At 59.7% G+C, this 57485-nt stretch carries 50 protein-coding genes, 2 tRNA genes and 2 rRNA genes (2 of these 54 only partly in view); 24 read left to right on the top strand and 30 right to left on the bottom strand.

The genetic code is table 11. From position 1 onward, the window contains the following. A protein-coding gene (locus tag INS80_RS08155; protein WP_192965148.1) for an MlaA family lipoprotein crosses the window boundary here: on the top strand, window positions 1–215 show its 3' portion. It extends 550 nt beyond the left edge of the window; 215 of the gene's 765 nt are visible here — the last part of the coding sequence; its start codon lies beyond the left edge, outside the window; its stop codon occupies window positions 213–215. A 2-nt stretch (window positions 216–217) separates the two neighbouring features. Further along, window positions 218–805, top strand: coding sequence for an MlaC/ttg2D family ABC transporter substrate-binding protein (locus INS80_RS08150; RefSeq protein ID WP_192965147.1), 588 nt, complete (start codon window positions 218–220; stop codon window positions 803–805). 195 nt (window positions 806–1000) lie between these two features. Here INS80_RS08150 and INS80_RS08145 read toward each other — a convergent pair whose 3' ends face one another. Next, window positions 1001–3211 carry a transglycosylase domain-containing protein gene (locus tag INS80_RS08145; RefSeq protein ID WP_192965146.1) on the bottom strand — a complete coding sequence of 737 codons (2211 nt, stop codon included), beginning with the start codon at window positions 3209–3211 and terminating at the stop codon, window positions 1001–1003. A 339-nt stretch (window positions 3212–3550) separates the two neighbouring features. Here INS80_RS08145 and INS80_RS08140 point away from each other — a divergent pair, with 339 nt between their 5' ends. Next, window positions 3551–3889 (top strand): P-II family nitrogen regulator, encoded by a 339-nt coding sequence (locus INS80_RS08140; protein WP_192965145.1) that lies wholly within the window; start codon window positions 3551–3553, stop codon window positions 3887–3889. Between the two features lie 25 nt (window positions 3890–3914). Further along, a complete protein-coding gene (locus INS80_RS08135) occupies window positions 3915–5225 on the top strand; it encodes an ammonium transporter (RefSeq protein WP_192965144.1) in 1311 nt (436 codons plus the stop codon). A gap of 534 nt (window positions 5226–5759) precedes the next feature. On the opposite strand, the gene INS80_RS08130 is transcribed toward INS80_RS08135, so the two are convergent. The 5 genes from INS80_RS08130 to INS80_RS08110 all read right to left on the bottom strand — a co-directional run bounded on the left by INS80_RS08130 (window position 5760) and on the right by INS80_RS08110 (window position 10070). Next, window positions 5760–6944 carry an amino acid aminotransferase gene (locus INS80_RS08130; protein ID WP_192965143.1) on the bottom strand — a complete coding sequence of 395 codons (1185 nt, stop codon included), beginning with the start codon at window positions 6942–6944 and terminating at the stop codon, window positions 5760–5762. Continuing rightward, window positions 6944–7795 carry a 3-mercaptopyruvate sulfurtransferase gene (gene sseA, locus INS80_RS08125; RefSeq protein ID WP_192965142.1) on the bottom strand — a complete coding sequence of 284 codons (852 nt, stop codon included), beginning with the start codon at window positions 7793–7795 and terminating at the stop codon, window positions 6944–6946. The genes INS80_RS08130 and sseA overlap by 1 nt, the downstream gene beginning before the upstream one ends. A 171-nt stretch (window positions 7796–7966) precedes the next feature. Then, the gene (gene smpB / locus INS80_RS08120; RefSeq protein WP_192965141.1) at window positions 7967–8443 is read right to left on the bottom strand and encodes an SsrA-binding protein SmpB; all 477 of its coding nucleotides are present in this window, start codon (window positions 8441–8443) and stop codon (window positions 7967–7969) included. A 56-nt stretch (window positions 8444–8499) separates the two neighbouring features. Beyond that, window positions 8500–9366 (bottom strand): DMT family transporter, encoded by an 867-nt coding sequence (locus INS80_RS08115; RefSeq protein ID WP_192965140.1) that lies wholly within the window; start codon window positions 9364–9366, stop codon window positions 8500–8502. A 134-nt stretch (window positions 9367–9500) separates the two neighbouring features. Then, on the bottom strand, window positions 9501–10070 hold the full coding sequence (locus tag INS80_RS08110; protein ID WP_192965139.1) for a helix-turn-helix domain-containing protein: 570 nt from the start codon (window positions 10068–10070) through the stop codon (window positions 9501–9503). A 126-nt stretch (window positions 10071–10196) separates the two neighbouring features. Here INS80_RS08110 and INS80_RS08105 point away from each other — a divergent pair, with 126 nt between their 5' ends. Next, complete coding sequence (locus tag INS80_RS08105) at window positions 10197–11378, top strand: benzoate/H(+) symporter BenE family transporter (protein WP_192965138.1); 1182 nt, start codon at window positions 10197–10199, stop codon at window positions 11376–11378. A 111-nt stretch (window positions 11379–11489) separates the two neighbouring features. After that, entirely contained in the window at window positions 11490–13334 is a 1845-nt protein-coding gene (gene ilvD / locus INS80_RS08100) for a dihydroxy-acid dehydratase (RefSeq protein WP_192965137.1), read from the top strand. Window positions 13335–13752: 418 nt separating this feature from the next. On the opposite strand, the gene INS80_RS08095 is transcribed toward ilvD, so the two are convergent. Next, window positions 13753–14571, bottom strand: a complete 819-nt coding sequence (locus tag INS80_RS08095; protein WP_192965136.1) for a sulfotransferase family protein — start codon at window positions 14569–14571, stop codon at window positions 13753–13755. Window positions 14572–14710: 139 nt separating this feature from the next. Between INS80_RS08095 and INS80_RS08090 the strand changes: the two genes are divergently transcribed. Then, window positions 14711–16288: a DUF5928 domain-containing protein gene (locus tag INS80_RS08090; protein ID WP_192965135.1), complete on the top strand. Its 1578-nt coding sequence runs from the start codon at window positions 14711–14713 to the stop codon at window positions 16286–16288. Between the two features lie 15 nt (window positions 16289–16303). Here the strand turns inward: INS80_RS08090 and INS80_RS08085 are convergent, their stop codons facing one another. Together INS80_RS08085 and INS80_RS08080 are read right to left on the bottom strand one after the other, a co-directional pair. Continuing rightward, on the bottom strand, window positions 16304–16945 hold the full coding sequence (locus INS80_RS08085; protein ID WP_192965134.1) for a DUF1523 family protein: 642 nt from the start codon (window positions 16943–16945) through the stop codon (window positions 16304–16306). Between the two features lie 9 nt (window positions 16946–16954). Further along, on the bottom strand, window positions 16955–17188 hold the full coding sequence (locus INS80_RS08080) for a hypothetical protein (protein WP_192965133.1): 234 nt from the start codon (window positions 17186–17188) through the stop codon (window positions 16955–16957). Between the two features lie 268 nt (window positions 17189–17456). Between INS80_RS08080 and istA the strand changes: the two genes are divergently transcribed. Beyond that, on the top strand, window positions 17457–18986 hold the full coding sequence (istA, locus tag INS80_RS08075) for an IS21 family transposase (protein WP_110732346.1): 1530 nt from the start codon (window positions 17457–17459) through the stop codon (window positions 18984–18986). Further along, window positions 18976–19767, top strand: a complete 792-nt coding sequence (gene istB / locus INS80_RS08070) for an IS21-like element helper ATPase IstB (protein WP_050687164.1) — start codon at window positions 18976–18978, stop codon at window positions 19765–19767. The genes istA and istB overlap by 11 nt, the downstream gene beginning before the upstream one ends. A 56-nt stretch (window positions 19768–19823) precedes the next feature. Here istB and INS80_RS08065 read toward each other — a convergent pair whose 3' ends face one another. Beyond that, a complete protein-coding gene (locus INS80_RS08065; RefSeq protein ID WP_192965132.1) occupies window positions 19824–20444 on the bottom strand; it encodes a class I SAM-dependent methyltransferase in 621 nt (206 codons plus the stop codon). A 29-nt stretch (window positions 20445–20473) separates the two neighbouring features. Next, window positions 20474–21217 (bottom strand): CDP-diacylglycerol--serine O-phosphatidyltransferase, encoded by a 744-nt coding sequence (pssA, locus tag INS80_RS08060; protein WP_192965131.1) that lies wholly within the window; start codon window positions 21215–21217, stop codon window positions 20474–20476. A gap of 520 nt (window positions 21218–21737) precedes the next feature. Here pssA and INS80_RS08055 point away from each other — a divergent pair. Then, a complete protein-coding gene (locus INS80_RS08055) occupies window positions 21738–23168 on the top strand; it encodes an amidase family protein (RefSeq protein ID WP_192965130.1) in 1431 nt (476 codons plus the stop codon). Between the two features lie 160 nt (window positions 23169–23328). On the opposite strand, the gene INS80_RS08050 is transcribed toward INS80_RS08055, so the two are convergent. Further along, window positions 23329–24537, bottom strand: a complete 1209-nt coding sequence (locus INS80_RS08050; RefSeq protein WP_192965129.1) for an aminopeptidase P family protein — start codon at window positions 24535–24537, stop codon at window positions 23329–23331. Window positions 24538–24733: 196 nt separating this feature from the next. Further along, window positions 24734–25519 carry a hormone-sensitive lipase gene (locus INS80_RS08045; protein WP_192965128.1) on the bottom strand — a complete coding sequence of 262 codons (786 nt, stop codon included), beginning with the start codon at window positions 25517–25519 and terminating at the stop codon, window positions 24734–24736. Between the two features lie 191 nt (window positions 25520–25710). Between INS80_RS08045 and INS80_RS08040 the strand changes: the two genes are divergently transcribed. Further along, a complete protein-coding gene (locus tag INS80_RS08040) occupies window positions 25711–27186 on the top strand; it encodes an NAD-dependent succinate-semialdehyde dehydrogenase (protein ID WP_192965127.1) in 1476 nt (491 codons plus the stop codon). Between the two features lie 15 nt (window positions 27187–27201). Here INS80_RS08040 and INS80_RS08035 read toward each other — a convergent pair whose 3' ends face one another. The 7 genes from INS80_RS08035 to INS80_RS08005 form a co-directional block, all read right to left on the bottom strand. Continuing rightward, window positions 27202–27801, bottom strand: coding sequence for a TetR/AcrR family transcriptional regulator (locus tag INS80_RS08035; protein WP_192965126.1), 600 nt, complete (start codon window positions 27799–27801; stop codon window positions 27202–27204). Between the two features lie 193 nt (window positions 27802–27994). Then, on the bottom strand, window positions 27995–28459 hold the full coding sequence (locus INS80_RS08030) for an Hsp20 family protein (protein ID WP_192965125.1): 465 nt from the start codon (window positions 28457–28459) through the stop codon (window positions 27995–27997). A 164-nt stretch (window positions 28460–28623) separates the two neighbouring features. After that, window positions 28624–29388 (bottom strand): trypsin-like serine peptidase, encoded by a 765-nt coding sequence (locus tag INS80_RS08025; protein ID WP_192967235.1) that lies wholly within the window; start codon window positions 29386–29388, stop codon window positions 28624–28626. Window positions 29389–29542: 154 nt separating this feature from the next. Beyond that, window positions 29543–30877 (bottom strand): glycolate oxidase subunit GlcF, encoded by a 1335-nt coding sequence (gene glcF / locus INS80_RS08020; protein ID WP_192965124.1) that lies wholly within the window; start codon window positions 30875–30877, stop codon window positions 29543–29545. Window position 30878: 1 nt separating this feature from the next. Then, window positions 30879–31187, bottom strand: coding sequence for a CPCC family cysteine-rich protein (locus INS80_RS08015; RefSeq protein ID WP_192965123.1), 309 nt, complete (start codon window positions 31185–31187; stop codon window positions 30879–30881). Continuing rightward, window positions 31184–32305, bottom strand: coding sequence for an FAD-binding protein (locus tag INS80_RS08010; protein WP_192967234.1), 1122 nt, complete (start codon window positions 32303–32305; stop codon window positions 31184–31186). The genes INS80_RS08015 and INS80_RS08010 overlap by 4 nt, the downstream gene beginning before the upstream one ends. Before the next feature lie 46 nt (window positions 32306–32351). Further along, complete coding sequence (locus INS80_RS08005) at window positions 32352–33800, bottom strand: FAD-linked oxidase C-terminal domain-containing protein (protein WP_192965122.1); 1449 nt, start codon at window positions 33798–33800, stop codon at window positions 32352–32354. An 82-nt stretch (window positions 33801–33882) separates the two neighbouring features. On the opposite strand from INS80_RS08005, the gene INS80_RS08000 reads away from it, so the two are divergent. Further along, window positions 33883–34614, top strand: coding sequence for a DUF599 domain-containing protein (locus INS80_RS08000; RefSeq protein WP_192965121.1), 732 nt, complete (start codon window positions 33883–33885; stop codon window positions 34612–34614). A gap of 40 nt (window positions 34615–34654) precedes the next feature. Beyond that, complete coding sequence (locus tag INS80_RS07995; protein ID WP_192965120.1) at window positions 34655–35014, top strand: hypothetical protein; 360 nt, start codon at window positions 34655–34657, stop codon at window positions 35012–35014. A gap of 6 nt (window positions 35015–35020) precedes the next feature. Here the strand turns inward: INS80_RS07995 and rlmH are convergent, their stop codons facing one another. The 3 genes from rlmH to INS80_RS07980 all read right to left on the bottom strand — a co-directional run bounded on the left by rlmH (window position 35021) and on the right by INS80_RS07980 (window position 37417). Then, complete coding sequence (gene rlmH, locus INS80_RS07990; protein ID WP_192965119.1) at window positions 35021–35491, bottom strand: 23S rRNA (pseudouridine(1915)-N(3))-methyltransferase RlmH; 471 nt, start codon at window positions 35489–35491, stop codon at window positions 35021–35023. Window positions 35492–35568: 77 nt separating this feature from the next. Continuing rightward, window positions 35569–35898, bottom strand: a complete 330-nt coding sequence (gene rsfS / locus INS80_RS07985; protein WP_226892742.1) for a ribosome silencing factor — start codon at window positions 35896–35898, stop codon at window positions 35569–35571. 223 nt (window positions 35899–36121) lie between these two features. Then, a complete protein-coding gene (locus INS80_RS07980; RefSeq protein ID WP_226892741.1) occupies window positions 36122–37417 on the bottom strand; it encodes a mechanosensitive ion channel family protein in 1296 nt (431 codons plus the stop codon). A gap of 231 nt (window positions 37418–37648) precedes the next feature. Between INS80_RS07980 and INS80_RS07975 the strand changes: the two genes are divergently transcribed. The 6 genes from INS80_RS07975 to INS80_RS07950 all read left to right on the top strand — a co-directional run bounded on the left by INS80_RS07975 (window position 37649) and on the right by INS80_RS07950 (window position 42786). Further along, window positions 37649–37747 carry an isopropylmalate isomerase gene (locus INS80_RS07975; RefSeq protein ID WP_226892586.1) on the top strand — a complete coding sequence of 33 codons (99 nt, stop codon included), beginning with the start codon at window positions 37649–37651 and terminating at the stop codon, window positions 37745–37747. 53 nt (window positions 37748–37800) lie between these two features. Then, a complete protein-coding gene (leuC, locus tag INS80_RS07970) occupies window positions 37801–39207 on the top strand; it encodes a 3-isopropylmalate dehydratase large subunit (RefSeq protein WP_192965116.1) in 1407 nt (468 codons plus the stop codon). Window positions 39208–39219: 12 nt separating this feature from the next. Next, a complete protein-coding gene (leuD, locus tag INS80_RS07965; RefSeq protein WP_192965115.1) occupies window positions 39220–39825 on the top strand; it encodes a 3-isopropylmalate dehydratase small subunit in 606 nt (201 codons plus the stop codon). Window positions 39826–39973: 148 nt separating this feature from the next. Then, entirely contained in the window at window positions 39974–40498 is a 525-nt protein-coding gene (locus tag INS80_RS07960; protein ID WP_192965114.1) for an HdeD family acid-resistance protein, read from the top strand. A gap of 366 nt (window positions 40499–40864) precedes the next feature. Next, window positions 40865–41698 carry a hypothetical protein gene (locus INS80_RS07955; RefSeq protein WP_192965113.1) on the top strand — a complete coding sequence of 278 codons (834 nt, stop codon included), beginning with the start codon at window positions 40865–40867 and terminating at the stop codon, window positions 41696–41698. After that, the gene (locus INS80_RS07950; protein ID WP_192965112.1) at window positions 41695–42786 is read left to right on the top strand and encodes an endonuclease/exonuclease/phosphatase family protein; all 1092 of its coding nucleotides are present in this window, start codon (window positions 41695–41697) and stop codon (window positions 42784–42786) included. The genes INS80_RS07955 and INS80_RS07950 overlap by 4 nt, the downstream gene beginning before the upstream one ends. A 120-nt stretch (window positions 42787–42906) precedes the next feature. Here INS80_RS07950 and INS80_RS07945 read toward each other — a convergent pair whose 3' ends face one another. Continuing rightward, window positions 42907–43776 (bottom strand): Rossmann-fold NAD(P)-binding domain-containing protein, encoded by an 870-nt coding sequence (locus INS80_RS07945; protein ID WP_192965111.1) that lies wholly within the window; start codon window positions 43774–43776, stop codon window positions 42907–42909. Between the two features lie 93 nt (window positions 43777–43869). Between INS80_RS07945 and INS80_RS07940 the strand changes: the two genes are divergently transcribed. Further along, window positions 43870–44778: a LysR family transcriptional regulator gene (locus INS80_RS07940; RefSeq protein WP_192965110.1), complete on the top strand. Its 909-nt coding sequence runs from the start codon at window positions 43870–43872 to the stop codon at window positions 44776–44778. 74 nt (window positions 44779–44852) lie between these two features. Next, window positions 44853–45956 (top strand): 3-isopropylmalate dehydrogenase, encoded by a 1104-nt coding sequence (leuB, locus tag INS80_RS07935; RefSeq protein WP_192965109.1) that lies wholly within the window; start codon window positions 44853–44855, stop codon window positions 45954–45956. On the opposite strand, the gene INS80_RS07930 is transcribed toward leuB, so the two are convergent. Next, window positions 45953–47566 carry a Na/Pi cotransporter family protein gene (locus INS80_RS07930; RefSeq protein ID WP_192965108.1) on the bottom strand — a complete coding sequence of 538 codons (1614 nt, stop codon included), beginning with the start codon at window positions 47564–47566 and terminating at the stop codon, window positions 45953–45955. The genes leuB and INS80_RS07930 overlap by 4 nt on opposite strands. Window positions 47567–47699: 133 nt before the next feature. Between INS80_RS07930 and INS80_RS07925 the strand changes: the two genes are divergently transcribed. Next, a tRNA-Pro gene (locus INS80_RS07925) sits at window positions 47700–47776 on the top strand. Window positions 47777–47900: 124 nt separating this feature from the next. Here the strand turns inward: INS80_RS07925 and INS80_RS07920 are convergent. Further along, window positions 47901–51449: a hypothetical protein gene (locus tag INS80_RS07920; RefSeq protein WP_192965107.1), complete on the bottom strand. Its 3549-nt coding sequence runs from the start codon at window positions 51447–51449 to the stop codon at window positions 47901–47903. Window positions 51450–52020: 571 nt separating this feature from the next. After that, on the bottom strand, window positions 52021–53034 hold the full coding sequence (gene xrtD, locus INS80_RS07915) for a VPLPA-CTERM-specific exosortase XrtD (RefSeq protein ID WP_192965106.1): 1014 nt from the start codon (window positions 53032–53034) through the stop codon (window positions 52021–52023). Window positions 53035–53076: 42 nt separating this feature from the next. On the opposite strand from xrtD, the gene INS80_RS07910 reads away from it, so the two are divergent. Beyond that, window positions 53077–54203, top strand: a protein-coding gene (locus INS80_RS07910; RefSeq protein WP_192963700.1) for an IS3 family transposase whose coding sequence is annotated in 2 segments (ribosomal slippage) — window positions 53077–53341 and window positions 53341–54203 — 1128 coding nt in all. Because the reading frame shifts where the segments join, the coding sequence is not laid out codon by codon here. Window positions 54204–54387: 184 nt separating this feature from the next. Next, entirely contained in the window at window positions 54388–54696 is a 309-nt protein-coding gene (locus INS80_RS07905) for an AICE-type RepA C-terminal domain-containing protein (protein ID WP_192965105.1), read from the top strand. A 365-nt stretch (window positions 54697–55061) separates the two neighbouring features. Here INS80_RS07905 and INS80_RS07900 read toward each other — a convergent pair. From INS80_RS07900 to INS80_RS07890, 3 genes are all read right to left on the bottom strand, one after another. Further along, window positions 55062–55138 (bottom strand) — tRNA-Met (locus INS80_RS07900). A 126-nt stretch (window positions 55139–55264) separates the two neighbouring features. Further along, window positions 55265–55379: ribosomal RNA gene (gene rrf / locus INS80_RS07895) — 5S ribosomal RNA — on the bottom strand. 184 nt (window positions 55380–55563) lie between these two features. Further along, window positions 55564–57485 (bottom strand): 23S ribosomal RNA (locus tag INS80_RS07890) (it continues 905 nt past the right edge of the window).

Here is a 57485-nt window from a genome sequence, read left to right as displayed (position 1 = left end):
ATCCAGCCGACAATATCGGTGTCTACGCTGAGATCGTGCGTCGCCTTGGAGATCGTGGCAGATATTCCGACACAATTGACTCCATTCTTTACGACAGCGCCGATAGCTATGCTCAGGCGCGTCTGATCTACTTGCAAAATCGCCGCTTTGAGTTGGGACAAAGCGCCGAAATCACGGAAATCGATCCGTTCGAATTGGATACTGAAGGGTTTTAACGATGAAACGTCGTATGTTTCTTGCCGCCGCAGGGGCCGCAACTCTGGTCGCACCAGCCGCACTGTCTGCCCTCGATGAGGGATCCGCAGGCCGTCTGATCAATGCTCTCGTGACCGACATCAACAATGTCATCGCCTCGGGCAAATCGGAAACTGCGATGTACCGGGATTTCGAACGTATCTTCGGGCGCTACAGCGATACCTCCTATATTGCGGCCTATGCCATGGGTGTTGACGGCCGCCGCGCAAGCGCCGCGCAGAAAAAAGCCTTTTCAAAGGCTTTCCAGGGCTACATCTCGCGCAAATACGGCCAGCGCTTCCGCGAATTCATTGGCGGGCGACTTGAGGTGACGGGCGTCAAGCGCGTGAAAAAATGGTACGAGGTTTCGACCATCGCTTATCTGCAGGGGCAGTCCCCTTTCGAAGTGACCTTCCTTGTGTCGGACCGCTCTGGCAAGGATCTGTTCTTCAATATGTACATCGAAGGCGTGAACCTGCTGCTGACCGAACGGACCGAGATTGGCGCGATCCTTGACCGGAACCGCGGTGACATCGACAAGATGATCGCGGAGCTGAAGCGCCTGAGCTGACCCAACCGGTCTTTCGTCCATCGGTCAGGGTGCTCCCGCCCGGACATCTGCATTAGAAAATGCCTCTGTCCCGGTAAGCCCTCTGTTCCTTTGAGCATGGTGCCGCGCAGTGAGCGGCGGCGTCATGCTCAGCTGTCTTTTAGATCCGTCAGCACAGCCTAGACGGGCGGGGAGTCCGTTTCTTCCGAGGCGCGATCAGTTGTTCCCGAAAATATCCCGCAGGATGCCATCGACCGCGCGACCAAGTTCTTGTCCCAGACGAGGTCTGTTGCCTGACCCGTTGTTTCGCTGTTCAGTCCGCGCCACCGGCGCCGGTTCCTGCATTGGAAGCGGCTTCGGTTCCAGCCCTTCATGCACACGCACCATGGCCTCGTGCCAGATCTCAGCCGGCAAGCCGCCCCCGGTCACGCCGGTCAGCGGCGTATTGTCATCATAGCCCATCCAGACGCCTGCCACGTAGTCCGCAGTGAAGCCGATGAACCAGGCATCGCGCGCAGCCTGCGTGGTGCCGGATTTCCCAGCCGCCTGCCAGCCGGGGATCTGAGCGCGCTGGCCAGTGCCTTCGGAGATCACCTTTTCCATCATCCAGACCAGTTGCCTTGCTGCCTCCGGGCGGATCACCCTCTCGCCCATGCCGCCACTGGTCCCCATCAGAGGCTCCGTATCCTCCACGAGACTGAGAGACGTCAGCCCGTAAGGCGTTACCGAAGAGCCGCCGTTCAGGATACCGGCATATGCGCCTGTCATCTCCAGAAGCGTGCTCTCCGAAGCGCCCAGGGCCAGAGCCGGCCCTTCCGCCATCTTGTTGTCGATGCCAAAATCTCCCGCCACGCGGCGCACAAGATCACGGCCGACAGCTTCGGAAATCTTGACCGCCGGGACATTCAGAGAGTCCCGCAACGCCTGCGTCAGGGTGATCTCACCATAGTATTTACGCGTGTAGTTCTGCGGGCACCACTCGCCTGACCCCGGAATATTCAGGCAATAGGGTGCATCCAGCACCATATCGAGCGGAGAATAGCCAAGCTCCAGCGCGGTGGCATAGACAAACGGCTTGAAGGCCGAACCGGTCTGCCGCTTGGCCTGTGTGGCCCGGTTGAACACGCCAGAGACGCGCGTTTTGCGCCCACCCACCATGGCCCGCACGGCGCCATCAGCGCTCATCACCACGATGGCGGCCTGCGCTTTCGAGCCTTCGCGCACCTTGGTCGCAAAGACATGCTTCATCGCTTCTTCGACCGCCGCCTGCAGGCGCTGGTCCAGAGTTGTGCGGATCACGACATCCTCGGTCGTCTGATCGCCAAGGAAGCTAGGCACGGTATCCATGACCCAATCGGCAAAATAGCCGCCTGCCCGGGCCTCAGCCGCCTCGCTCAGCTCGGCCGGATTGCTCTGGGCATACCGGGTTTCCTCTGCCGAGAGGTACCCCTGCTCGTTCATCAGGCGCAGCACGGTCGCCGCGCGATCCTGTGAGCGTTTGAGGTTGTTGGTCGGCGCAAGAGAGGACGGCGCCGTCAGCAAGCCGGCAATCATGGCGCCCTCGGCAGCGCTCACCTGGTTTGCGGATTTGCCAAAATAGCGCTGCGCGGCGGCCTCTGCCCCGTAAGCGCCTCCGCCCATATAGGCGCGGTTCATATAGATAGAGAGGATTTCGTCCTTGGTGTACTTAGCCTCCATCGCCATTGCGTAGACCGCCTCGGTCGCTTTGCGCCACAAGGAGCCCTGCCGACAATCCGCCTCATAGGCGCGTTCGCTCTCCCAGACATCGGGGTCATAAACCTGACCGAGGCACAAGAGTTTCGCCGTCTGCTGGGTGATGGTCGAGCCACCATGACCCGAGAGCGGCCCGCGCCCTTCGCTCAGGTTGATGCGCACCGCGCTTGCGATGCCGCGCGGCGAGATGCCGAAATGACGGTAGAACCGCTTGTCCTCGGTGGCGACTATCGCGTTTTTGAGATGCCTTGAAACCGTCTCGGTGGTCACGACCCCGCCGAACTGGTCTCCACGCCATGCAAAGACCTCACCTTTTTCGTCCAAAAGCGTGACAGAGCCGCGGGCCCGCCCGTCCAAAAGAGCCGAAACCTCAGGCAGGTTCACGTATTGATAGCCAACGGCCAGCGCGACCAATGCAGTGCAGATCAGCCCAACACGCCAGGTAAACCCCCAGACGAGTCGAAAGAGCCAGCGAAACGGCAAAAGCAGTGTTCCGATAAAGCCGCGTTTGCGCCGCGCAGCCTGACGGGTGGCTGGCTTCTTTTTCGAAGACCCAAAGAACAGGCGCTTTAACAGGCCCGGAGATTTCCGGCCTTGCGCGGGCTTGCGTGCCGACTTTGCCGTCCTTCGGGATCCACTCTTGGGATAGCGCTTGTCCGCTACCAGTGGCCTGCGCCCTGAACCTTGTGCCATGTCCGTATCCTGCCCAGTATCTACCCGGTGTGCCGTCCAGTATTCCGCCCGGCGCCGAGACCAAAGTTCTGGTTAATGCTTTATTGCTCTGCTGCCCGGTTTGCCCGTTTTGGGAACAATAAACCGATCCATCTGCTTTGTAGAGGGGCAGTTTTGCAGCAAACTCCCTCCTCAAATCGCCCAAAAATACAGCATTGATGCTTTTTTAAGCAAAATAATTAGGCCAATGCCCCCTCCTGCCCCGCCAAACAGGCCCCTTCCTGTTCCCCCGACTCGGGGTGGCCGCTTTTCTGCGGGTGCGAATGGAGCGGACAGAACCGTCCAGAAAAGGGTGTCGAGATGAAAATGATCATAGCAGCCATCAAACCCTTCAAACTCGAGGAGGTCCGCGAAGCGCTGACCAAAATCGGTGTTTCAGGTCTGATGGTGACGGAAATCAAAGGCTTTGGAGCCCAGGCAGGCCACACGGAAATCTACCGTGGTGCCGAATACGAAGTGAACTTCGTACCCAAGGTCAAACTGGAAATCGTAGTGCCGAGCGAGCTGGCAGACCAGGTGGTGGACACCATCTCGTCCACCGCGCGCACGGGCAAGATCGGCGATGGGAAGATCTTTGTCCTGGATGTGGCACAGGCCGTGCGTGTGCGCACCGGCGAAACCAACCTCGAGGCGCTCTAAGCGCTCGTTCTGGAGGAAAATACAGATGCGTAAACTGAAACTTTCACTTGCCACCCTTGGGTTTGCCGCCCTGCCGGGTCTGGCACTGGCCCAGGACGCGGCTGCGCCGGGTTTTGACGAAATCGGTCCCTACATCATGACGACCCTGCTGTTCTGCATGGCAGGCTTCCTGGTGTTCTTCATGGCTGCGGGTTTCGCGATGCTCGAAGGCGGGCTGGTGCGTTCGAAGAACGTCACCATGCAGATGACCAAGAACATCGCGCTCTACTCGATCGCGGCCATCATGTACTGGCTGGTCGGCTTCAACACCATGTATCCGGGCGAGTTCAACGGCTTCTTCTCGCTCGGTGGTCAGACCGTGCTGGATGCGGTTGGCGTATCCGCAGCAGATGCCGCGCTTGACTACGCTTCGGTCGGCTCTGACTTCTTCTTCCAGCTGGTGTTTGTGGCGGCAACCGCGTCCATCGTGTCCGGTGCCCTGGCCGAGCGCATCAAACTGTGGCCTTTCCTGGCCTTTGTCGTTGTCCTGACCGGCTTCATGTACCCGATTTCCGGGTCCTGGCAGTGGGGTGGCGGCTGGCTGTCTGAAATGGGCTTCTCCGATTTCGCAGGCTCCACCGTCGTTCACTCCGTAGGTGGCTGGGCTGCTCTGGCCGGCGCCATCGTCCTCGGCCCGCGTCTGGGCAAGTACAAGGATGGCCGCGTCAACCCGATGCCCGGTTCCAACCTGGCTCTGGCAACGCTCGGCACATTCATCCTGTGGCTCGGCTGGTTCGGCTTCAACGGCGGCTCGCAGCTGGCAATGGGCACCGTGGGTGATGTTTCCGACGTGTCGCGCATCTTTGCCAACACCAACATGGCCGCTGCGGCCGGTGCTGTGACCGCACTGATCCTGACGCAGGTGATGTACAAGAAGGTCGACCTGACCATGGTTCTGAACGGCGCTCTGGCCGGTCTCGTGTCGATCACGGCTGAGCCTCTGGCCCCCACGCTCTTTGGCGCGCTCTGGATCGGTGCCGTCGGTGGTGTAATCGTGGTCTTCACCGTGCCGATGCTGGACAAGTTCAAGATCGACGATGTGGTAGGCGCCATTCCGGTTCACCTGCTGGCAGGCATCTGGGGCACCATCGCGGTCATCTTCTACGGCGACGCCAGCCTCGTGACCCAGCTGACCGGCATCATCGCCTACGGTGTCTTCACCTTCGTGGCCTCGCTGATCGTCTGGTTCATCCTCAAGGCAACCATGGGCATCCGTGTCTCCGAAGAGGATGAGATCAATGGTCTCGACATGTCGGAGCTGGGCATGGAAGCCTATCCGGAGTTCAAGGCAGGCTAAACCCAGCCACCTTACAACGATGCAGGAACGCGGCCTCTCGGGGCCGCGTTTTTCTTTGTCCAACCTTCTTTCACCCAGCATCGGACGCGCCCTCCCGCCCATTCCGGCACAGTCAAAGACTGGGCCTCTACGGTTGGGCCCGGCGCCGCTATCGCGGCACCTGCTGCTCTCCTCTGCCGTCAAAGCCCCGCTCATCAAAGCGCGCCGTGGGTCAAGGGCCGCATAAGCGGCCTCGCGCAAAGCGCGGGGTTCCCTTGAGGCGCGGTGCGCTGTCCTTGACAATGATCAAGGCGCGTTTAAGGGCAGGCCTGCCCTTAAACCGCCTCTCAGCCAAATCCCCAGCGCCGCGTCAGCGGCGCCGGGCCCATGGCCGCAAAGGGGTCTTGCCGCAGGCAAGGCACCTGCGGGCGCGGGAGCCCCCCTTCGTGAAGGTCCCTCATCCAAATGAAAACGCGCCCCCAGTCAGGAGCGCGTTTCGTCGTTCTCATCTCACTTGGCCCAGGTGAATTTGTCCAAGTCAATTTGTTCAGGCGTTCAGACGCCCGCGTCGATGATGGCCTTGGCCAGCAGCGGCACGGTGGTCTTGTTCAGCCCCGCGATGTTCATACGGCTGTCGCCGACCATGTAGATGCCATTGTCAACGCGCATCTTCTCGACAAGGTCCGGCGTGGTCCCCAGCAGCGAGAACATGCCACGGTGCTGCGCGATGAAGCCGAACCGGTCCGAGCCGCTGAGCCGCAGCAACTCATCCGCCAGCTGCTGACGCAGATCAAGCATGCCCAGACGTACTTCTTCCAGCTCAGAAGCCCAATCGGCGCGCAGGGCGTCATCATTGAGGATCATCGTCACCAGGCGCGCGCCATGATCCGGCGGGAAAGAGAAGTTCTGCCGGTTGAGGAACGCCAGCGTGCCCTGGTTCAGCGCCTGGGCGCTGCCATCCTGGCTGACCGCCATCAGAAGGCCGGTGCGCTCACGATAGATGCCGAAGTTCTTGGAGCAGCTCGCCGCGATCAGGCATTCGGGCGTCTGGGCCGCCACCATGCGCACGCCTGCCGCGTCTTCCTCCAAGCCGTCGCCAAAGCCCTGGTAGGCGATGTCGATCATCGGGATCAGGCCGCGGGCGTTCAGAAGGTCGATCACCTCCTGCCACTGGCTCACGTTCAGGTTGGCGCCGGTCGGGTTGTGGCAGCAGCCGTGCAGCAGCACAACATCGCCCTTTTCGGCGCCCTTCAGATCCTCGATCATCCCGCCAAAGTTCACGCCGCGGGTTTCGCGGTCGAAATAGCGATAGGTGACGGTCTCGATGCCAACGTATTTCAGGATCGAAATGTGGTTCGGCCAGGTCGGATCCGACACGAACACGCGCGCCTTGGGGTTGGCCATCTTGATCAGTTCAAAGGCCTGACGCACCGCGCCGGTGCCGCCCGGAGTGGCGGCGGCGGCAATATTTCCGCGCGCGACGCTATCCGCAAGGATCAGCTTGATCATGGCATCGGCGTAGCCAGGATCGCCCGCAAGTCCGGTGTAGGCCTTGGTGGTTTCTTCTTCCCACAGCTTGTGCTCGGCCGCCTTGATCGCGCGCATCACCGGGGTGACGCCCTCGGCGTTCTTGTAGACACCGACGCCAAGGTCGATCTTCTGCTCCCGCGGATCTTCGCGGTACATCTGCATCAGCGCCAGGATCTTGTCGGCTGGCTGGGGTTTGAGGGTCTCGAACATCAGTTCTCTCCGGTTGCAACGGGTAGGGTCGGGAAGGCGCCCCATTCGGACCAGGAGCCGTCATAAAGCGCATGATCGGTTTTGCCGATCCGCTCCAGGGCCAGGCTGAGAACGGCGGCGGTCACGCCCGAGCCGCAGGTGGTGATGGCAGGTTTCTTGAGGTCGACACCGGCGCCTTCGAAGGTGGCGCGGATACCGGCCGCGTCCTTCATGGTGCCATCGGAATTCAGAAGGTCGGTGTAGGGCACGTTTTTCGATCCCGGAATATGGCCTGCCCGCAGCCCTTCGCGGGGTTCGGGCGCTTCGCCGCGGAACCGGGCGGCAGCGCGGGCGTCGATGATCTCGTGATCGCCCAGCTTGGCCGCAGCCGACACCTGCGTCACATCGCGCACCAGGCTGTTTTGCACCCGCACGGTCATGTGGCGATCACGGATCACCGGCGGCAGGTCCTCCACCGGGTGTCCCTCGGCCTGCCATTTCGGCAGACCGCCATCCAGAACGGCTACGTTGGTCTGCCCCATCAGGCGGAACAGCCACCAGACGCGCGCCGCAGATTTCAGACCGGCACCATCATAGACCACCACCTGGTGCCCGTCGCCCACGCCCATCGCCCGCAGGCGCGACATGAACTTTTCCACCGGCGGCGCCATATGCGGCAGATCCGAGCGGTGATCGGCCACATCGTCGATATCGAAAAAGCGCGCGCCGGGTATATGAGCGGCGTCATATTCGGCCTTGGGATCGCGGTTTTCGTTCGGCAAGTACCAGGAGCCGTCCAGAATGCGCAGGTCGGGGTCCTTCAAATGGGCCGCCAGCCAATCGGTCGACACCAGGGTTTTCGGATCATCCATCTTTCGAGGCCTCCCCTTCAGGTTCGCAGGGCCAATACCGCCCAGGCCATATGTGCCGGGCAACAAACGCTCGGGCATGGGTACAACCCACCGCCACAAGGCGCAAGAGAGCGCACCGACGCGGTACAATATTTGCAACTTCACGACACAAATGGCACGCCAAAACGGCCTTTAGCGCGCGTCCTTCAAAAGACGCTGCTTCTGGCGGGACCAGTCACGCTTTGCCTGGGTTTCACGCTTGTCGTGATTCTTCTTGCCCTTGGCGATGCCGATCTTCAGCTTGGCGATGCCGCGATGGTTGAAATACAGGACCAGCGGCACCAGGGTCATCCCCTTGCGCTGGGTCGCATTCCACAGCCGCGCCAGCTCCTTGCGCGAAACCAAAAGCTTGCGGCGGCGACGCTCCTCGTGCTTGAACATCTTGGCCTGCTCATAAGGCGCAATGTAGGAGTTCACGAGCCACAGCTCTCCGTCATCCACGGTCGCGTAGGATTCCGAGATGTTCGAGCCGCCCGCACGCAGGGACTTCACCTCGGAGCCTTCCAGGATGATCCCACACTCCAGATCCTCTTCGATAGCATAGTCGAACCGCGCCCGGCGGTTTTCGGCAATTACCTTGTAGTTCGGATCTGATTTCTGTTTGGCCATGGCAGGCAGATGTAAGCGCGCCCGGCGGCAGACGCAAGATGACTCAGCATAGCCTGTCAGGCACGGTGACTGCGGAGCAGGGTGAATACTCCACTGGCCACGATTACCGCACTGCCGATCAGGGTCAATGCATCGGGCCGTTCGCCAAAAACCAGCACGCCTAGCACCATGGCAAAGACCAGCCGCGTATAGCGGAAGGGTGCCACAACCGAGATTTCGCCCAGTCGCATCGCACCTGTCAGGGCCGTATAGGCCAGAACTCCGATGACCGTGGCACAGGTCAGATCAAGCCATATACGAGGCGACAGATCTGCGGCCTGCATCTCACCGAGCCCAGTCCAACCCAGCATGATGACGCCGGCAATCACCAGCATGGCAAAGCCTAAAAGACCCAGCTGGCTGTTGTGCATGTCCTTTGGCGCAGCGCGGGTTGCCAGATCGCGACCGGCAAAGCCGAGCGTTCCGGCCACGGCAAACAAAGAGGCAGGCTCGAACCCGCTCAACCCGGGGCGCAGGATGATCAAAACGCCAATGAATCCGGCCAGGATTGCCAGCCAGCGCCGCCAGCCGACCGTCTCGCCAAAGAAGACTACCGCGCCAGCCGCCACCACCAGCGGTGTCGCCTGCAGGATTGCCGATGCCGAAGAAAGCGGCGTCAGCGCGATGGCCAGCGTATAGCAAAGCCGCCCCGCCACCTCTGACAAAGAGCGCAACGCCATCGCGCGCGTGCAAAAACCCGGATGCCACAGGGGCTGACCCTGCGCACGCGCCATGGCCGCAAAGATCACCATACCGCCACAGCCGAATATCAAAAGGATCAGCCCCACCGGCAGGCTTTGGGCTGCGGATTTGATAAACATATCCTCCAGCGCGAAGGCGGCCATGGCCAGCACCATCAACAGGCTGCCGCGCAGCGTCTCCATCGGTGCGTCCTCCAATCGGCCTTTGCATCTATGCCCTAGCCCTAGTCAGGCCGCACAGGATGAACAAGCGCTGTCAGCGGGCTTGGCACAATATCGTGATCCACCCGCGGGTGCAGCGTGATCATCTGACCAGTTCAGGCCGTTCGATAGTGATGCATGTTGAGAAAGGCCGCCCCGTCTTTTCCTGCGCGATAACCATGGGACTGATCGGCGGCAAAGCGCAGCCCTTCCCCCACCTCCAGCCGCTTCCATGCCCCGTCGCTCAGCACCTCAAGAGGTCCTTCGAGCACGAAAACTTCTTCGGTGACGCCCGCATCATGGGCTTGGGATTGGTGGCATTGATCCGGCTTCAGGCGCACATGAAAGGTCTCGGCGCCAAGGATGGGATCATAGGGAAAGACGATCTTGACCGCGATGCTGCCGGGGAACTGCACGGTGCGAAACACGCTTTCGCCCAGGATCTTGGGGCGGTTGGCGTCCTCGATCAGGGCAGTCAGAGGCAGGTGAAACCCCTTCGCGATCTTCCAGAGCGTCGCGATGGTCGGGCTTGATTCGCCCCGTTCGATCTGCCCCAACATCGCTTTGGACACGCCAGTGGCCTCCGCCGCGCGCGACAGGCTGAAACCCGCCTCGGCCCTTATCTGCTTCAGATTCTGGGCAATCTTGTCTTCGCTCAAAGGGGATGACGCGGGTGGGGTCGGCATCTGTGTCAGGTCTCTTCAAAAAAGGCTTGTGCGTTATAGCGCACGGCGCATATTGTGCGCTATAACGCACAGGCTGATCCTACAAGAGCCAAAAACCTAGGAAAACCCCTTTCAGAAAGCACCCCGATGCCGCAGCTGAAACTCTCCCATATCACGGCCGGTGCTGTCGCCGTTCTGGTGGGCTACACCAGTTCGGTGGCGATCATCTTTCAGGCCATCGATGCGCTCGGCGCGACACAGGCGCAGGCCAACAGCTGGCTTCTGGCGCTGGGGATTGGCATGGGGGTGACCAGCCTGATCCTGTCGTTTCGGTTCCGCATGCCGGTGCTGACCGCCTGGTCCACGCCCGGCGCAGCTCTGCTTGCGTTGGGCGGCGGCGCGACCACCCTGCCCGAGGCGACCGGCGCCTTCCTGTTCTGCGCAGTCCTGCTGACGCTGACGGGCCTTACCGGCTGGTTTGAACGGCTGGCGTGCCTGATCCCGGACACGCTGGCAAATGCGCTTTTGGCCGGAATCCTGTTCCGCTTTGGGCTAGAGGCGTTCTCATCTATGGAAGAAGACATCTGGCTTGTCGCCGTCATGGGCGCAGCTTTCCTGATGGCAAAGCTATATGCCCCGCGTTATGCGATCCCGCTGGTGCTGCTGGCAGGCATTCTCTGGGCCAGCGCGGCGGGCAGCTTTGGTGACATCGCCCAGTTGAATTTGACTCTTGCCACCCCAGAGGCCGTGAAACCCGAATTCACGCTTTCAGCGTTCATCGGCCTTGGTCTGCCGCTTTATATCGTCACCATGTGCTCGCAGAACATGCCCGGCGTCGTGACCCTGCGCAGCGCGGGCTATGTTCCGCCTGTTTCCGCTGCAATGACGGTGACCGGGCTTGCCTCGCTGATCCTGGCGCCCTTTGGCGGCTATACTTTCAACCTTGCCGCCATAACCGCTGCCATTTGTGCAGGCCCCGAGGCCGATGAAGACCCAAAGACCCGCTATCTGGCCGTGGTCGCCGCCGGGGTGATCTACTGCCTTGTGGGGCTGGGCGGCGCGGCGGTGATCTCACTTTTCCTGATCGCGCCCCATGCTTTGGTGGCCACCGTTGCCGGGCTTGCCTTGCTATCGACAATCGGCAACGGGCTGTCCCATGCGCTGGAGCCGACAGCGGGCCGTGAGGCCGCGCTCCTGTGTTTCATGGGCACGGTTTCCGGCATCAGCTTCCTGGGTATCGGAGCGCCCTTCTGGGCCCTGCTGATTGGCCTTGTCGCGCACATCACCCTCAGCCGCCCTGCACCGGCCCTATTCCGGAAAACAACATGATCCCATCCAGAACAGCTCTACAATGCAGAGCAAAACAACCAAAACCGTTCCTCAGTTATTGCATTTGTTTCGCAAATCATGTCCCTGAGGGTAAAAAAGGGAAATAGCCACATGCCAATGTACCGATCCAGAACCTCCACCCATGGACGCAACATGGCCGGCGCGCGTGGCCTTTGGCGCGCAACCGGCATGAAGGACGATGATTTCGGCAAGCCGATCATCGCCATTGTCAACTCCTTCACCCAATTCGTGCCCGGTCACGTCCACCTCAAGGATCTCGGCCAGATGGTCGCCCGCGAGGTGGAGGCTGCAGGCGGCGTTGCCAAGGAATTCAACACCATCGCGGTGGATGACGGCATCGCCATGGGACATGACGGTATGCTCTACTCGCTGCCCTCGCGCGAGGTGATCGCGGATTCGGTAGAATACATGGTCAACGCCCACTGCGCCGACGCCATGGTCTGCATTTCCAACTGCGACAAGATCACGCCCGGCATGCTCATGGCCGCAATGCGCCTGAATATCCCGGCGATCTTTGTCTCAGGTGGTCCGATGGAAGCGGGCAAGATCGACATCGCTGATCTAGACGCCAAAAAAATCGACCTGGTGGACGCCATGGTCGCCGCAGCCAGCGAGACCTTCACCGACGAGCAGGTCAAGCACATCGAGGAAAACGCCTGCCCCACCTGCGGCTCCTGCTCGGGCATGTTCACGGCAAACTCGATGAACTGCCTGGCCGAGGCGCTGGGGCTCGCCCTGCCCGGAAACGGCTCGACCCTGGCGACCCACGCCGACCGCAAGCAGCTGTTCCTTGAGGCCGGCCGTCGCATCGTCGACATCACCAAGCGTCACTACGTGGGCGAGGAAAAGGGCCTGCTGCCGCGCGAAATTGCCACCTTCGAGGCCTTCGAGAACGCCATGAGCCTCGATATCGCCATGGGCGGCTCGACCAATACCGTGCTGCACCTTCTGGCCATCGCCAACGAAGGCAAGGTTGATTTCAACATGTCCCACATGGACCAGCTCAGCCGCAAGGTGCCGTGCCTGTGCAAGGTCGCGCCCAATATCGAAAACGTCCACATGGAGGACGTGCACCGCGCCGGTGGCATCTTCTCGATCCTGGGCGAGCTTTCGCGCGCGGGCCTTTTGCACAACGACTGCTCGACGGTACATTCCAGCACCATGGGCGAGGCAATCGCCAAATGGGATATCGCCGTTGCCAACAACCCCGAGGCCGAAGAACTGTTCAAGGCCGCCCCGGGCGGCGTGCGCACCACGCAGGCGTTCAGTCAGTCCAACCGCTACAAGGAGTTGGACACCGACCGCAAAGGCGGCGTGATCCGCTCGGCCGAACATGCGTTTTCCAAGGACGGGGGGCTTGCGGTGCTATTCGGCAATATCGCCGAGGACGGCTGCATCGTGAAAACCGCGGGCGTGGATGAAAGCATCCTCAAATTTACCGGCTCGGCCTATGTCTGCGAAAGCCAGGATCAGGCCGTCAGCGACATCCTGACAGGCAAGGTCAAGGAGGGCGACGTGGTGGTGATCCGCTATGAGGGCCCGCGCGGCGGTCCGGGGATGCAGGAAATGCTTTACCCGACCTCATACCTCAAATCCAAAGGTCTGGGCAAAGCCTGCGCGCTTCTGACCGACGGTCGTTTCTCGGGCGGCACCTCGGGGTTGTCGATCGGTCACGTCTCGCCTGAGGCAGCGGAAGGCGGCGCCATCGGCCTGGTGCAGACCGGCGACACCATCGAGATCGACATCCCGAACCGGTCGATCCACCTGGCAGTTTCGGACGAAGAGCTCGCCACCCGCCGCGCCGCGCAGGATGCGGCAGGCTGGAAACCGGCAAAACCGCGCAAGCGCAAGGTCTCGACCGCGCTCAAGGCCTACGCCATGCTGACCACCAGCGCCGCCAAAGGCGCCGTCCGCGCGCTGCCGGACGACGCGTAACCTCTACAAGAACCCATAAAGGCCCCTCGCCAAACCGGCTGAGGGGCCTTTTTCATCAGAGCCTTTTCCCGAATTAGGTAAACCGACGCCCTCCCGCGCCCGCAGGTGCCTTACCTTCGGCAATTCCCCTTTGCGGCCTTGGGCCCGGCGCCGCATACGCGGCGCCGCCCCTCCAGCCGAACCGGATCGCACCGCGGGTCAAGGGCCGCGCCAGCGGCCTCGCGCGAAGCGCGGGGTTCCCTTGAGGCGGGGTGGGGTCCTTTTCACAATCGGCATGGCGCGTTCAGGGCAGACCTGCCCCTGAACCGCTTCTGAGCCAAAACCCTTGGCGCCGCGTCAGCGGCGCCACGCCCAACCATCGGATAGGCATTTTCAATGCCAGAACGATGGGCGGGAGCACCCCGCTTGTCTGAACAGGTCAGTCGCCAAGCTTGGCGTGCACCTCGTCAAGATCAATCTCTCCCACTGGCATCTTGTTGGCGGGGTTTTCGAAATCGTATTTGAACAGCTCGAAATCCCGCTTGTAGATCTCGTAGACCAGATGCATGGACAGATCGTCGAAGTAATCCTCCACCGGGTGCGCGCGTTTGGGGCCGTGGCCTTCGCTTTCGTTGAAGCGCGGGATCGTTGCCAGATCCACCTTGTGCGGCGTCTCGATCGCATCAAGCACCTCTTGCATCCCGTCGTTGAAGGCCTCGGTCCAGATGATCTTGTCGTATTTGCCGCCGTTCACGATGAAGGTCGATACATGGCCCGAAGTCGCCGACCAGTGGATGTCCGGATCCATCGGACGGCGCCAGCGGATGGTGTCACGCGCGAACAAGAGGAACCGTCGAAAGCTCCTGATCTGGTCAAACTCCTGCTTGCCGTCCTCGCCGCCGACCTCGATCCCGTAATCATAGGCCAGCTTGGGTACCAGATTGCCGCGGTATCTCCTGCCATTGCGCTGGATGCCGCAGATCTTGTCAAAGAACGAGCTAAGGATACGCGTGTAGGGGTTACGCACGCAGGTAAAGGCATAGGTCTCATGCCCCTGCACCGCCTGAGTGATACGTTCCTGGCTGTGCTCCTGAGCCCATTTGTGCAGACCCTCGGTGGAATCGTGGATATCCCCGTCAAAGAAGCGGCCGTGATCCGAATAGTAGAGGATCTGCCCAATGGTCGAGCAGGCGCATTTGGGCACCACGCGATAGATCACGCTTTCGCTTTCGGTCATCCAGGTTCCCGGAAACCCCATTTGCCGCCCTCTTTCCGCCTGTAGTTCGCGGCAACAATGCCCATATCGCCTTCAAAAGACAAATAATCTTGTTTCACCCCGGAGCGCGCCGCCTTATCAAGAGTACAATTCACCGAAAACCGGGCATATCGTCGTCAGAATGGCAAAAATCGCGTATCTCCTGCTCTGCCACAAGGACCCAGAGGCCATCATCCAGCAGGCTGAGCGGCTGACCGCGGCTGGCGATTACATGGTTATCCATTTCGACGGACACGCAAGCGATCAGGAATTCGACGAGATCCGCGCAACGCTGAAAGACAACCCCAACGTCTGTTTTACCCGACGCCGCATCAAGTGCGGCTGGGGGGAATGGTCACTGGTTCAGGCAACACTCAAAGCCATTGAAGCAGGGCTCGAAGCCTTCCCGCGGGCAAGCCATTTCTACATGCTCTCTGGCGACTGCATGGCGATCAAGACCGCTCAATACGCGCATCAGTTCCTGGACCGACACGACTGTGATTTCATCGAGAGCGTCGACTTCTTCGAAAGCAACTGGATCAAGACCGGCATGAAAGAGGAGCGGCTGATCTACCGGCACTACTTCAATGAGCGCAAACACAAGCGCCTGTTCGAGATGAGCGTTGCACTCCAGCAAAAGTTGGGACTTGAGCGCAAGATCCCAGCCGATCTACAGATGCAGATCGGCAGCCAATGGTGGTGCCTACGGCGCCGCACGGTCGAATCCATCATTGATCTTGTGAAGAAGCGTCGCGACATCATCCGCTTTTTCCGCACCACATGGATCCCGGATGAGACCTTCTTTCAGACACTGGTGCGCCACCTGGTACCAGAGCCTGAAATACAAAGCCGCACGTTGACCTTCCTGGTGTTCACCGACTACGGGATGCCAGTGAACTTCTACAATGATCACTACGATTTACTGCTAGGCCAGGATTTTCTCTTTGCCCGCAAGATCAGCCCCGAGGCCAAGGATTTGAAACGCCGTCTCGGGCGTCTCTACATGGCAGAGGACGTGGAGTTCCAGATCTCTGACGAGGGGCGGAACCTCTATCAGTTCCTCGCACAGCGCGGCCGCATCGGGCAACGGTTTGCCCCCCGCTTCTGGGAGGCCGAAAGCACTCTGGGGCGCGACCGCGAACTGATCATGGTGGTGTGCAAGAAATGGCATCTGGCCAAACGCCTTGTTCACAGGGTTGAGGAGATGACCGGTACCCCTGCCCTTGGATATCTGTTCCATGAGGAGCAGACGCCTCTGCCCGAACTTGGCGGGATCGAGACCTCTCTGGACAAGCGCAACCGCCATCGCCGTGCGTTGATGCGTATGCTGTTCGATTATTTCGGGGCCAAGCGGATGATCGTTTGTGTCGATCCATCCGGACTTGAGCTGTTGCAGGATTTTTCGTCAGACAGATCGACGACCCGAATCCTGAACCTAGAATGTCGTTTCTCGGACCAGGACCTACTTGATCATGCCCAGCGCAGCGGGCTGCTTGGCCCGCAGACGCCTGCACAGACACGGGACAGGATCCTTCCCACCATACGCAACGACATCAACCACGAAGTCGACCGGATCCGCGAGGCAGGGTTCTCCGATTACCACGCCTTGCGTGAAAGCGATGACAGGGCCCAGATTGCCCAGACGCTGAACGCGGCCTTTGGCCTGTCGGCACAGGAGGTAGAGCGCATGACCTGGGACAAGGGCGTGTTCGCCGACTAGCCGACAGGGAGCTGATCAAGACCCCTTCCGGCCAAACCAGCGGCGCAGGCGGCTCTTCTTTTCGGCGATCGCATCACCAGCCGCATAAAGGCTGTCTTCCACATCCTCGATCATCGGATCCAGCCGGTTTCGCCGGAACCTGCGCCACCGGACGTAGACAGCCCAGAACAAGGCCGCAATCAGCACCAGGATCACCATGCTCACCCAGTTGAGCGGCTTGTCCCCCGGTCCCGCAACCGCACGGATCGCAACAGCGTTGGGAAAAGCCGACAGGAACTCGCTGCGCCAGCCATAGTGCAGCACTGCGACCCATTCGGGGTCCGCCTTGTTGGAGATCGAGTCGTTTGCCTCGGTATAAAGATTGGCCGTGTCGAACTTGAAATAGGGCGGCCAGTTCCAACCTGTATCCTCGTTCCGGTAGACCACCGCATCACCATCGGGTCGCACGGCTTGAATGAACTGCACATCACGGTTGCTGATCGTCGCCGACTGGGTATCCGGGGTAGACCAGAAAATACGGGTCCAGTCGTTCAGCTCGATGCGCTCCTCGTAGGTATTGACGATGCGCACCACGTCGTATTGCGGCAGCGTGTAATGCAGAAAGGCACCGAACAGTACCCAGATGGTGATCAGAAAACCCCATTTGATGTAACCCATTACGGTCTCCTATGCGAAATTGACCATGTAAATCACCAAAGCAATCAGGCTCAGCGGCACGATGTAGACCAGGAGCAGCAGCTTGCGCCGAACAGACCGGTCGAACTGTCTCAGTCCCCGCTGGATGAACGCCGCGCGGTCCCCGGTCAACCCCTTGTCTGCCCAGCGTCGGTTCAGTTTGGCCCGGTGCATTTGTCGTGAATAGAACCACAGGATCCCATAGACCACCGTGAGCACGAACATCAAAAAGAAAACCAGCCGAATAAACGCCAAAGCCTCTGCCCCCTGCACGCGTCAAGCCACGAAAGCATCCGTGGCTGATACTGTGAACATAAGCACTTTAGGAGGGATGCCAATGCCGGGCAGGCATGCCTAGATGTGCGGCGCTTTCCTCAGCATGTTGATTGTCACTGAGAACTGACCCGGTAGCCCTATAAATTGTCACTGAGAATTGACCCATGTGAACACACTTCCCCGACGGTTTTGGTTGGGGGGATTAGGAGTGATCGACATGGGATTTTTGAGTGTCATTCGACGCTGGGCATTGCGTGACAAAATGCCAATCAGGGAGATTGCCCGGCGGACGGGTTTGTCTCGGAACACGATCAAGAAGTATCTGCGTGAAGGTGCGGTGGAACCGCAGTTCAAGACGCCCAAGCGTCCAAGCAAGCTGGACCCCTACGCGGATCGGCTGTCAGCCTGGCTTTTAATCCAGACGCGGAAGTCACGCAAAGAGCGGCGGACAGTGAAGCAAATGCATGCTGATCTTGTGAAGCTGGGATATAATGGTTCCTATGAACGCGTGGCAGCTTTCGCCCGGGCATGGCGTGAAGATCGGCATCGAGCGGAACAGACGACGGGGCGCGGCACCTACGTGCCTTTGGTGTTCGCGCCCGGCGAAGCCTTCCAATTCGATTGGAGCGAGGACTGGGCCAACATCGGCGGTGAGCGCGTCAAACTTCAGGTCGCTCATATCAAGCTATCGCACAGCCGCGCTTTCTTGGTGCGGGCCTACCCGCTGCAAACGCACGAGATGCTGTTTGACGCCCACTGGCATGCATTCCGCGTGTTCGGCGGTGTGCCTGGTCGCGGGATCTATGACAATATGAAGACCGCCGTTGATCGTGTGGGCAAAGGCAAGCAGCGGGACGTCAATGCACGCTTCAAGGCTATGGCCAGCCACTACGTGTTTGAGCCCGAGTTCTGCAATCCGGCGGCCGGTTGGGAGAAAGGCCAGGTTGAGAAGAACGTGCAGGATGCGCGCAACCGCATGTGGCAGGTCATGCCGGTCTGCGCCGATCTGGCAGAGCTGAACCAATGGCTTGAAGATCGCTGTATCGCCCTTTGGACAGAGACGCCGCACAAGGCTTTGCCGGGGTCCATCGCTGACGTGTGGGAGGCCGAGAAGCCTACGCTGATGGCACTGCCGCCGGCATTCGATGGCTTTATCGAACACAGTAAGCGTGTGTCACCCACATGCCTGATCACTTTCGAACGCAATCGCTACAGCGTTCCCGCCAGCTTTGCGAACCGCCGTGTCAGTTTGCATGTCTATCCCGAACGGCTGATCGTGGTCGCTGAAGGGCAAACGGTTTGCAAGCATGCGCGGATCATCGAGCGGTCTCATCGCAAGCCCGGCAAGGTCATCTATGACTGGCGCCACTATCTCGCTGTTATCCAACGCAAACCGGGCGCACTTCGGAATGGTGCGCCGTTCACGGAGATGCCGGATGCCTTCCGTCAATTGCAGGATCACATGCTGCGTAAAGAAGGCGGTGACCGAGAGATGGTCGACATTCTGTCTTTGGTCCTTCAGCACAACGAAGAGGACGTTTTGTGTGCAGTGGAGCTGGCACTTGAAGCAGGCGTCCCCACCAAGACGCACATCCTGAACCTGTTGCATCGATTGATCGACCGCAGACCGACAGATCACCCCGAGGTCGATCCGCCGGACGCACTGGCATTGCAGACAACGCCAGTGGCCAACGTCGGTCGCTATGACGGGTTGCGACAGACTGAGGAGAAGCGCCATGCGTCATGACCCAGCAGGAGCCTCTATCGTCATCATGCTGCGCAGTCTTAAGCTCTATGGCATGGCAAATGCGATTGAAGACTTGGTCGCCCAGGGCGCGCCAGCGTTCGAAGCTGCCACACCAATGCTGTCACAGCTGCTCAAGGCCGAGATCGCCGAACGCGAGGTACGGTCCATCGCCTACCACACGAAGGTCGCCCGCTTCCCCGCATACAAGGATCTGACGGGCTTCGACTTTGCATCGAGTGAGATCAACGAAGCGACAGTGCGGCAGCTACACCGATGCGAGTTTATCGAAGCGGCCGAGAATGTCGTTTTGATCGGCGGTCCCGGAACGGGCAAGAGCCACACAGCCACAGCAATCGGCGTCCAAGCCATCGAACATCACCGGCGTAAGGTGCGCTTCTTCTCGACCGTGGAATTGGTCAACGCGCTGGAGCAGGAGAAGGCGCTTGGTAAGGCAGGGAAACTGGCTGAGATGCTGACGAAGGTCGACTTGGTCATCTTGGACGAACTCGGCTACCTGCCGTTCAGTTCATCTGGCGGGGCGCTGCTCTTCCATCTGCTCAGCAAGCTCTACGAGCGCACCAGCGTCATCATCACCACAAACCTCAGCTTCTCAGAATGGGCGCAGGTCTTCGGGGATGCAAAGATGACAACCGCGCTCCTCGATAGGCTGACTCACCGCTGCCACATCCTCGAAACCGGAAACGACAGCTACCGCTTCAAGGCCAGCGCTGAGGCTGCAAAAAAAACACGAAAGGAGGCCAAAACATTGACCGCGTCATAAACCACGACGCATAACTGAGGGTGGGTCAAATCTCGGTGAAAATACCGGGTCAGTTCTCAGTGACAATCAACACTCAGCACAAGGAACGTCATCATTCCAAGCGGCGGCAGGCTTTCCTGCTCTGTCAGGGCAAGGCTGCCCTCGCTCAGGATCGTTTCGATCTCGAAATCGGAGTGCCAGCCCAGCACATTGGCGAAGGGTGCCGAGATCCTTTCCATCGTCGCCAGCACGCCATCGGTGCTTTTGAAGTGGTTGCTGATTACCACCTCACCCCCCGGTTTCAGCACGCGGGCGATTTCGGCCATCACCTTTTGCGGCTCGGGCACCACCGACAGCACATGCATGGCCGCGACCGTGTCAAAAGAGGCATCCGGAAAATCGAGGCTGCGGGCATCCATCTGGCGCAGGGCCTCAACGTTCTGCAGGTTCATCTCGGCCACGCGTTTCTTGGCCTTGGCCAGCATATCTTGGCTGAAATCGATGCCCGTGACGCGCACATCTGAGCCGTAGTGCGGCAGCGACAGCCCCGTACCCACGCCCACCTCCAGTACCGAGCCGCCACGCTTATTGATATAGCCCACCACGCGCCGTCGCCCGGCGCCAGTCACCGCTCCGAATGTCTTGTCGTAAATCGGCGCCCAGCGCGCATAGGTTGATTGAACCGCTTTCAGTTCCAATCGCCTGCCTCCCCGTTTGTGTTACGAGATCAATCCGGCACCTTACGGATCAACCCCCAGATCACCAGAACCACATAAGCAAGGCACAGAACAACCAGAGTCGTCCAAGCATAGGTCAGAACCGCCGCCCCCGCAAAGGCACAACCTACAAGGAAGTACTTTACATTCTCGCGGCTGATTTTCATCGCTTTCGGCGACCATGTGGGAATGCGGCTGATCATCAAAAAGCCGATCACCACCATGTGGAAACAGATCAACAGACCCGGGATGACCAGCCCCTCGGCAAAGGAAAACGACAAGAACATCGGCAGCATCGCCAGCATCGCCCCGGCGGGCGAGGGGATGCCGGTGAAATAGCCAAGGCGCTCCCCGATCACCGGTTCTTCGGATTTCGCGGCCACGTTGAACCGCGCCAGCCGCACCACGCAGCAAACCGAGAACACCAGGACCGAGATCCACCCGGCACTGCGCATATCCTGCAAGGCCCAGAAATAGATCACCAGCGGCGCGGCAACGCCGAAGTTGAGGAAATCGGCCAGCGAGTCCAGCTCGGACCCCATCTTGCTATCGCTACCCAGCGCCCGCGCCAACCGCCCGTCAAGCCCATCGAGCAGCGCCGCCAGAAGGATCAGCTGCACCGCCAGCACGTAATTGCCCTGCACCCCGAACCGGATCGCCGAAAGCCCCGCACAGATCGCCCCCACCGTCATGATGTTCGGCAGCAGCTGGATCAGGGCGTATTCGTTCTTCGTCTTCTTGGGCAGATCGTCCATGGGGCGGAGGTCAGTCTTGTCAGAGGTCATATGAGGTCATGGCGGGGGAGGCAAAGGTCCAAAGCCCCACCCTCCCCTGCATAGCGCAGCAGAGCCGCCCCCGCTATGCCTGATCACAGGGGGGCGTGCAATGGATACAAAGAACAGAGGCAAGGTTCCTAAAAGCAGTCCGCGGGGAGTCAAAACCGGGTCTTGCGCGCTCTTTGGCTTTGATGTCGTCGGCCCTGAAAGCAGCTAAAGGACCACACAGACACCCGCCCCTGCAAAGCGCATAACGCTGGCCGGACCGGTCTGTCGTTTTTATTTTCAAAGCAAACCAATCTGCCATGATGAGACTGATCTCGGTCAAGGCAACCGGGTTTCAACGCGGCTACATATCCACCGAAGGACCCTGCTCTTAGGCAACACTGCGGCGTTCGTGATTCTGTCACTCGCATGCATCACGGAGACAAAAATGCTTTCAAGACGAGAATTTCTAGGCTCTACTGCAGCCTCAATTGCAATTTCCAGCGTTGGCCGAATGGCGTCGGCGCAAACCGCAGACATCAAGGAGCTTTTCATCAAGACCGATGGCCTTGGCCTTGCCGAACTGGTGAAAGCTGGCGAGGTCACGCCGCTGGAGCTGGCTGAAACGGCGGTTGAGAATGCACTCGCGCTCAATGGAGAGCTGAACGCGATCACCACCCCCATGTATGAGCAGGCGCTGGCAAAAGCGGCCGTTATGCGTCCGCAGGGTCCTTTCGCCGGAGTTCCATTTGCGGTGAAGGACAACCTTGATGTTGCCGGGCAATACACGACGCACGGCTCGAAAGTATACGAGGATTCATATGCGCAACACTCAGCGCCGCTGGCGCTTGTGCAGGACGCTGCAGGTTTCAATCTGATTGGCAAGACCAACATGCCCGAAGTTGGGGCGCTTTCCACGAGCGAGGGTCAATTGCTAGGCCCGTGCAGCAACCCTTGGGACACGGCGTATTCCTCGGGTGGTTCTAGCGGCGGATCGGCTGCCGCCGTTGCTGCCGGCCTTGTGCCAGTTGCTCATGCCAGCGATGGCGGCGGGTCAATCCGGATCCCGGCAGCGCATTGCGGCATCTTCGGGCTGAAGCCGAGCCGCAGACGGATGTTGTGGGGGTCGAGCGATCAGACCACCTACGCGGCGGACAACTGTGTCAGCCGATCAGTCCGAGACGGAGCAATGCTCTTTGCGTTGGGACAGGACCGCTCGCCAACCGCTCCCTTCCGTCCCCTTCCTTTTGTAAGCGGGCCATCGAAAGAGCGTCTCACGATCGGGATCGATTTGAAGAACTACTTCGGTGACATGCCCGACCCGGAAGTTCAGGCTGCGGTTGAAGCGATGGCTGAGGTTTGCGAACAACTGGGTCATACGGTCGTGGAAACCCAGAGCCCGGTTGGCCCAGAGTTCGAGACCCGCTTCAATCAGATCTTCGGGTTCCGAATGGTGGGTCTCGCCGATGCGGCTATGGCAAAATCCGGTCGTCCTCCTGCCGAAACAGGACTGCTTGAAGTCTTTGTGAGCCAATGGGCAGACTACGCGCGCAAATATACGCCAGAGGATGTGGCCGATGCCAACCGCTATATGCAGGAGCTCGGGGTGGCTTATGCACAGTGGTTGACCGAGATTGATGTTTTTCTGTCTCCGGTCACCAAGGCTCCGCCCCCGAAACTGGGCGTGCACTACGATCCTACTGTGCCATTCGAAGAGATGTTTTCGCGCTTGTCCGAGGCGGTTTCGTATACGCCAATCCAGAATGCGCTCGGCCTTCCCGGAATGTCGATTCCTGCAGGATTGAGCACAGCCGGATTGCCCATCGGCAGCCACTTTGTCGCATCGGCAGGTCGCGAGGATCTGCTGCTCTCGCTGGCATACGAGCTTGAAGAGGCTGCGCCTTGGGCGCAAACATGGGCTCCGAATTCGATAGCAAACCTGTAGCCATAGCTACGTGTAATGCATTCGGGACGAAGAGGTTCTGTTATTGCTGCACAGCCGGTGTACGGGGGGTGTACGGATGTCACCCCCCGGATGTCTCCTCAGCCGGGGCTCCGCCCGTTCGGCGCTGAAACGCTCTCCCAGAGCGTTTCCGGGACGCGCCTCACTCGACGATATTGAACTCCGGGCCGTAGGGGTAGCCGGTGATGTTCTCGTTGCCGTCTTCGGTGATCACCAGGATGTCATGTTCGCGGTAGCCACCCGCTCCGGGGTTGCCTTCGGCGATGGTCAGCATCGGCTCCATCGAAATGACCATGCCCGGCTCCAGCACCGTGTCGATGTCCTCGCGCAGCTCCAGCCCAGCCTCGCGCCCGTAGTAGTGGGACAAGACGCCAAACGAGTGCCCATAGCCGAAGGTGCGATATTGCAGAAGGTCGCGCTCTTCAAAGAAGGCGTTGATCTTATGGGTGATTTCGGCGCAGCTTGACCCGGGTTTCAAGAGCGAGATGCCGTATTCATGGGCGGCGACATTGGCCTGCCAGACCTTCAGGCTGTCGGGATCGACCTCTCCGACGAACAGGGTCCGCTCCAGCGCGGTGTAATAGCCCGAGATCATCGGGAAGGTGTTGAGCGACAGGATATCACCGCGCTGTAGCTTGCGTGCAGTCACCGGGTTGTGGGCGCCATCGGTGTTGATGCCCGACTGGAACCAGACCCAGGTGTCGCGGTATTCGGCATCCGGGAAGCGTTTGGCGATCTCCAGCTCCATCGCATCCCGCCCCGCCATCGCCACATCGATCTCACGCACCCCCTCGCGGATCGCATCGCGGATGGCATAGCCGCCCACATCGGCCACCGCGGCACCAGCACGGATCAACTCGATCTCGGCAGGCGATTTATGCATGCGCTGGCGCATGGTCGGCTCGTAAAGGTCAATCATCTCAGCCGGTTGCAGGAAGGATTCGAGTTTGCCCTTTTGCAGCAGGGTCAGGTGGTCGCTCTCGTAACCGACCCGTGCGCCGGAGCCCGCGACCGACAGGATCGCCCGCCAGAAGTTGTCGCGCTGCCAGTCGGTATAGGTGATGTTGTCGCAGAAGCTTCGCCGCCAGGGCTGGCCCGCATCGATACCGGCGCTGATGGTGACGGCACTGTCGGCGGTCACAACAAGGCCATAGGGACGGCCAAAAGCGCAGTAGGTAAAGCCCGAATAATAAGAGATATTATGCATCGAGGTGAAGACGGCGGCGGAAACGCCAAACGCCTCCATGATCTTGCGCAGGCCCGCGATGCGTGCCTCATACTCGGCCACGGGGAATTGCAACGGCGCCTTTTCGCCATTGTGAAAACGGTACATGTCAGGACGTGCAGTCATGCTGGATCCTTCCTTTACAGATAAGAAAGGTCCCGGCGTACAGGACAGATTTTTGGTATGTTCAAGGCCCGTGGAATCGGCTCCACGCGGCGACGCCATCGCCCGGCCCTGAGCCAAGACATGCTGCGGAACCGAGGCTCTGGCAAGTGTTTTCTGCGCAGCTTTTTCAGGAGACCGCGCAGGCTTGGCAAATTGCCTAATTCACGATCAGCGCCACCAAATCGCTTTCGGGATCCGCCAGCGGGTCGATCACGTTGAAATGATGCTTGCCAAAGGCGATGACATGATCCGCGCCCCAAGCGTCCGAGAGCCAGACCGCCTGATCCAGGAAGGCCGGGCGTTCCTCGGCGCCGACCCAGACGGTGACCGGCACGTCATAGCGGTCCTGCATCTCAACCGGGCTTTCGGCACGTGCAGCCTCGGCATCCATCTTGAACTCCTTGTTCATCGAGGTGCGGAGCAGCGGCACCAGATCAGACAGTGGAGAGATCGGGATCACGGTTTTCAGGCGCGCGCCAATATCATCAGGCACAAGCGCCCGGTCCAGCATACGGGCAACCAGATGCCCCCCGGCAGAGTGACCGGCCAGAACGATGGGGCCGTCCACCTCTTCGGCGATATGAACAACAGCCGAGGCCACCTGCCGGGTGATATCGGCGATCGAAACATCGGGGCACAGATCATAGGAGGGCATTGCCACCGCCCAGCCATGCGCCAACGGGCCAACCGCCAGATGCGACCAGCTGCTTTTGTCGAACTTCAGCCAGTATCCACCGTGTACGAAGATGAACAACCCCTTGGGCGTCCCTTCGGGCAGGAACAGATCGAACTTTTGCCGCGCGGCCGGACCATAAGGGATATCCAGCTGCGCGCGCTCGTGCAGACTGTTGCGGAAGTCCTCGGCAGAGGCGAGCCAACGTGGCGGATAATCCTCCGCCCCTTTGATATAGGCGCCGTTGGCATAGGCGTCGTCCAGATCCATGACAGTCTCCCCGATACTTCTTTTGCAACAAAACTGCATCCGGCCCTGAGGCTTGTCAAATCGCTATCCTGTATCGAACACCAGTCCAAGGATCGATAATTTTTTGATCATATTCTGGACTCATCAAATGTTCTGGACATATCAAGGGTCAACTGGTTTGCATGCCTGCAAATCTAGCTGGGGAGACACCAATGCTGACAAAAAACACTGAGCTGAAGTCCCTTCTGAAGGACCCGACCCTGCTTGAACCCCGCGCCTATGTGGGCGGCCAATTCGTGAACGGAGACAAGGGCACCTTTGATGTTCTGAACCCGGCGCGCGGCGACGTGGTGGCACAGGTGGCCGATCTCAGCCGTTCGCAGGTGGCAGGTGCGATTGCACAGGCAGAGGCCGCGCAAAAAGACTGGGCAAAGTGGACCGGCAAGGAACGTGCACAGGTGCTGCGCAAATGGTTCGACCTGATGATGGAGAACCAGGATGATCTCGCCACCATCCTGACTGCGGAAATGGGCAAGCCCCTGGCCGAAGCCAAGGGCGAGATCGCCTATGGCGCTTCCTTCATTGAATTTTTCGGTGAAGAGGCCAAGCGCATCTATGGCGAGACCATACCCGGCCATCAGCGCGACAAGCGCATCACCGTGTTGAAACAGCCCATCGGTGTTGCCGCTTCGATCACGCCGTGGAACTTCCCCAATGCGATGATCACCCGCAAGGCTGGCCCGGCGCTGGCTGCAGGCTGTGCCTTTGTGGCGCGCCCGGCGGATGAAACGCCTCTGTCAGCCACAGCGCTGGCGGTGCTGGCGGAGCGCGCAGGCATCCCGGCGGGCGTGTTCAACGTGGTCACCACTTCGGATGCCCCGGACACAGGCCTTGAGTTCTGCGAGAACCCTGCCGTGCGCAAGCTGACCTTTACAGGTTCGACCCCTGTGGGCCGAATCCTGCTGCGCCAGGCTGCCGATCAGGTGATGAAATGCTCAATGGAACTGGGCGGCAACGCGCCTTTCATCGTCTTTGACGACGCCGATCTGGACGCAGCCGTCGAAGGCGCGATCATGTGCAAGTTCCGCAACAACGGCCAGACCTGTGTCTGCGCCAACCGGATCTACGTGCAGGCTGGTGTCTATGATGAATTCGCAGCCAAGCTGACAGAGGCCGTTGCCAAGATGAAGGTCGGTGACGGTCTTGACGAGGGCGTGCAGTTCGGCCCGCTGATCAATGCCAAGGCGGTTGAAAAGGTCCAAAGCCATCTGGCCGATGCAAAAGCCAAGGGCGCTCAGGTGGTTCTTGGGGGCAACCCATCGGAATTGGGCGGCTTCTTCTTCCAGCCGACCATCGTGACTGGCGCGACCACCGACATGCAGTTCTCGACCGAGGAAACCTTTGGCCCGCTGGCTCCGCTCTTCAAGTTCGAGGATGAGGAAGAAGTCATCGCCATGGCCAATGACACGATCTTTGGCCTTGCCTCATACTTCTACGCCAAGGATCTGAGCCGCGTCTACAAGGTGGCCGAGGCGCTGGAATACGGCATTGTCGGCGTCAACACTGGCATCATCTCGACCGAGGTTGCCCCCTTTGGTGGCGTGAAGCAGTCGGGGCTGGGCCGCGAAGGCAGCCACCACGGCATCGAGGATTATCTTGAGATGAAATACATCTGCATGTCGGTCTGATCCGGTATCAGACCATCAGGATTGGGGTCCGTGGCTACACAGGTCGCGGACCCTTTTCATGATCTGCACGCGAAAGGCATCGACCGCCCCAGCCTGCCCCGGCAGGCGCGGCAAAACCGGCTGCGCCATGGCGAAATAGCTGATTGCCCCCAAGAGGTCGCAAACAGCCGCCAGAGCCTGTTCGGGCGGTGCAGCGTGCCAGGCCGGGGCATCCTGAACCATGGCGACCAGTTCTTGCAGGACCGGGCGCAAGAACCACCGCTCGGCCGCGCGATCCTGCTGGCGATCATCCAGAAGTTCCCGCAACATCAAACGGCTGTCCGAAGCCCCTGCCAGCGCCTGCTCCAAGTAGCTGATAAAAAAGGCCTCAAGGCGCTTTTCGGGCGTCTCCGCGTCTTCCTGCACCTCCATCAGAAGCAGCATCATGCGATCCGCCACGCCCGTAAGCACCCGTTCATAGAGTGCGTCCTTGCTGCCAAAATGATGCAATAGTGCCTGTTTCGTCAGGTCCAGCTCCGCAGCGATCATCGCGATAGAAGCACCGTAGTAGCCCTTCGCTGCAAACAGCCCTGTGGCGGCAGCGATAAAGTCTTCGGGGCCTTTGGTCTCGGGCATGGTCGGTCCTCTCCAGATACTCTTACCAGAAAAGAAGTCGGCCTACCATACGGTCAGCCCATGTAGCTGGGATGTATCCGGCAAAAACCGAAAAGCCCCCGCATCCGGGTGATGGACACGGGGGTAGGTCAGGCCGCCGGTGGTGGGGTGCGGCCTCGGGGAGTGTCAGAACAGGTTGAACCCGTGGGGGGGATCAGTTCACCTGCTGCGCGTCGAGTGCAGCGCGCTGGGGCGTGGCAGAGGCGATCTCGATCCGGCGCGGCTTCAGCGCTTCGGGCACTTCGCGCTGCAGGTCGATATGCAGCATGCCATCCGCATGGCTGGCGCCTTTGACGCGCACATGGTCGGCCAGGGTGAAGCGGCGCTCAAAGGCACGGGTCGCGATGCCACGGTGCAGGAAGGTGCGTTCCTCATCCGTATCAGCCTTGCGGGCGGATACAACGAGCGCGCCTTCCTTGACCTCAACACTGAGGTCGGCCTCGGAAAACCCGGCAACGGCAATCGAGATGCGATAGCTGTCAGCGTCGGTCTTTTCGATGTTGTAAGGGGGGTAGCTGGGCTGGCTGACGTCACTGCTCATGACCCGGTCCATCAGGTCGGCAATCTGGTCAAAGCCCACGGTTGCACGGTGCAACGGTGCAAAATCAAAGGTACGCATAGTGTCATCCTCATCCTAGAGCGATTTTCAAGCGTGCCCGCCCTCATCGGGCCGGGCGGTATTCACCGGGCCCCGCTCGGCGGCGACCCGGACACAACCGACATATGGATTGAAAATGACGTTTCAAGAGGCTGCGCACATAGAGCGCCAGAAGCCCTGAAGTGCTAGTTGCGGATGAACTTTGCCCCGCCCGCGCGTTGGCCATCGCCCACCTGAACACGACCTACGCCCGACGGCATGCGGCTGCCGATATGGGTGCCCGTCAACTGTGCCTGCAAGAGATCCAGTTCCTCACCCAGCGACGCGCCCAAAGACACCCGCTGCCCGTTCACCTCGGCCTTGGCCGAGACGACCGAAACGATACGCGGCACCTGTCCGTCGAATGAAAAAACCGGCGCGCCGGATGAGCCGAAATCCACATCGCAGGACATCACCAGCACTCCCTGCTGCTGCGCGGTGACAGCGCAGACCTCCTGCAAAGACGGTGCCTCGGACCGGTCATGGGCGTATGAAACAACACCAATGCGACTACCCTTGCGGGGGCGCCGGTCGGTCTCGAACGGGATCACGGTGGTATTGCGGATGGGCCGTTGCAGCTGCAACAGCGCGATATCCTTGCGCACACGGCCCGTTGAGACCGCGCCATCGTATACATAGTCCGGGTGGATAACTGCCCGCCGCACCGAACGATAGGCCGAGGCCCGCCCGTTGCGCCACCCGGCCAGAAACTCGATCGTTTCGGGTGCAATCTTTTGCCCGGTGCGTCCGTCGAACAGGCAATGCGCAGCGGTCAGAACCAGATCCGGCGCGATGAGCGAGCCTGTGCAAAAGCCCTCACCGTTGACATCAAGACGGCCAACCGCCTCCCAGTCGCGGCCCGCGTCCGTTGTATCAAGGCGCAAGAGACGACTGTCGCCCGCCAACGCCATCACTGGCAGAAAGGCTGCCAATACCGCAAAAATCCAACCCCGCACCCCGGTTCTCCCTCACAATCCTGCCGCCAGGATAGGTATCGCTTGGGGCGAAAATACGGCAAGGGCCGCGCTAAGACAGCCCGGCCCAATAAAAAAATTACATCTGTGATCACCGAAGGATCGGCACCTGATCTTTTCCGCTCGCGACGTGACCGTTGCCCTTTATCATCGCAGGGGGCTTGGGGCCTCCCGTGGCCCAATCGAGCAGTTCTACCGTGTGGACGATGGGCAGTTTGGTGCCCGATCCGATCTGCATCATGCAGCCGATATTGCCCGCGGCGATCAGGTCGGGATTCTTGGCCTCAAGCGTTCTGACCTTGCGTTCCTTGAGCTGCCCCGAAATCTCGGGCTGCATCAGGTTATAGGTCCCGGCCGAGCCGCAGCAGAGGTGGCTGTCGGCCGGCTCCACCACCTTGAAGCCGGCGCGTTTCAGCAGCGTCTTGGGGTGCGTCTTGATCTGCTGACCATGCTGCAAGGAACAAGCCGCGTGATAGGCCACCGTCAGCCCTTTATCGCCGCCCTCGGGCAGGTCGAGCTGCATCAGGAGTTCCGAGATATCCATCGCCCGCTCCGACACCCGCGCCGCATCCGCTGCAAGGGCATCATTGCGGAACATATGGCCGTAGTCCTTCACCGTGGTGCCGCAGCCCGAGGTGTTGATCACGATGGCATCCAGCCCCTCGCCGTCGATCTCAGCGCACCAGGCGCGGATGTTCTTGGCCGCGGTGGCATGACTTTCGTCTTCGCGGCCCATGTGATGGGTCAGCGCCCCGCAGCAGCCCGCGCCCTTGGCCACGACCACCTCGCAGCCAAGCCGCGTCAGCAGGCGGACTGTGGCATCATTGATATCGGTGTTGAGCGCTTTTTGCGCGCAGCCCGTCATCAACGCCACGCGTTTACGGCGCGGGGCAACGGGGGCAAAGCTTTGCGGATCATCGTTGCGGCTGACCGGCGGGATCTCTTTTGGCGCCATGTCCAGCATCGCGCGCAGGCGGGCATCAGGCATCAACCCCCGAAAGGGCCGCGCCAGTTTCGCACCGAACAGGGCCACGCGGAACCGCATCGGATAGGGCAGGATCCGTGCCAGCACCCAGCGCAGGGCGCGGTCGGTGAAGGGGCGCTTGTAATTCTTGTCGATATAGGCGCGGGCATGGTCGATCAGGTGCATGTAATGCACCCCCGACGGGCAAGTGGTCATGCACGCCAGACAGGACAGGCAGCGATCGATGTGTTTGACTGTCTTCTCATCAGGCACGCGGTTGTTTTCCAGCATGTCCTTGATCAGGTAGATCCGCCCGCGCGGGCTGTCGAGCTCATCGCCGAGCACCTGATAGGTCGGACAGGTCGCGGTGCAGAACCCGCAATGAACGCAGGTGCGCAGGATCTCGTTCGAGCGCTGAATGCCGGGATCCTTGAGCTGGTCTTCTGTAAATACTGTCTGCATGTCAGATCTCCGGAGAGTGTTCTTCGGGGCGCGGAGCGCGCACGTATTGCACCATGGCTGGCTCGCATGCACCGATGTTTCTGTAGTTGGCTTTCGCCTCTGTCAGGGACAGGGGGTTGGCGCCCCCAAGATCCTGCTCAGGTGTCTGGTCCGGGTCATCCTCCCAGAAGCAGACCGGGCATATCTCATGGCGACCCCGGTCAGTAATTGTCAGACCGCCGCAACAATGGCAGGCGATCTTTGGAGCGCTGTCCTGCAGTGCGCGCGCGGTGCGGCGTGCGGCCTGTTTGCGGCGGCCCCGTGTGATCATCCCATCAGTCCCGGGTTCAGAATGCCGCGCGGATCGAACTGGTTACGCAGTCCTTTGGACAGGGCCGCCAAGGGGGCCGGTTGCGGCTCGAAACGCTGCAACCGCGTGCGGGTCTCAGCGCTGGCGCGGATCAGTGTTGCATGGCCAGCGACTGCCTCCATCCCGGTTCCTGCACCGGACATGGCCTTGCGCAGATCGCGCCCCTCGGGCATGAGCGCCCAGACAAGGCCTCCACCCCAGTCGAATTGCAGGGCGGTTGCCCCCAGGCGCGGGGCAAGTGCCACCGCATCCGACGGCTTCACGCTGATCCGCCAGACATCTCCGCTCTGCCCGTGAAAGGCCGAGACATCGCGGATACCCTGCCACAGTTCGGCGGTGTCATCCTGTCGTTCGGCGCTTCCATGTGACCCAAGGATCTTGACCAGTTCCCCGCAGCGGTAGTCGACCGACTCGGCAAACCCTTCGACACGGATATGGGCCGTCATGCTGTCTGGGTCATATGCAGCACCAGTGACGTCAAAAGGCGAGCCCAGCGCCGCCGACATCACCCGAACCGCCCCCGGCAGATCCAGCCCCGAGACCGAGACCGTTGCCATGCTGGCGGCCTGTGGCAGCACCTGGAAGGAAACCTCGCTTAGCACGCCCAGCGTGCCTTGTGCCCCCGACATCAGTTTCACCAGATCATAGCCGGTTACGTTCTTCATCACCCGACCACCGTTCTTGACGATCTGGCCGACACCATCGACGAAGCGCACGCCCAGAAGGAAGTCCCGCGCGGCGCCCGCCTGAATGCGGCGCGGGCCAGAGATATTGCCGGCGAAAACCCCGCCGATCGTGGGCGCGCCTTCCGTCCCCAGCAACCCGCGATAATCGGCTGGCTCGAATGCAAGGCGCTGGTTCTCGCCCGCCAGCAGCTCTTCAATCTCGGACACGGGTGTTCCGGCTTTGGCCACCAGCGTCAGCGCGCCGGGCTCATAGAGTTCAACGCCGCTCAGGGCCGACAGGGACAGGGTCTCTCCCTCGACATCCATGCCACGGGTACCGCCGCCTTCGATGTTGAGCGGCCCCTTGGCCTCGGCGATCATACGGGCCAGATCGGCCTCGCTTTCGGGTCGCATCATGGTCTGTTCCAAACTTATCTAGACTGTTTCTGAGGGCGCCGGGTCATTCCGCCGCCAGGGCGGGCGCGCGGCGGTTTTGTGTCACTGACAGCGGGAAGACCTTGGCCGGATTGAGCAGCCACTGCGGGTCAAAGACATCCTTGACCCTCAACTGTGCCTCCAGATCCTCAGCCGTGTACTGATGCAGCATCAGGTCACGCTTTTCGATGCCGACGCCATGTTCGCCAGTGAGACAGCCACCCACCTCGACACAAAGCTTCAGGATCTCGGCGCCGAACTCTTCACAGAGTTCAAGATCGCCGGGCTTGTTGGCGTCAAACAGGATCAGAGGATGCATGTTACCGTCGCCCGCATGAAAAACATTGGCCACGGCGAGGCCGAATTGCTGGCTCAGCTCACCTATACGGCGCAGCACATAAGGCAGAGAGGACACCGGGATGGTGCCATCCAAACACATGTAGTCGTTGATCTGCCCCATGGCGCCAAAGGCGGATTTGCGGCCCAGCCAGATCCGCGCGGCCTCATCCGCGTCGGTTGCCTCGCGAAGCTCAACCGGGTTGTGGGACTGGGCGATCTCTTTGATCACCGCCAGTTGCGCGTCGATTTCCGCATCGCTGCCTTCGACCTCGATGATCAGCAGGGCCTCGCACATGGGGTAGCCCGCCTTGGCAAAGGCCTCGCAGGCCTCGATGCAAGGACGATCCATGAACTCGATGGCAACGGGCAGGACGCCCGCCTTGATTATGTCGGACACGCAGGCGCCCGCCACCTCGTTGCTGTCATAGCCGATCAGCACCGGGCGCGCGCCTTCGGGTTTGCGCAGGATACGCAGGGTCGCCTCGGTCACCACGCCAAGCTGCCCCTCGCTACCGCAGATCACGCCCAAGAGATCCAAGCCGCCCGCATCAAGGTGCGCGCCGCCAATCTCGACCACGGTGCCGTCCATCATCACCATGGTGACACCCATCAGGTTGTTGGTTGTAACGCCGTATTTGAGGCAATGCGCCCCACCCGAATTCATCGCGATATTGCCGGCAATGGCGCAGGCCAGTTGGCTTGAGGGATCGGGGGCATAGAAGAAATCCTCTTCCTCCACCGCGCCGGAAACGCTGAGGTTGGTGCGCCCGGTCTGCACCCGGATGATGCGGTTCTCGTAATCGGTTTCCAGCACGTCGTTCATGCGAGCCACACCCAGGATCACGCTATCGGCAGTCGGCAGCGCCCCCCCGGCCAGCGACGTTCCCGATCCGCGCGGCACCACGGGGACGCCTTCCTCATGGCAGATGCGCAATACGTCCGAGACTTCTTTGGTGTTTCGCGGCAGCACCGCCAGCAGAGGCGGGCATTTGTAGGCCGTCAGCGCATCGCATTCGTAGGCGCGGGTTTCAGCTTCATCCACGATCAGGGCATCTGCGGGCAGGACCTTTGACAGGCGCGCCGCCAGATGGGCTTTGCGCGAAAGGATGGCGGGATCCGGGGCTGGCATTTCCATGGCGGGCTCTCCTCTTTGGTAAAATTATATTACCAATTCACACCATCTGGCAAGGGACCAGTTGCTCCGCTAGGGTGGCGGCATGAATTGGATAGACCGTATCGCCCTGTTTTCTCCGCTGGATTATGCCGCACTGACACTGATTGTCGCGGGCTGGATCTGGATTGGCTGGCGGATCGAAAATCCACCAGCCGGAAAACCCTCTGTTTCCTATCTGATGGCGGATTTCCGACGCGACTGGATGGTCCAGATGGTGACGCGCCAGCCTCGCATGTTCGATGCGCAGCTGATCAGCGGCTTGCGCCAGGGCACTACGTTCTTTGCCTCTGCTGCAATGATCGCCATGGGTGGCGGGCTGGCACTGATCGGCAACACCGAGGAGTTAGCCGGAGTTGCGGAAGACCTGATCCAAGACAGTGCCCCCGCCTTTGTCTGGGAGGTGAAGATCTTGACGATCCTGCTGTTCCTGGCAAACGCCTTCCTGAAATACGTCTGGGCCCACCGGCTTTTTGGCTACTGCTCGGTGCTGATGGCTGCCGTTCCTAATGATGCAGAGAACCCGCTCGCTCTGCCCCGCGCAGCACAGGCGGCAGATCTATCGATCACGGCAGCCCGGAGCTTCAATCGCGGCATGCGCTGCACCTATTTCGCTCTGGCCTCTGCCGCCTGGCTGGCAGGCGCGATCCCACTGATTCTGGCAACGCTGATCACCATCGCCGTGCTCTACCGGCGCGAATTTGCCTCCCAATCGCGCAGCGTGCTCCTGCGCATTCCGCCGGAGACAAAGCGAACGACCGAAAAAGACACGGCATAGTGATTTCGCCGCTGCCAAGTCTGGGCCTATCCTACGGGCCATGAAAACCGCTTTGTTATTCCTGTATTTCAACCTTTGCACCGCACTGCCCGCTTTTGCAGATGCCCCCCGGGTCGAACAAGCCACCGCGCGGCAAAACGGCGGCACGTGGACCATCAGCGTGACGCTGTCGCATCCCGACACTGGCTGGGATCACTATGCCGACGGTTGGCGGGTCTTGGATAATGACGGGACTGAGCTGGGACTGCGTGTACTGGCCCATCCGCATGTGAACGAGCAGCCTTTTACCCGCAGCCTGGGTGGGATCACGCTGCCCGAAGGCGCCACATCCGTCATGATTCAGGCGCGTTGTAATGTGGATGGCTGGGAGGATGAGCTCTTTCGCCTGACCCTGCCCTAGACCGCCTCAGCTGCGGTGATAGGGGCTTCCAGACAGGATGGTGGCGGCGCGGTAGATCTGCTCGGCCAGCATCACCCGGACCAGCATATGCGGCCAGACCATCTTGCCGAACGAGATGGAGAAATCCGCCTCGGCGCGCAGGCTTGGGTCAATCCCATCCGCACCGCCGATGATCAGCGCCAGATCCTGCCGGCCACTGTCCCGCCAGCCTGCCATCTTGTCTGCAAAATCAGGGGAGGACAGTAGCTTTCCGCGCTCATCCAGCGTGCAGACCACCGCGCCCTTGGGCAGCGCCTTGCGCAGAAGATCCGCTTCGGCCCCCATGCCGAGGTTCTTCTTGTCCTCGACCTCGATCACGCGGGCAGGCCCAAGACCCAGCGCCCGGCCGGTGCGGTCAAAGCGCGTCAGATAATCGTCGATCAGAGACTTTTCCGGGCCAGAGCGGAGTCGCCCGACCGCGTAGATATGGACACGCATGACACTGATCCTGTCCTCCGGGGCCGACGCCCGGAACAGTTGTGGGGCGGCTTACGGAACGCGCCCCGTTTACCGGATCAGTTGCCGGTCGCCGCGCTGGCCGCGCCGGGAACCCACATCTTTTCCAGCTGGTAGAACTCACGCACTTCGGGGCGGAAGATATGGACGATCACGTCGCCCGTATCGATCAACACCCAGTCGCCGGTATCCTTGCCCTCGACCTTGCTGATGATGCCGTACTCCTGCTTGAGCCGGTCTGTCAGCTTTTCCGCCATCGCGGCCACCTGCCGGGTCGAACGGCCCGAAGCGATGACCATGAAATCGCCAATGGCAGACTTGCCGCGCAAATCAATCTGCACAACCTCTTCGGCCTTGTCGTCATCAAGTGAGGAAAGGATCCGCGCCATCAGCACCTCGCTGCTGGGGCGTGTCTTGGTCGCCGTCACGGCGGCCTCGGTGTCAGCGGCAGCGGCCGCCAGGGTTTCGGGTGACAGGACAGTGTCCTCCTTGCAGCGCGCCGACATCCCCGGCGCTGGTGATACTGTTAATGTAGCAAGCCGGAGGGCTGTTTTCAATCAAGCTTCGCTGCGCTGCCGCAGGCGCAAAAGAGGGATCAAAGCCGCCTTTGGTTCAGTCGCTTGGCACTGTCCGAGGTGGTGCAGATGCGCCTTCGGCTACGGTCAAAGGTTCGTTCAGGACACGCATCTCTCGCTGCGGGAAGGGAATCGATATGCCCTCGGCCTGAAAGGCATCCCAAAGCGCCAGATAGACGTTGCCCCGGATATTGGTGAGGCCAGAGGTCGGATCGCCGATCCAGAAGCGCAGCACGTAGTCGACGCTGCTGTCACCAAAGCCAACGATATGGCAAACCGGCGCCTTGCCGGGGGTCGATAGCACCCGGCTGACCGAGCGCGCCGCCGCGATGGCGACCTTACGCACTTTGTGCGGATCGTCTCCATAGGCCGTACCAAAATTGATATCGAGCCGCACATAGCGGTCGGAGTGGGACCAGTTCACCACCTGCGAGGTGATGAGATCCTCGTTCGGAATCAGGTACTCGCGCCCATCCCGCGTCACCACCGAGACATAGCGTGCGCCCAGTGCATTGATCCAGCCAAAGGTCTCTCCTAGGGAAATCACATCCCCCGGTTTGATCGACCGGTCCATCAGGATGATGATCCCGGACACGAGGTTCGAAACGACCTTCTGCAGGCCGAAACCGATGCCGACGCCCACCGCACCGGACAGGACTGCCAGCCCCGTCAGGTCAAACCCGATCGCGCGGATGCTAACTACGATCGCAAGACCATAAAGAGCCAGCTGAATCCCCTTGCCAATCAACACTTGCATCGAAGGGGAAATATCGCTGTTGCCTTTGAGCCCCCGCGTGGCCGCATTGGACCCAAGCCGCGCCAGAGTGAGCAAGACCGCCGCCAGCATCAGTGCCTTGAGAACCGCCAACACCGAAAGGTGCATCTGGCCAAAGGTGATGGCGATGCTGTCGAGCGCCGCAGCCACATCGTCGACCAGGTTCAGCGCAAAAAGCGTCGCATAGATCCAGAGGCTCCAGGTAAAAATCCGCCGCAGCGTGTGATTGCGCACCAGCCGGGCCAGAAACCCTATCAGCAGCCAGGCCGTCGCCACCGTGGCCGCGATTCCGATCAGGTAGCTACGTGAGGGCCAGGTGACCTCTTGCATCACCCAATAAAGGCTCCAGGAAAACACAACGAAGTAGATTAGCGTCAGCCGCCGCAGCACATGAAGCAGCACCCGCAGCCGCCATTTGGGCCAGCCCGCGCGCCGGTGCGCCCAGCGATCCCAACCGCCGCGCGTGACCAGCTTTACCAGATAGGCCGACAGAGCAAGACCGAGGATCAGGAACAGCTGATATTGCCGCCAGCCCGGAGTCACAAACAGGGTCACCATTGATTGCGCTTCGGCCAGAAGCCAACCCAGAAGATGCGAGAGGCTGTCCGGCAAGCTATCTGGCAGATTCTCTGGCAAATCCTCAGTCAGGGTCTCGGGCTGCGTGTCTTGAACGGTCTCTTGCTCCATTGGGCCAGCATGCCGGTGGCCAAGGGAAATATGCAAGAACAATGGCACAACGCCTTTGCGTGGAACCTTGATTGTCGCGCAGCCCGGTTGTATCTGACAGGCATGACCTTCGTATTGGCCCAGAATATCGAACTGCAAGACCGCGCTCGTCTGCGCGAGCGGTTCTATGGCGCCGCCCGCACGGTCCTGGCGCGCCTATAAGGCTGCAGCCCAGCCCAAAGCCAGCTTATCCAATACAGAACGGGAGAGGACCCATGTCCCCCAAAACACTCTATGACAAAATCTGGGATGCGCATGTTGCGCATGAAGCAGAGGACGGCACCTGCCTGCTTTATATCGACCGCCACCTGGTCCACGAAGTGACCAGCCCGCAGGCCTTTGAAGGTCTGCGCATGGCAGGCCGCAAAGTGCATTCGCCGGATAAAACCATCGCCGTGCCGGACCACAACGTGCCCACAACGACAGGCCGCGAAGACCCAAAGCAGATGACCGAGGAAAGCCGCATCCAGGTCGAGGCGCTCGACAAGAACGCCAAGGAATTCGGCGTGCATTATTACCCGGTCAGCGACATTCGCCAGGGCATCGTGCATATCGTCGGCCCTGAACAGGGCTGGACCCTGCCCGGCATGACCGTGGTCTGCGGCGACAGCCACACCGCGACTCATGGCGCATTCGGCGCGCTGGCGCACGGCATCGGCACCTCCGAGGTGGAGCATGTGCTGGCCACCCAGACGCTAATCCAGAAGAAATCCAAAAACATGAAGGTGGAGATCACCGGCAAGCTGAAGCCGGGCGTGACCGCCAAGGACATCACTCTTGCGGTGATCGGCGAGACCGGCACAGCCGGCGGCACCGGCTATGTGATCGAATACTGCGGTGAAGCGATCCGCGATCTGTCGATGGAAGGGCGCATGACCGTCTGCAACATGGCCATCGAAGGCGGCGCACGCGCGGGCCTGATCGCGCCGGATGAAACCACGTTCGAATACGTCAAAGGCCGCCCGCATGCCCCCAAGGGCGCTCAGTGGGAAGCCGCGATGAACTGGTGGAAAACGCTTTACACCGACGAAGGCGCTCACTTCGACAAGGTCGTGACCCTCAAAGGCGAAGACATCCAGCCCGTCGTGACCTGGGGCACTTCCCCCGAGGATGTTTTGCCGATCACTGCGACCGTTCCCGCGCCTGAGGACTTCGAAGGCGGCAAGGTCGAGGCGGCCCGCCGTGCGCTCGATTACATGGGTCTGACCCCCGGTCAGAAACTGACCGATATCGAGATCGACACCGTCTTTATCGGCTCCTGCACCAATGGCCGGATCGAGGATCTGCGCGCAGTGGCCGAAGTGGTCAAGGGCAAGAAGATCAAGGATGGTCTGCGCGCCATGATCGTGCCCGGCTCAGGCCTGGTGCGTGCTCAGGCCGAAGAAGAGGGCCTGGCAGATATCTTCAAAGAGGCAGGTTTCGAATGGCGCCTTGCGGGCTGCTCCATGTGTCTGGCGATGAACCCCGACCAGTTGAGCGAGGGTGAGCGCTGCGCCGCCACCTCGAACCGCAACTTCGAGGGGCGTCAGGGCTACAAGGGCCGCACCCACCTGGTCAGCCCGGCCATGGCCGCCGCTGCCGCCATCACCGGTCACCTGACCGATGTCCGCGAGCTGATGTAAGGAGCCAGCGATATGGAAAAGTTCAAAAAACTGCACGGTATCGCGGCGCCCATGCCGCTGGTCAATATCGACACCGATATGATCATCCCCAAGGTCTTCCTGAAGACGATCAAACGTTCGGGCCTTGGCGTGAATCTCTTTGACGAGATGCGCTATGACCGTCAGGGCAACGAGATCGAGGATTTCGTTCTGAACAAGCCCCAGTACCGCAAGGCCGAGATCCTGGTGGCGGGAGACAACTTTGGCTGCGGCTCCTCCCGCGAACACGCCCCTTGGGCGATTGCGGATTTCGGCATCAAATGCGTGATCTCCACCTCCTTTGCCGACATCTTCTTCAACAACTGCTTCAAGAACGGCATCCTGCCCATCGTGCTGCCACAAGAGCAGGTGGACCTGTTGATGAAGGACGCGGAAAAGGGTGAGAACGCCCGTATGACCGTGGATCTGGAAGCACAGGAAATCACCACCTCGGACGGGGAAGTGATCAAGTTCGAGGTCGATGCCTTCAAGAAGCACTGCCTGCTGAACGGCCTTGATGATATCGGCCTCACCTTGGAGAAAGCCGACGCAATCCAGAGCTTTGAGACCAAGATGGCTCAGGAACGCCCCTGGGTGTGATTGGCCTCGCCTTAAAGGTTCGAGCACTTTCGAAAGCCGCCCTTTTGGGCGGCTTTTTTGCTCTGTAACGACTGTCGGCCGGGCTATACTCTAGGGATATTCCATCTGCTTTTCAGATTTTGGTCCATTAGAACGATTGGAGAATACGATGTCGGAAGCAAACAAATGGCTTCTTCTTGGGCTGGTCTCGGTTCTGTTCGGCATTCTGGTGCTCGGGAACACAGTCATTGCAACATTGGCGGTGACAACGCTGACCGGCGCGGCCCTGCTGATCGCTGGCGTCCTGCAGATCATTGGCGGCCTGTCCGGAGACCGTCAGACAGGAAGCAGGATCTTCGCGGTTCTGATGGGTATCCTGATGAGCTCCCTTGGTGTCAACTTCCTGTTCAATCCGCTGGCCGGGGCCATTTCGCTGACCATGCTCATAATGATCCTGTTGGCCACCAGCGGTATCCTCAGGATCGTTTTCGCATGGCGTGTGCGTGAAGCTCCCCTGTTTTTCCCGCTTCTTCTTTCAGGTGCTTTGTCCGTCCTGCTGGCCGGGTACATCTGGGTTAATTTTGCAGCGGCAACGCTGTCCCTTCTTGGAATTCTGATGGGCATTGAATTGGTCTTGAACGGTGCGGGGCTGATCCTATGGAGCCTGATCCTTCGCTCTGGCGGGCGGCAATGAGTCGGTAAGCCCGCACATTCCGCCATATTTGAGACATATTTACTAAAGCTTGATTCACTTCATATGCGCCCACCAGGACCAGCCGAAAACGACTTGCGCAGAAGCAACCCCAACACCCAAGATGTTGTGCCCCCATCAATAAGGCGCTGAAACACTGGGCATCTGCTGATGTAAACCGGCATCAGTTTCGCTGCGAAAGCCGGTTTCATTCAGGCTGGGAGAGCCAAGCCACTTGAGTGCTGCCCCTCCGCCATGTTGAAATAAGGCACAATTGAGGCAGACTCTTTGGCCTACGCCAAAGAACACAAGTTGGAAAAATGGCACGGCAAAGTACCGGCCGGTCCAGGTTGAAGGGAACAGATCGTAGTGTTTGCACGCATCATAGGCGCGGCAATCCGCGGCGTATTGGTGGCATTGCTGATCGCGATGCCGTCTTTGCTGCTGCCGGTATCGGCCACGGAATCCCCGGAAATCGTCGTGTTCATGGCGCTCTTAGGCGCTGCACTGACCTTTGCGGAGTACTTCTCGAACTTCCCAAGCTTTGTGGAGTTCCGCCAGGCGCCCCCGCTGAACCGCATCCGGTTCGTGTCCTTGTTTACAGCAGTGGGCCTGTTGACCCTTCTGGCCCGCCATCCTTTGGATCCGACCAGTCTGACAGCACTGATCCATGAATTGGGAGCGCGCCTTGGGGCGATCATGGATTTCGCCTACTCGCCCGTGCGTCTTACAACCCTGATGATGCCCGCCGAAGTCCCCGATGCGCTGGTGCTCGCCGTACGCTCGGCCGCCGGCCTCAGCTATGTTCTGGCGATTTTGACCATTGCCGGCTTCGCCGTGGCAATCCGTGTTGGAAACTGGCCTCTTGGCAATGGGGCGTTCAATGTCTGGGTCAACCTGCCGCTGTTCGATCCCACCACCGGCGGTGACGTTGTCCTGCGTCTGCAGCGGGACGGGCGGATCAACATGGTAATCGGAGTGCTGTTGCCCTTTGCGATCCCGGCGCTGGTCAAACTGGGTCAGGGGCTTTTCGACCCTGCTATTCTTGCGACACCACAGACACTGATCTGGACGATCAGCGCCTGGGCCTTTGTGCCAGCCTCGATGATCATGCGGGGGCTGGCGCTGTTGCGCGTGGCCGAGCTGATAGCCCAAAGGCGCCGGGCCGCCTATGCCGATCCTGACGTTCTGCAAACCGCATGAGGCGGTTGGCCGTCTTCATTGCGGCCTTGCTCTCAACCTTTCTACTCGCCTGCCTGCCTGCGCGATCCGACACTCTGCGGATCGCGACCTACAACATCGAACTGTCCCGCAAAGGGCCAGGATTGATGCTGCGTGACATCGAAAAAGGCGAAGATGCGCAGATTGCAGCCGTTATCAAGGTCATCGCGGCGGCAGATCCAGATATCATCGCCCTTCAGGGCATCGACTGGGACTATGAGAACCGCGGCCTCGAGGCGCTGGAGCGCCGTCTGGCCCTTGCAGGCGCTCCCTATCCTTACATCTTCGCTCGGCAGCCGAACGCAGGGCTTTCCTCAGGGGTGGATCTCGATGGGGACGGCCGCATTGGCGGGCCCGGGGACGCCCAGGGGTTCGGCGACTTCACCGGCAAAGGCGGGATCGCCGTGCTGTCCCGGTTTCCAATCTTGGCAACCGAGGCGCTGGACCTGTCAGCGCTCTTGTGGCGAGATCTGCCCGGTTCCCTCCTGCCCCGTCATCCGGACGGGCGTCCCTACCCCTCTGCCGAAGCCCAGCAGGTCCAGCGTCTTTCATCTACTGCCCATTGGGTTGTTCCGATCCAACTTCCGCAGGGTGCCCAGCTCGACCTGATGACCTTCCAGGCCGGACCGCCTGTGTTCGATGGCCCCGAAGACCGCAACGGCCGTCGCAATCACGATGAGATCCGCTTGTGGCAGATCCTGCTGGATAACGGCCTTCCTGAGCCCTATCGGCGAAAGATAGGTCGGCTCTTTGTGATTGTGGGAGGCGCTAATCTTGACCCGGAAAAAGGAGAGGGCCTGCACCATGCAATTGCAGATCTCCTTGGTGACCCAAGAGTGGTGGATCCACGCCCCGCGAGCCGAGCAGGCAGCCTCGACACAGTGGAGTGGAGCAGGCCAGGGCGCATGCGGGTCGATTATGTGTTGCCCTCTGCAGCTCTCAAAATTGAAAAAGCGGGTGTCGGCTGGTCCTTGCCGGATACGGAGACCGCCGCCCGCGCCAGCCGACACAGGCTGGTCTGGGTAGACATCAAATTGCCGACACCAAACCCTACTCACGGGACCGAGTAACCGAAGGGGTCGCCCCCCCCACTCGTCATTGCCTCTGGTCATACGCCCAACGCTACCAAAGAGATCTGGCAACAGCCAGGTCACCTGCGGGGGGGCGGGAGAGCATGTTTTTCCGATCCTCTATCTCAGCAAATCGCTTGGCAGGACCTTCTTGATGGCCTCTGAGAGCGGTGTCGCTTTGAAATTCGGCAGCAATCTATGGATCAGGCTTCCATCAAGGCTATGCCCCGTGTTCCAAAGGTAGCGCATCTCCAGAAGGCCGCGGCCCATCGGCCAGAACGGACGTGCAAACTGGAGGGGCAGCCAGGACATGGGCTTGAGCTCAACAGGAACGGCAAGTCCGGCGTTCACGGCAGCATGCAACTCGCGCCCGCTCAACGTGTATCCAGGAAAGGGAATATCCGAGAAGACCGCCAGGCTATCTGCCTGATCTGCCAAGGCCACTGCCGCCCGCGCCATGTCGGGAAGGTAGGCCCAGGCATGGGGAACATCAGGATCGCCGGGATAGACAAACTTCCCCTTGGACAGCTTGGCCGTCATCACTGCATCGAACCAGTTGCCTGATGCTTCGGTATCGAGAAAATCTCCGGCTCGTAGAAGGATCGTTCGCACACCGGAAGCGCGATAGGCCTCCTCCATCGCAATCCGAATGCGCCCCAGTGGATTCTGCGCCTGGTGCGGCGAGTGCTCGGACCAGGGCGTCGGCGTCTGAGGGCCAAAGACATAAACATTGCCGGGAACGATCACGGTGGAGCCACTGGCCCGCGCCGCCGCGATCACCTTCGCATGGAGCCGCGGGACCTGCTCGGCCCATTCCGGGTAGGCCGGGTTCCAGCCCACAACAATGATATGCTTGCCCACCGCTGATCGCATCAGATCGTCTTTTTTGCGGTCAAAGGCCGTAACGTGATCGCCTGCCGCGCGAAACGCGTGAGAGGCAGCGCGGCCGAACCGGCCTGTGGCACCAAGGATAAGCACATTGCGGGGCATGACCGGTTCCTTTCATCCTGAACGGCCCCAGAATATGCCCTAACAGCCACTATTCATATTGCATGGATGTGCAGACCTGCCATTCATTACTGAATGGACAAGCCACACCTGACCGACTGGACCCTGATCCAGAGCTTTCTTGCCGTTGCAGAGACCGGCTCTCTGTCGGCGGCGGCCAAACGGTTGCGGCGCAGCCAGCCCACCCTTGGCCGCCACATCCAGACGCTTGAGCGTGAGCTGGACCAACGCCTGTTTCATCGTCATCCGCGCGGCCTGACCCTGGCTCCCGAAGGCGAGAAGTTGCTGCCGCTGGCACAAGAGATCAACGCGCGTATGAATGCGATTAGCCTGACCGCAGCTGGCCAATCTCAGGATCTGACGGGCACGGTGCGCATTACCGCCAGCGTCTTTGCCTCGCATTACGTTCTGCCTCGCATCCTGGCCGAGATCCGCCGCGCCCAGCCGGGGATCGAACTGGAATTGGTGCCCAGCGATGCTTCGGAAAACCTGGTATTCCGCGCAGCCGACATCGCGGTGCGCATGTATCGCCCGGCGCAGCTCGATATCGTGGCGCGCCATGTCGCCGATCTGCCGCTTGGGGTCTTTGCCGCCAAGACCTACCTTGCGCAACGCGGGCGCCCGAAGACGATAGCGGAACTCTGGGAACACGACCTGATCGGGTATGATGCGGACGATCTGATCCTCAAGACAATGGCGGCCATGGGATTTCAGGCCGACCGGCACAGCTTTGCGGTCCGCTGCGACAATCAATCGGCCTATTGGCAACTGCTGCGCGCGGGCTGCGGGATAGGTTTTTCGCAGCGCGGTCCGGCCCTGCTGGACCCCGAGATAGAGGAACTGGATCTGGACTTGGCGCTGCCCCCCCTGCACGTCTGGCTGGCGGCCCACGGCATCATGCGGCACACCCCGCGCATCCGCGCTGTATGGGACCTGCTGGCGCAGGGCCTCGAAAGGGCTGCGAAACAGGCCACAGCCCCTTAAAAGCAAAGGGCATGTTATTGACGCTGGCCGTTCCGAAGAGTACCCCATCCCCAGCTATTTCAAGGAGGAAGTGCATGTCCAACCCATCGATCCTGATTCTGCCCGGTGACGGCATCGGCCCCGAAGTCATGGCAGAGGTCCGCAAGGTCATCGGCTGGTACGGCGAGAAGCGTGACCTTCAGTTCGATGTGAGCGAGGATCTGGTCGGCGGCGCCGCCTATGACGCGCACGGGACCCCGCTGCATGACGATACCATGGCCAAGGCGCAAGACGTCGACGCCGTGCTTCTGGGCGCCGTGGGCGGCCCCAAGTATGACGTGCTGGATTTCTCGGTGAAACCCGAGCGCGGCCTGTTGCGCCTGCGCAAGGAGATGGACCTTTACGCCAACCTGCGCCCGGCGCAGTGCTTTGACGCGCTGGCGGATTTCTCCTCGCTGAAAAAGGACGTAGTCGCGGGCCTCGACATCATGATCGTGCGCGAGCTGACCTCTGGCATCTACTTTGGTGAGCCCCGCGGCATCATCGAAGAAGGCAATGAACGCGTCGGCATCAACACCCAGCGCTACACCGAAAGCGAGATCGACCGCGTTGCCCGATCGGCTTTCGAGCTAGCCATGCGCCGGAACAAGAAGCTGTGCTCGATGGAAAAGGCCAACGTCATGGAGTCGGGCATCCTGTGGCGCGAAGTCGTCACCGAAGTGGCCAAGGACTACCCCGAGGTCGAGCTGTCCCACATGTATGCAGACGCAGGCGCCATGCAGCTGTGCCGCTGGCCCAAGCAGTTCGACGTGATCGTGACCGACAACCTGTTTGGCGATCTGCTGTCCGATGCTGCAGCCATGCTGACCGGCTCGCTTGGCATGCTACCCTCTGCGAGCCTTGGCAAGCCGATGGCCAATGGCCGACCCAAGGCTCTGTACGAACCCGTGCACGGCTCGGCCCCCGACATTGCCGGTCAGGGCAAGGCGAACCCGATTGCCTGTATCCTCAGCTTTGCCATGGCGCTGCGCTATTCCTTCGACATGGGTGCTGAGGCAGACCGCCTCGAAGCGGCTGTCGAAAAGGTTCTGGCAGATGGCGTACGCACCGCGGACCTTCTGGGTGAAGAGGGTGTCGATCCCGTCTCCACCAGCGAAATGGGCGATGCCGTCGTCGCCGCGCTTGAAGCGAGCCTCTAAACCACCTCAACAGGATCGGCTGCGGCAGCAGGTTTTGCCGCAGCCAAAGCTTCGTGCGCGACATGCCCATAGTGCGCGATACGCTCTGCGTGATGCAGACTGCGCTGGAGCCACCGCATCGCATCCGTATGGGCAAATACCTCGGACAACTTGTACATCCCAGCATGCTCACCCAGCATCAGCGCCCGCCGGTGACGTCTGGTGCGCCGCTCCACCAGCGCCGTAAGCCGCTGCAGGCGAACGGCCGCCTTATCCAGATCTGCACTTTCATCCGCGATAGATGCCAGGGCCATGGCAAAGGCCTGCGCCGGACGGCGCAGTAGAGGATCGTCCAAAAGGTCCGAGATTTGGCTTGTCTGTTTGCACCGCTCCATCAGGCGAAGTAGGTGATCCGTCTCATGCAAAAGGGCGCCATAGGCGGCTTCCTGATCCTCTCTCCCCTCTGGCAGGCGGATATCGGCAAGGAACTCCGTCAATTGCGGCAGAGCCTCCCGCAGAGGGCCCAGCGCCGCCAAAGGCCGATAGTCTGGAGGCGCGATCAAGGCCGCGGACAGTGCCTCGGCCATACGCTGAAAAGTGCTGGTCGCTGCAGCCGCTGCTGCCATGATGGCAAGCCCCGAATCCTGCACGAGGGCACGGTCAAGATCGATTGCAGGCGCTGCGGGCTTGTCCGGCACCAATCGGGCTATGAGCGTGGCAAAAGCCCCGGTCACCGGCAGGAACAACGCGGTCCCCAGAATGTTGAACCCCATATGAAACAGAAGAACCGTCGTCACTGCGCCAACGGCGGCCTCCAGATCAGACAGCAATGTTGCACCTAGGAAAAGAATTCCGAAGGCCACGAGCGAAGTCACGATATTGAACACGAGGTTTGCGAGGGCTGTCTGCCGCATCGGCCGTGATCCGCCAACAGCTGCCAGAATGGCCGTAAATGTGGTTCCGACATTCATGCCAATCACGATCGCCAGCGCCTGCAGCATGGTCAGCGCCCCGCCCTGCAGCATCACGAGCGCCAGCGCCATGGCCGCAGACGAAGACTGCATAAGGATCGTGATCCCAGCACCCAGCCCAACCAGTAGCACCATGCCCCAGAGAGTTTGCGTTGGCAGCATCTCGGGAGTGATCAGACCAGTGACATCCGACATGCCCGATTGCATCAGGTCCAGCCCGATCAACAACAGGCAAAGCCCGGACATGATCCGTCCCGTTCGGGCAACAACACCGCGCCCCAGAAGGTCGGCAAGGCCAGACAGCAAGAGCCCCGCCATGGCTAGGCTGCCAAGCTTCAGCTTGAAACCAAGGATGGACACCAGCCAGCCTGTCGCCGTTGTTCCAATATTGGCGCCATAGATCACTCCTAGAGCCTGGGGCATGGTCAGAAGCCCTGCCCCAACGAACCCAACTGTCATCACGGTCGTAGCACTGGAGGATTGGATTACGGCGGTCGAGACGGTTCCTGTCACCGCCCCCTTCAGCGGTGTCGTAGTGAAGCGGGTCAGAATCGCCCGCAGGTTTGGCCCCGCCGCATCGCGCAGTGCCGTTGTCATGATCTTCATGCCCACAAGGAACATGCCGATCCCACCCAGAACCGAAAGATAGTCTGCTGTCATTGCAACGCCATTTTTCGATCAGGATGGCTTTGCCCTTCGGCAGGAGCAAGCATTTCTATTTGGCAGGTGCCACAAAAACCATGACAAATGCGCTTGCAAAACCAGACGACCGGGTATAATTCCGCGCCACGGTCGGAGTGTAGCTCAGCCTGGTAGAGCACTGTCTTCGGGAGGCAGGGGCCGGAGGTTCGAATCCTCTCACTCCGACCAGATATCACGTCACATTCATGCGAGTTGCCTTTAATCCCACTTACATGGGGACGGCTTGTTGCCACCTTGGTGGTGATCTACCGCAGGCACCGGGGCAGCCCCCCGATGCCCACCGGCGCCATCCCTAGGCCAGCACCTTATCCACAACGGGTTTGACAGCAAAATCACTGAGGGTGAGTTGCCCTTTCATCGCACCTCCCCGAGATACAACCAAGTCCAGCAAAGACCGGTCGGAGGGGATTTCGTTGAGAGTCAGGGTTACGACCTGACCATCGGTCACATCGCTCCGCCAGCGCAGAACCTCGTCGGCACCACCGCCCATGGCGCGTCCCACCAAACGCAGCTGTGTACTGTCCGCACCATCAAGCGAAACCTTGAAGCTGACTTCATAGCGCCCCTGCGGCGTCACTTGGATCGGCGCCTTCAGAGACAGGAAGTCCTGCTGCCCCTCTGCAACACTTGCCTGTCCATCATCGGACATCACCCATTTGTCCCCTCCGTTCCAAACGGCGGACGTAAGCGCAACACCCTCTGTCCCGGTCATACCATCATCCCCAATCGGAGGCTCAGGATCCGGCCCCGTATCACCACTTGCGCTGAGGTTGATCTTGAAATCGGAAATGGTCAGCGATCCGGCCGCTTGTCCGCCGCGCATCATAACCACATCCAGAAGGCGCCGATCCGATGGAATCTCGCTCATGTCAAGCGTAACAACCTGCCCGTCGGTAACATCACCGCGCCAGCGTAGGACCTCGTCGGCACCGCCACCCATCGCGCGCCCAACCAAACGCAGCTGCGTGCTGTCCGCACCATCAAGCGAAACCTTGAAGCTGACTTGGTACTTGGAGCCCGCGACCACAGGCAACAATTCGGACAGGGACAACTTTCCCGAAGTGTCAGATACCGACGTTGCAATCCCGGCATCGGAAATGGCCCATCCCGCGCCGGGCTGCCAGCAGTCATCGGCCAGGGTACAGATTACGCCCTCTTCTGTAGGCACATCGACTTGCCCCTGGTCATCGGCGCGCACCTCTTCAACATCGGCGTTCTCGATGGTGAGGCTGCCAGAGCGATCCTGACCGACGCGCTGCACCACCACGTAAAGAGAAGACAGCTCTTCCGGGATGGTCCCGAGATCAAATTCCAATGCCTCTCCATCGGAAACCATGCCGCGCCATGTCAGAAGGTCGGCACTCCCGCCGCCCATCGCACGTGCGACGACCCGAATTTCGGTTTCATCCACGTCCTCCAGACCAACGTCGAACGACAGATTGTAGGCAGAGCCACCCGCAACAGGGAGCAAGTCCTTGAGAAGCAGCTGTTTGATGGATCCGCTGTTTTCGGTCGCTGATCCGTCACTGTTGATGTGCCAGACGTCATTTCCGTCCCAGACCACTGGCAGATCTACAACAAGCCCACCCGTTGCGGTCGTTCTGACGCTTTCTGCAGTCGCCAGCGCTCCGGAGGCCGTGGTCTGGTGGTTTGGATCATAGGCCTCGATCGCCTTGCGCAATACGATCGCTTCAGGTTCGGAGGAGATATCCTGTCCCACATAATCCTGAACTCCCCACCAGTCGTTCCTATTCGTCCGGTCATGCGACATGAAGTGAACGTATTCGTCGAGGCCACTCTCGCTCATGATTTCCAGCCAGCGGGCAAAGACCTGCGCTCCTGAGACGCTGTTGTTATAGGCGTCATACATGTCAAAGGCGCCTTCCACCGGGTAGGAGACATGGCCGCCCCCTTCATAAGCGGTGAAGTTCAGACCAAGCGCCTTCGCATATCCTGCATGGGCGTCCAGACGCATCGTGGCACTGTTCACAAGGCTGGAATAGATGCCGCTATGAATGACGCCCTTCATCTTGCCGCCATATCCGACGAGATCCACGTCGTTGATCATTTCAGCAAGGGTCTTGCCCGGGGTGCTGTTAAAAACGATTACATCCGTCCAGTCCTGCGCCTTAACCCCACGGTATTGCAGAACATTGTCCTCAAGGCGCAGGATATGATCCAGTTCAGTCAGAGGATCAAGCCCGGCTTGGATATCCTCCCAGATGAGCGGGGTAACACCGATATCCAGCTTTTCGCTCCAGGCCACCCCAGTCATCGGAGCGCCCAGGTGGTCACTGGTCAGCTGTTTGTAATGCTCAGCATAGGCGCCGAACATCAGCCATTTCGCCAGCATGTCAGCCTGAGTTTCGACCCCCTCAACGGTTTCCATGATGTGATACACCACCGAAGAATCCGGGTGCCGTCCGGCAAGGGTACCGCCATAGTACATGGCGACGGAGTAATCGGTCACAACCTCGAGCGGCAGCGGAGTGCCATCGTCCATCTTCCGCGACTCTTCGGCTGCGAAGTATCTCACGAGGTAAGAGTTCTCTACCAGTGAGCCGGTGGTCTTGAGAGACCCGGAGAATGCCCAGCCAGGTGCGACAAAGCGAGCTTCGTTGCCGTCCTCCTCAAACACGTCCTTGATGATACTGTAGACCTGTGTGCCCCTATAGGCCGCCCATTCGGCCACGGCGCCGGCACCGACCTCATTGAAGTTCTCAAAGGTCTTGCCTGCCATGGCAAGGGAATAGCGATAGCTTTCAAATCCAATCGCATCGTTGAAGATTTCGTTGCCATACTCCCATCGCGCGGTCAGGCCATCATCGAGATTTAGTGAGACATAGTCAGCCAGTTGGGCAGCGCGGGAATCGGTGATGTCGACCGGAACCGCGATCCAAGGGTCCGCACCGACCTCATTGGCCAGCTGAACAAGGTATTCAACCGGCACAGAGACTTCAAAGCGCCCTTCGTTCTTCTTGCCTCCCGCATTGTTGTTGAACGTGTAGTAGTCAGTTCCGATGTAGCGCTGTTCCGGCTGCGGTGAGGTCCAGTTCGATCCTTCTTCTCCCCAGCCGTTACCGTCTTCCTGAATCTGGTTCGCCCGCATCCAATTCATCAGGCGCAGGGTTTCATAGCCTTTCAGGTCGTTTACGATTTCCGGCGTAAACACCTCACCCTCACGGTGCAGATCAAGATGTGTCTCATGTACCAAGGCCAGATCACGAATATGGTCACTCTGGTCGATGTCGTGAATGAGCATGATCAGCTGGGCGAGATCCTCGCCCATCGTGCTGAAGTTGAGGTCCACATACCAGTAGCTCTCGCCGTCGATGACCTCGCGGTCGAAAGAGTCCGTATCGGCGCGCTCGTACAATACGCCCTGTGCACTGCCTTTGAGAGAGATAAGACCACTGCCCTGACCATAAAGACGGAACTCGCCAGTGTGGGGCGGGATGCCCTCAACATCGACTGAGCGGATCAGCAGGGACGAGACGACATAATGGCTGGGAACCGAGGTCGGGTAGCCGTTCTCATCATATGTGATCTGCCCCGAGTTCGAGGGGTCGTCGAACGGGCGCGCGCCCTTCAATTGGTTGATGAACGGCACAAGGTCGTTCGCGGCACTGCCCGAGAACCAGGAGACGTTTATCCCGATTTCGGTGCCGGAGGGGTGATCCTCAAAAACCTCAATCTGCTCTGACTGCTGTAGGGCAAGGTAGAGTTCTGGATCCATATCGTCCTGCGTTTCCAAATGGGTTGTCTGCTCGGGGATGAGCCCAACACCATTTGTAAAAACTATTTCGTCATTTGTAACGACATCTGTATCGTTCCAGTCCATTCCACTACTCCACCCGGCATTGCTCCGCCGATAAGAAAGGTTGCGACCCTAGACCCCGTCGCCCCGCCTGCTTTTCTTCAGTCAATTATTGGCCTGCTCACCGGAGCCATTTCTGCTCGCGGTGGGGCGCACCCACCCACCCGGAGGCAGGACGGTTTTCGTCCCACTGCCTTTGGCGTCTGGGCGGCACGGTAGTCACCGTGGATTTCGGGATAAGGATGGCAAAAAGGTCTTATCAAAAGCGCAATCAGAAAGAGACTTCTGCCCGCTTTTTACCGAAGAAGCTCAATGAAATTTAATCAACTTGAGGGGCACTCAGGCCAACCGCACAGCTATGACCGACGTCGCCTGGATCTCTTTGCACTGATCTTCACGCACGGAAAAGGCGCGACCAATCAAGCCCACGGACGGCAAGCGCATCCCTTGTCGCCCAACGTCAAAGGAAAGCGCGCGTTATGGATGCGATGATTGATGCGGTTGGGCTGAGCGCGAAGCCTCTGCGAAGATTGGCCAAAAATTCGGGACGACAGCTGCACACCTCAACAGCCAACGCGCTAAACAGGTTCCCTGTCTACTCAGGGATATATCGCGGCAGGATGTTCAGGACGCGAGACATCAGCGCTTCAAGACGCCGAGTTGCATCATCCACTGTCTCATTCGGATCGATACGGGTCACGAAGCGCACCATGGCACCGTCGCTGCGCCCACGGATCATCGTATCCCTGAGAACCGACAGTTTCGCGACCACATCATTGGTCATCCGCGCGCCACGTTGTTCGAACCAGTAGTAGACGAGCTGCCGGTCAAAACCCTTTTCCACAATAGCCCGGTTGACGGTGAAGGTTCCGTAGACGGTGTCCGGCATCGAAACCTCGTACGGGTCAAGCGAAAAGATCTCCCAACCGCCGTTCGGCAGACATACTTCGGGGGAATGGATGCCCTCTCCCTCGGTCTGACTATGATACCAGGCCGCGAAGAATTCGACCGGAATATCGGAGTCCGGTCCAACGAAAGCCGAGTTGGCATAGTCGGTTGCACCAAGCACCTCTTCCACGTCCGGCTCGAGAGTCCGGAAGTAGCCTGACCACCCGTCAATGCGACTGGGGAACAGTGAAAAGGAATCACGAAGAGGCGGTTCGTTGTTCGCCTGTGGCGTCAGCACGAAGGCGGCGGAAACCGCAAAGCAAAGTGCAACTGACGCAACCAGTGCGCGGCTTGCAGGAAACGAGAGCACCCTGGCCGCTTCGGTGCCGAGACCATTGAAATCCATATCAATAGTCTCAGCCAGTGAAAGATGACTGCCACTCAGTCTCTGCAATAGAACGGCCGTGAGGAACAGAATGGCGACACATGCGCCAAAGATCACCCAACCTTCGAAAAAGTGCAGGAACCCTTCGGCATGTTCGATGCCATAGGAGTTCACCAAGACCCCGATCACGCCAATGCGGAAGGCATTCATGAAAACCGTAAGAGGTGCGGCAAAGAGAAAGAGCAGCGCCTTGTGCCAAAAGGGACCGCGATAGAGGATCGCTGTCAGGTAGGAAAAGCTGAGGATCGGGAACAGATAACGCTGATCCTCCCCCACTGAAGTGGTCCGCCGTTATGTTTAGGAAAACGGAGGATCAGAATGGCTACGAAGAGACACAAGCCGGAAGAGATTGTCACGAAGCTGCGGCAGGTTGAAGTGCTTGTCGGGCAAGGCATGGCGCGGGCGGATGCGATCCGCGAGGTTCGCATTACTGAGCAGACCTATTATCGCTGGCGCAAGAAATACGGCGGTATGGGAACCGACCAACTCAGGGAACTGAAGCGCCTCCAGAAAGAGAACGAACGGTTGAGAAAAGCCGTCTCGGATCTGACTTTGGACAAGCTGATCCTGGCGGAGGCGGCAAAGGGAAACTTTTGAGCCCCGCTCGCCGCCGTGCCTGCATCGATCACGTTCGCACCCGGTTCCATCTGTCCGAGAGACGCGCCTGCCGTGTCTTGGGTCAGCACCGATCCACGCAGAGGAAGGTGCCGCATGGCCGTGCCGATGAGGAGCGTCTGGTCGCGGACATGGTCGAACTGGCGCGGCAGTATGGCCGTTACGGCTATCGTCGGATCGCGGCTTTGCTGAGAGATGCGGGCTGGGAGGTGAACGACAAGCGGGTCGAGCGCCTATGGCGACGAGAGGGGCTGAAAGTGCCAATGAAGCAACCGAAGAAGGGACGGCTCTGGCTTTATGACGGATCCTGTGTCCGGCTGCGCCCTGAGTATCGCAACCACGTCTGGAGCTATGACTTTGTCCACTGCCGGACGGAGGACGGAAAGGTCTTCCGGACGCTCAACATCTTGGACGAGCACAGTCGGGAATGCTTGGCGATCAAGGTGAAGCGCAAGCTGAACTCGGGTGACGTGATCGATGCCTTGAGCGACCTGTTCATCATGCGGGGTGTGCCGGATTACATCCGGTCTGACAACGGCCCGGAGTTCGTGGCTCAGGCCGTTCAAGATTGGATCAGGGCCGTCGGCGCCAAGACCGCCTACATCGCGCCCGGGTCACCTTGGGAGAACGGCTACTGCGAAAGCCTCAATGCCAGGTTCCGCGATGAACTGCTCAACGGAGAAGTCTTCTACAGCCTTCGGGAAGCGGAAATCCTGATCGAACAATGGAGGAAACACTACAATACCAAACGACCACATAGTGCCTTGGGCTATCGCCCTCCCGCCCCGGAAACCATCATCCCGATGGACCCGAGACCGGTCATGCACTAACAATCAAAACGGACCACTCAGGTGGGGCTGATCAGGGGTTCACCTGCCCACCATCCTCGCCAGCAAACGCAGGACGTTGGGCAGTTTTCATAGGGAGTTTGCAACGGCCAAGCCGTTCATCTTGGACGCTGTGTCCTGCGCGCTGGGGCAGATCGACTCTGTCAGCCTCTCAGAGGCCCCCAGAATGGCCGACTTCGCTAAATGGGTGGTAGCCGCCGAGAATGCTTTGGGGTGGCCTCAAGGGGCGTTTCTGGATTCCTACGCGGCCAATCGCGCCAAAAGCGACCAGGCTGCTATTGAAGCCAACCCGGTGGCCCTGGCGATCCTATCGTTGAAGGAGGGCTGCAAGCATTGGAGCGGCACGGATACGGAGTTGAAGCTGACCCTGCGAGACCGTTTTCCCAGCCTCACTGAAGACAGCCAGAGCTTTCCCCGCTCCGAAGCGCGCTTTGGCGCGGCCCTGCGCCGGATTCAGCCGATACTGCGCCGCTAGGGGTTGACCATAGATTTCAGCCGCGAAGGTAAGGCGGGAATGAGGGTGATTGAGCAGACCAACGGGTAGCCCGTCCTTTCAACACAATGACTGTACAAGCGTTCGACCTTTTTCGGGTCGGGCGCTTTTTGGTTTCTGATCGGGATGGCTGACAGTGCTGACAGCACTGACGGTGACCAGGCGTTATTCTTGTAGTGAGGCCTCGCCGGAGGGAGGGCTGGCAGCGGGTTTTGGTGTTTTCGGCGCCTGCTTTATGATGCTGTTGTTTGCTGCGGGGCGTAGCACCGCTGTAGCACTGCTCAAATGTTACAAACGCCGGAAGCCACCCGGTTGTGGCGTTAAGTATCTTATTTTGTTCGGATATTTGGTTGCGGGAGCAGGATTTGAACCTGCGACCTTCAGGTTATGAGCCTGACGAGCTACCTGGCTGCTCCATCCCGCGGCAGTTTGTCTGTCCTACCGCTTTGCTACTTGAGGACTTTGTTTTGTCGTTGAACCGATGTTTTTTCGGATCAAGTAGCGTGCGTTTTTTTTCGGTTAGAGAGTTTTTTGTTTTGGTATTTACTAGGTTTGGCGGTGACCTACTCTCCCAGGGCTTAAGCCCAAGTACCATTGGCGCGACGGCACTTAACTTCCGGGTTCGGGATGGGACCGGGTGTTTTGCTCGTGCTATGACCACCAAACCGAGTAAATACCAAAAGCCTTCGGCTTTTGGTATTGGCGGCAGGCAGGGTATTTGCAAAGCAAATGCCCGTTGCCGCACCCCCGTTATGTCACGGGGCGGTTTTCCAAAAGCGGAAGGTCAATCAACGTGTTGTCCAAGTGTTTGTGTATGCGTTTTTGGTTTTTGGCTGTCTTTTACTGGATCAGATCAAGCCAATCGGGCGATTAGTACCGGTCAACTGAATGCATTGCTGCACTTACATCTCCGGCCTATTGACGTGGTGGTCTTCCACGGCCCTCAGGGATACCTTGTTTTGAGGGGGGCTTCCCGCTTAGATGCCTTCAGCGGTTATCCTGTCCGATCATAGCTACCCTGCACTACCGTTGGCACGATAACAGGTCCACCAGTGGATCGTTCACCCCGGTCCTCTCGTACTAGGGGCAACTCCTCTCAAGTATCCTACACCCACGGCAGATAGGGACCGAACTGTCTCACGACGTTCTAAACCCAGCTCACGTACCTCTTTAAACGGCGAACAGCCGTACCCTTGGGACCTGCTCCAGCCCCAGGATGAGATGAGCCGACATCGAGGTGCCAAACACTGCCGTCGATATGGACTCTTGGGCAGTATCAGCCTGTTATCCCCGGCGTACCTTTTATCCGTTGAGCGATGGCCCTTCCACTCGGGACCACCGGATCACTATGGCCGACTTTCGTCTCTGCTCGACTTGTCAGTCTCGCAGTCAGGCTGGCTTCTGCCATTGCACTCAACGAGCGATTTCCGACCGCTCTGAGCCAACCTTCGCGCGCCTCCGTTACGCTTTAGGAGGCGACCGCCCCAGTCAAACTACCCGCCACGCAGGGTCCCGGATCCGGATAACGGACCGCGGTTAGACATCAAGAGTGCGAAGGGTGGTATCTCAAGGGAGGCTCCACCGGAACTGGCGTTCCGGTTTCGATGCCTACCACCTATCCTGCACATCACAATCCTGATGCCAGTGCGAAGCTGTAGTAAAGGTGCACGGGGTCTTTCCGTCTAACCGCGGGAAGCCTGCATCTTGACAGGCAATTCAATTTCGCTGAGTCGATGTTGGAGACAGCGGGGAAGTCGTTACGCCATTCGTGCAGGTCGGAACTTACCCGACAAGGAATTTCGCTACCTTAGGACCGTTATAGTTACGGCCGCCGTTTACCTGGGCTTCAATTCGGAGCTCTCACCCCTCCTTTTAACCTTCAGGCACCGGGCAGGCGTCAGACCCTATACGTCGTCTTGCGACTTCGCAGAGCCCTGTGTTTTTAATAAACAGTCGCCACCCCCTGGTTTGTGCCCCCGGATCCAAGTTGCCTTGAACCCGGGCCTCCTTCTCGCGAACTTACGGAGGTATTTTGCCGAGTTCCTTCAACATCGTTCTCTCAAGCGCCTTGGTATTCTCTACCAGTCCACCTGTGTCGGTTTAGGGTACGGTCTGATGGAGGGCTATTTCCAGGGACTGCTCAGCAGCCCAACCAATCCGATAAGGCTGAACTACAGTCGCAATCCGTCACATCCTCCTGGCCCAGGAATATTAACCTGGTTCCCATCGCCTACGCCTTTCGGCCTCGGCTTAGGGGCCGGCTTACCCTGCTCAGATTAGCTTTAAGCAGGAACCCTTGGACTTTCGGCGAGAGTGTCTCTCACACTCTTTGTCGCTACTCATGTCATCATTCTCGCTAGTGATCTCTCCACGGGATCGCTCACGCGCCCGCTTCATCGAAAGCCTCTTGTCTCCAATCTTCCCGAAGGAAGTAAGGAGACATGAGACTATGTCACACTACGCTCTGCTACCATGCACAAAGTGCATCCTCGGCTTCGGCTCATGGCTTGAGCCCCGTTACATCTTCGCCGCAGGACAACTTATTTAGACCAGTGAGCTGTTACGCTATCTTTAAAGGATGGCTGCTTCTAAGCCAACCTCCTGGTTGTTTTGGTCGTCCCACCTGCTTTCCCACTTAGCCATGAATTAGGGGCCTTAGCCGGAGGTCAGGGTTGTTTCCCTCTCCACTACGGACGTTAGCATCCGCAGTGTGTCTGCCATCTAGTACTCCCGGGTATTCGGAGTTTGGTTAGGATCAGTAAGCCTGTGGG

This window comes from Phycobacter azelaicus, from assembly GCF_014884385.1.
Classification (GTDB): domain Bacteria; phylum Pseudomonadota; class Alphaproteobacteria; order Rhodobacterales; family Rhodobacteraceae; genus Phycobacter; species Phycobacter azelaicus.
This window is presented reverse-complemented; position numbering and strand designations above follow the sequence as displayed.

Bases quoted from the DNA above. Each gene is read 5' to 3' on its own strand.
- INS80_RS07920 (WP_192965107.1), bottom strand. From the start codon at position 51,449: ATGGACTGGAACGATACAGATGTCGTTACAAATGACGAAATAGTTTTT.
- INS80_RS08035 (WP_192965126.1), bottom strand. From the start codon at position 27,801: ATGCCCGAGACCAAAGGCCCCGAAGACTTTATCGCTGCCGCCACAGGG.
- INS80_RS08110 (WP_192965139.1), bottom strand. From the start codon at position 10,070: ATGCCGACCCCACCCGCGTCATCCCCTTTGAGCGAAGACAAGATTGCC.
- INS80_RS08140 (WP_192965145.1), top strand. From the start codon at position 3,551: ATGAAAATGATCATAGCAGCCATCAAACCCTTCAAACTCGAGGAGGTC.
- INS80_RS08085 (WP_192965134.1), bottom strand. From the start codon at position 16,945: ATGGGTTACATCAAATGGGGTTTTCTGATCACCATCTGGGTACTGTTC.
- INS80_RS07905 (WP_192965105.1), top strand. From the start codon at position 54,388: ATGGCCGACTTCGCTAAATGGGTGGTAGCCGCCGAGAATGCTTTGGGG.
- pssA (WP_192965131.1), bottom strand. From the start codon at position 21,217: ATGGACGATCTGCCCAAGAAGACGAAGAACGAATACGCCCTGATCCAG.
- leuB (WP_192965109.1), top strand. From the start codon at position 44,853: ATGTCCAACCCATCGATCCTGATTCTGCCCGGTGACGGCATCGGCCCC.
- rlmH (WP_192965119.1), bottom strand. From the start codon at position 35,491: ATGCGTGTCCATATCTACGCGGTCGGGCGACTCCGCTCTGGCCCGGAA.
- INS80_RS08105 (WP_192965138.1), top strand. From the start codon at position 10,197: ATGCCGCAGCTGAAACTCTCCCATATCACGGCCGGTGCTGTCGCCGTT.
- sseA (WP_192965142.1), bottom strand. From the start codon at position 7,795: ATGGATGATCCGAAAACCCTGGTGTCGACCGATTGGCTGGCGGCCCAT.
- INS80_RS08090 (WP_192965135.1), top strand. From the start codon at position 14,711: ATGGCAAAAATCGCGTATCTCCTGCTCTGCCACAAGGACCCAGAGGCC.
- INS80_RS08135 (WP_192965144.1), top strand. From the start codon at position 3,915: ATGCGTAAACTGAAACTTTCACTTGCCACCCTTGGGTTTGCCGCCCTG.
- INS80_RS08115 (WP_192965140.1), bottom strand. From the start codon at position 9,366: ATGGAGACGCTGCGCGGCAGCCTGTTGATGGTGCTGGCCATGGCCGCC.
- INS80_RS08010 (WP_192967234.1), bottom strand. From the start codon at position 32,305: ATGCGACCCGAAAGCGAGGCCGATCTGGCCCGTATGATCGCCGAGGCC.
- leuD (WP_192965115.1), top strand. From the start codon at position 39,220: ATGGAAAAGTTCAAAAAACTGCACGGTATCGCGGCGCCCATGCCGCTG.
- INS80_RS07975 (WP_226892586.1), top strand. From the start codon at position 37,649: ATGACCTTCGTATTGGCCCAGAATATCGAACTGCAAGACCGCGCTCGT.
- INS80_RS08040 (WP_192965127.1), top strand. From the start codon at position 25,711: ATGCTGACAAAAAACACTGAGCTGAAGTCCCTTCTGAAGGACCCGACC.
- ilvD (WP_192965137.1), top strand. From the start codon at position 11,490: ATGCCAATGTACCGATCCAGAACCTCCACCCATGGACGCAACATGGCC.
- INS80_RS07945 (WP_192965111.1), bottom strand. From the start codon at position 43,776: ATGCCCCGCAATGTGCTTATCCTTGGTGCCACAGGCCGGTTCGGCCGC.
- INS80_RS07980 (WP_226892741.1), bottom strand. From the start codon at position 37,417: ATGGTGACCCTGTTTGTGACTCCGGGCTGGCGGCAATATCAGCTGTTC.
- leuC (WP_192965116.1), top strand. From the start codon at position 37,801: ATGTCCCCCAAAACACTCTATGACAAAATCTGGGATGCGCATGTTGCG.
- istA (WP_110732346.1), top strand. From the start codon at position 17,457: ATGGGATTTTTGAGTGTCATTCGACGCTGGGCATTGCGTGACAAAATG.
- INS80_RS08000 (WP_192965121.1), top strand. From the start codon at position 33,883: ATGAATTGGATAGACCGTATCGCCCTGTTTTCTCCGCTGGATTATGCC.
- INS80_RS08015 (WP_192965123.1), bottom strand. From the start codon at position 31,187: ATGATCACACGGGGCCGCCGCAAACAGGCCGCACGCCGCACCGCGCGC.
- INS80_RS08095 (WP_192965136.1), bottom strand. From the start codon at position 14,571: ATGGGGTTTCCGGGAACCTGGATGACCGAAAGCGAAAGCGTGATCTAT.
- INS80_RS07950 (WP_192965112.1), top strand. From the start codon at position 41,695: ATGAGGCGGTTGGCCGTCTTCATTGCGGCCTTGCTCTCAACCTTTCTA.
- smpB (WP_192965141.1), bottom strand. From the start codon at position 8,443: ATGGCCAAACAGAAATCAGATCCGAACTACAAGGTAATTGCCGAAAAC.
- INS80_RS08050 (WP_192965129.1), bottom strand. From the start codon at position 24,537: ATGACTGCACGTCCTGACATGTACCGTTTTCACAATGGCGAAAAGGCG.
- INS80_RS08030 (WP_192965125.1), bottom strand. From the start codon at position 28,459: ATGCGTACCTTTGATTTTGCACCGTTGCACCGTGCAACCGTGGGCTTT.
- INS80_RS07930 (WP_192965108.1), bottom strand. From the start codon at position 47,566: ATGACAGCAGACTATCTTTCGGTTCTGGGTGGGATCGGCATGTTCCTT.
- INS80_RS08025 (WP_192967235.1), bottom strand. From the start codon at position 29,388: ATGGCGTTGGCGGGCGACAGTCGTCTCTTGCGCCTTGATACAACGGAC.
- INS80_RS08145 (WP_192965146.1), bottom strand. From the start codon at position 3,211: ATGGCACAAGGTTCAGGGCGCAGGCCACTGGTAGCGGACAAGCGCTAT.
- INS80_RS08130 (WP_192965143.1), bottom strand. From the start codon at position 6,944: ATGTTCGAGACCCTCAAACCCCAGCCAGCCGACAAGATCCTGGCGCTG.
- INS80_RS07995 (WP_192965120.1), top strand. From the start codon at position 34,655: ATGAAAACCGCTTTGTTATTCCTGTATTTCAACCTTTGCACCGCACTG.
- INS80_RS07960 (WP_192965114.1), top strand. From the start codon at position 39,974: ATGTCGGAAGCAAACAAATGGCTTCTTCTTGGGCTGGTCTCGGTTCTG.
- glcF (WP_192965124.1), bottom strand. From the start codon at position 30,877: ATGCAGACAGTATTTACAGAAGACCAGCTCAAGGATCCCGGCATTCAG.
- rsfS (WP_226892742.1), bottom strand. From the start codon at position 35,898: ATGGCGCGGATCCTTTCCTCACTTGATGACGACAAGGCCGAAGAGGTT.
- INS80_RS08150 (WP_192965147.1), top strand. From the start codon at position 218: ATGAAACGTCGTATGTTTCTTGCCGCCGCAGGGGCCGCAACTCTGGTC.
- INS80_RS08055 (WP_192965130.1), top strand. From the start codon at position 21,738: ATGGCGTCGGCGCAAACCGCAGACATCAAGGAGCTTTTCATCAAGACC.
- INS80_RS07940 (WP_192965110.1), top strand. From the start codon at position 43,870: ATGGACAAGCCACACCTGACCGACTGGACCCTGATCCAGAGCTTTCTT.
- INS80_RS08080 (WP_192965133.1), bottom strand. From the start codon at position 17,188: ATGTTCGTGCTCACGGTGGTCTATGGGATCCTGTGGTTCTATTCACGA.
- INS80_RS08045 (WP_192965128.1), bottom strand. From the start codon at position 25,519: ATGGATCTGGACGACGCCTATGCCAACGGCGCCTATATCAAAGGGGCG.
- INS80_RS08005 (WP_192965122.1), bottom strand. From the start codon at position 33,800: ATGGAAATGCCAGCCCCGGATCCCGCCATCCTTTCGCGCAAAGCCCAT.
- istB (WP_050687164.1), top strand. From the start codon at position 18,976: ATGCGTCATGACCCAGCAGGAGCCTCTATCGTCATCATGCTGCGCAGT.